This window comes from Cupriavidus sp. 22TCCZM04-2 (genome assembly GCF_057798895.1).
In genome coordinates this window covers 114,532-171,395 of the sequence record NZ_JBYOJS010000015.1, presented here as the reverse complement: position 1 = coordinate 171,395, position 56,864 = coordinate 114,532, and the positions used below count along the sequence as shown (strand labels likewise).

Annotated in this window: 51 protein-coding genes (2 of these 51 only partly in view); 26 read left to right on the top strand and 25 right to left on the bottom strand. The window is 66.6% G+C overall.

The genetic code is table 11. The features are described from left to right. The 3 genes in view from AC3FKG_RS21475 to AC3FKG_RS21465 are tightly spaced (at most 12 nt apart) and all read left to right on the top strand, a layout consistent with a single transcriptional unit that may run on beyond the window. Positions 1-1,027, top strand: partial view of an NAD(P)/FAD-dependent oxidoreductase gene (locus AC3FKG_RS21475; RefSeq protein ID WP_488744067.1) — the 3' portion only. 266 nt of this gene lie to the left of the window's left edge; the window shows 1,027 of its 1,293 coding nt (coding positions 267-1,293); its start codon lies off the left edge, out of view; the stop codon is at positions 1,025-1,027. Between the two features lie 12 nt (positions 1,028-1,039). Further along, positions 1,040-2,329 carry a Rieske 2Fe-2S domain-containing protein gene (locus AC3FKG_RS21470; protein WP_483711921.1) on the top strand — a complete coding sequence of 430 codons (1,290 nt, stop codon included), beginning with the start codon at positions 1,040-1,042 and terminating at the stop codon, positions 2,327-2,329. A 12-nt stretch (positions 2,330-2,341) separates the two neighbouring features. Continuing rightward, on the top strand, positions 2,342-2,857 hold the full coding sequence (locus AC3FKG_RS21465; protein ID WP_483714375.1) for an aromatic-ring-hydroxylating dioxygenase subunit beta: 516 nt from the start codon (positions 2,342-2,344) through the stop codon (positions 2,855-2,857). A gap of 70 nt (positions 2,858-2,927) precedes the next feature. On the opposite strand, the gene AC3FKG_RS21460 is transcribed toward AC3FKG_RS21465, so the two are convergent. Then, positions 2,928-3,461, bottom strand: a complete 534-nt coding sequence (locus AC3FKG_RS21460) for a MarR family winged helix-turn-helix transcriptional regulator (RefSeq protein WP_483711922.1) — start codon at positions 3,459-3,461, stop codon at positions 2,928-2,930. A 365-nt stretch (positions 3,462-3,826) separates the two neighbouring features. On the opposite strand from AC3FKG_RS21460, the gene xsc reads away from it, so the two are divergent. The 3 genes from xsc (at position 3,827) to AC3FKG_RS21445 (ending at position 7,522) form a co-directional block, all read left to right on the top strand. Beyond that, on the top strand, positions 3,827-5,593 hold the full coding sequence (gene xsc / locus AC3FKG_RS21455) for a sulfoacetaldehyde acetyltransferase (protein WP_488744076.1): 1,767 nt from the start codon (positions 3,827-3,829) through the stop codon (positions 5,591-5,593). A 124-nt stretch (positions 5,594-5,717) separates the two neighbouring features. Continuing rightward, positions 5,718-6,755, top strand: a complete 1,038-nt coding sequence (gene pta / locus AC3FKG_RS21450; RefSeq protein WP_488744066.1) for a phosphate acetyltransferase — start codon at positions 5,718-5,720, stop codon at positions 6,753-6,755. Then, entirely contained in the window at positions 6,752-7,522 is a 771-nt protein-coding gene (locus tag AC3FKG_RS21445) for a sulfite exporter TauE/SafE family protein (RefSeq protein WP_483711924.1), read from the top strand. Before pta ends, AC3FKG_RS21445 begins: the two co-directional genes overlap by 4 nt. A gap of 31 nt (positions 7,523-7,553) precedes the next feature. Here the strand turns inward: AC3FKG_RS21445 and AC3FKG_RS21440 are convergent, their stop codons facing one another. From AC3FKG_RS21440 to AC3FKG_RS21400, 9 genes are all read right to left on the bottom strand, one after another. Continuing rightward, a complete protein-coding gene (locus tag AC3FKG_RS21440; protein ID WP_483711925.1) occupies positions 7,554-8,855 on the bottom strand; it encodes an MFS transporter in 1,302 nt (433 codons plus the stop codon). Positions 8,856-8,882: 27 nt separating this feature from the next. Beyond that, positions 8,883-10,379 carry an amidase gene (locus AC3FKG_RS21435; protein WP_488744065.1) on the bottom strand — a complete coding sequence of 499 codons (1,497 nt, stop codon included), beginning with the start codon at positions 10,377-10,379 and terminating at the stop codon, positions 8,883-8,885. Between the two features lie 274 nt (positions 10,380-10,653). Then, the gene (locus AC3FKG_RS21430; RefSeq protein WP_483711926.1) at positions 10,654-10,830 is read right to left on the bottom strand and encodes a hypothetical protein; all 177 of its coding nucleotides are present in this window, start codon (positions 10,828-10,830) and stop codon (positions 10,654-10,656) included. A gap of 293 nt (positions 10,831-11,123) precedes the next feature. Further along, entirely contained in the window at positions 11,124-11,846 is a 723-nt protein-coding gene (locus tag AC3FKG_RS21425; protein ID WP_488744064.1) for a GntR family transcriptional regulator, read from the bottom strand. 76 nt (positions 11,847-11,922) lie between these two features. After that, positions 11,923-12,921 (bottom strand): 2Fe-2S iron-sulfur cluster-binding protein, encoded by a 999-nt coding sequence (locus AC3FKG_RS21420; protein ID WP_488744063.1) that lies wholly within the window; start codon positions 12,919-12,921, stop codon positions 11,923-11,925. 59 nt (positions 12,922-12,980) lie between these two features. Next, positions 12,981-13,460 (bottom strand): GlcG/HbpS family heme-binding protein, encoded by a 480-nt coding sequence (locus AC3FKG_RS21415; protein ID WP_488744062.1) that lies wholly within the window; start codon positions 13,458-13,460, stop codon positions 12,981-12,983. Positions 13,461-13,484: 24 nt separating this feature from the next. Then, positions 13,485-14,930: an aldehyde dehydrogenase family protein gene (locus tag AC3FKG_RS21410; RefSeq protein ID WP_488744061.1), complete on the bottom strand. Its 1,446-nt coding sequence runs from the start codon at positions 14,928-14,930 to the stop codon at positions 13,485-13,487. Between the two features lie 26 nt (positions 14,931-14,956). After that, the gene (locus tag AC3FKG_RS21405) at positions 14,957-15,688 is read right to left on the bottom strand and encodes an iron-containing redox enzyme family protein (protein WP_483711931.1); all 732 of its coding nucleotides are present in this window, start codon (positions 15,686-15,688) and stop codon (positions 14,957-14,959) included. A gap of 178 nt (positions 15,689-15,866) precedes the next feature. Beyond that, positions 15,867-16,799 carry an ornithine cyclodeaminase family protein gene (locus AC3FKG_RS21400; protein ID WP_488744060.1) on the bottom strand — a complete coding sequence of 311 codons (933 nt, stop codon included), beginning with the start codon at positions 16,797-16,799 and terminating at the stop codon, positions 15,867-15,869. Between the two features lie 310 nt (positions 16,800-17,109). On the opposite strand from AC3FKG_RS21400, the gene AC3FKG_RS21395 reads away from it, so the two are divergent. The 4 genes from AC3FKG_RS21395 to AC3FKG_RS21380 all read left to right on the top strand — a co-directional run bounded on the left by AC3FKG_RS21395 (position 17,110) and on the right by AC3FKG_RS21380 (position 19,819). After that, positions 17,110-18,648, top strand: a complete 1,539-nt coding sequence (locus AC3FKG_RS21395; RefSeq protein ID WP_488744059.1) for a hypothetical protein — start codon at positions 17,110-17,112, stop codon at positions 18,646-18,648. 96 nt (positions 18,649-18,744) lie between these two features. Then, positions 18,745-19,119, top strand: coding sequence for a 2Fe-2S iron-sulfur cluster-binding protein (locus AC3FKG_RS21390; protein WP_488744058.1), 375 nt, complete (start codon positions 18,745-18,747; stop codon positions 19,117-19,119). A 1-nt stretch (position 19,120) separates the two neighbouring features. Beyond that, positions 19,121-19,438 carry a ferredoxin gene (locus AC3FKG_RS21385; RefSeq protein ID WP_488744057.1) on the top strand — a complete coding sequence of 106 codons (318 nt, stop codon included), beginning with the start codon at positions 19,121-19,123 and terminating at the stop codon, positions 19,436-19,438. 33 nt (positions 19,439-19,471) lie between these two features. Then, complete coding sequence (locus AC3FKG_RS21380; RefSeq protein WP_488744056.1) at positions 19,472-19,819, top strand: 2Fe-2S iron-sulfur cluster-binding protein; 348 nt, start codon at positions 19,472-19,474, stop codon at positions 19,817-19,819. Position 19,820: 1 nt separating this feature from the next. Here AC3FKG_RS21380 and AC3FKG_RS21375 read toward each other — a convergent pair whose 3' ends face one another. The 3 genes from AC3FKG_RS21375 to AC3FKG_RS21365 form a co-directional block, all read right to left on the bottom strand. Next, entirely contained in the window at positions 19,821-21,542 is a 1,722-nt protein-coding gene (locus AC3FKG_RS21375) for a cobaltochelatase CobT-related protein (protein WP_488744055.1), read from the bottom strand. Next, positions 21,539-22,495, bottom strand: coding sequence for an AAA family ATPase (locus AC3FKG_RS21370; RefSeq protein WP_483714379.1), 957 nt, complete (start codon positions 22,493-22,495; stop codon positions 21,539-21,541). Before AC3FKG_RS21370 ends, AC3FKG_RS21375 begins: the two co-directional genes overlap by 4 nt. Before the next feature lie 116 nt (positions 22,496-22,611). Beyond that, positions 22,612-23,439 (bottom strand): IclR family transcriptional regulator, encoded by an 828-nt coding sequence (locus AC3FKG_RS21365; RefSeq protein ID WP_483711938.1) that lies wholly within the window; start codon positions 23,437-23,439, stop codon positions 22,612-22,614. A 314-nt stretch (positions 23,440-23,753) separates the two neighbouring features. Here AC3FKG_RS21365 and AC3FKG_RS21360 point away from each other — a divergent pair, with 314 nt between their 5' ends. From AC3FKG_RS21360 to nadC, 6 genes are all read left to right on the top strand, one after another. Beyond that, complete coding sequence (locus tag AC3FKG_RS21360) at positions 23,754-25,190, top strand: amino acid permease (protein ID WP_483711939.1); 1,437 nt, start codon at positions 23,754-23,756, stop codon at positions 25,188-25,190. Between the two features lie 107 nt (positions 25,191-25,297). After that, entirely contained in the window at positions 25,298-26,839 is a 1,542-nt protein-coding gene (gene pdxR / locus AC3FKG_RS21355) for a MocR-like pyridoxine biosynthesis transcription factor PdxR (RefSeq protein ID WP_483711940.1), read from the top strand. Positions 26,840-27,077: 238 nt separating this feature from the next. Next, positions 27,078-27,482 carry a nuclear transport factor 2 family protein gene (locus tag AC3FKG_RS21350; RefSeq protein WP_483711941.1) on the top strand — a complete coding sequence of 135 codons (405 nt, stop codon included), beginning with the start codon at positions 27,078-27,080 and terminating at the stop codon, positions 27,480-27,482. Between the two features lie 16 nt (positions 27,483-27,498). After that, complete coding sequence (locus AC3FKG_RS21345) at positions 27,499-28,965, top strand: NAD(P)/FAD-dependent oxidoreductase (protein ID WP_483711942.1); 1,467 nt, start codon at positions 27,499-27,501, stop codon at positions 28,963-28,965. Between the two features lie 184 nt (positions 28,966-29,149). Beyond that, entirely contained in the window at positions 29,150-31,216 is a 2,067-nt protein-coding gene (gene fusA / locus AC3FKG_RS21340) for an elongation factor G (protein ID WP_488744054.1), read from the top strand. Between the two features lie 302 nt (positions 31,217-31,518). Next, complete coding sequence (gene nadC / locus AC3FKG_RS21335; RefSeq protein WP_483711944.1) at positions 31,519-32,352, top strand: carboxylating nicotinate-nucleotide diphosphorylase; 834 nt, start codon at positions 31,519-31,521, stop codon at positions 32,350-32,352. Between the two features lie 108 nt (positions 32,353-32,460). On the opposite strand, the gene AC3FKG_RS21330 is transcribed toward nadC, so the two are convergent. Then, the gene (locus tag AC3FKG_RS21330; protein WP_483711945.1) at positions 32,461-33,006 is read right to left on the bottom strand and encodes a MarR family winged helix-turn-helix transcriptional regulator; all 546 of its coding nucleotides are present in this window, start codon (positions 33,004-33,006) and stop codon (positions 32,461-32,463) included. Between the two features lie 353 nt (positions 33,007-33,359). On the opposite strand from AC3FKG_RS21330, the gene phnN reads away from it, so the two are divergent. The 3 genes from phnN (at position 33,360) to AC3FKG_RS21315 (ending at position 36,506) form a co-directional block, all read left to right on the top strand. Continuing rightward, the gene (gene phnN, locus AC3FKG_RS21325; protein ID WP_483711946.1) at positions 33,360-35,168 is read left to right on the top strand and encodes a phosphonate metabolism protein/1,5-bisphosphokinase (PRPP-forming) PhnN; all 1,809 of its coding nucleotides are present in this window, start codon (positions 33,360-33,362) and stop codon (positions 35,166-35,168) included. 47 nt (positions 35,169-35,215) lie between these two features. Next, positions 35,216-36,208: a tripartite tricarboxylate transporter substrate binding protein gene (locus AC3FKG_RS21320; RefSeq protein WP_483711947.1), complete on the top strand. Its 993-nt coding sequence runs from the start codon at positions 35,216-35,218 to the stop codon at positions 36,206-36,208. 175 nt (positions 36,209-36,383) lie between these two features. Further along, positions 36,384-36,506, top strand: coding sequence for a hypothetical protein (locus AC3FKG_RS21315; protein ID WP_488744053.1), 123 nt, complete (start codon positions 36,384-36,386; stop codon positions 36,504-36,506). Here AC3FKG_RS21315 and AC3FKG_RS21310 read toward each other — a convergent pair. From AC3FKG_RS21310 to paaA, 10 genes are all read right to left on the bottom strand, one after another. Further along, the gene (locus tag AC3FKG_RS21310) at positions 36,493-36,825 is read right to left on the bottom strand and encodes a hypothetical protein (RefSeq protein WP_483711949.1); all 333 of its coding nucleotides are present in this window, start codon (positions 36,823-36,825) and stop codon (positions 36,493-36,495) included. The two genes, AC3FKG_RS21315 and AC3FKG_RS21310, sit on opposite strands and share 14 nt — an antisense overlap. 193 nt (positions 36,826-37,018) lie before the next feature. Further along, positions 37,019-38,683, bottom strand: a complete 1,665-nt coding sequence (locus AC3FKG_RS21305) for a cation/acetate symporter (protein WP_483711950.1) — start codon at positions 38,681-38,683, stop codon at positions 37,019-37,021. Next, positions 38,680-38,988, bottom strand: a complete 309-nt coding sequence (locus AC3FKG_RS21300; protein WP_488744052.1) for a DUF485 domain-containing protein — start codon at positions 38,986-38,988, stop codon at positions 38,680-38,682. Before AC3FKG_RS21300 ends, AC3FKG_RS21305 begins: the two co-directional genes overlap by 4 nt. A gap of 156 nt (positions 38,989-39,144) precedes the next feature. Continuing rightward, on the bottom strand, positions 39,145-40,491 hold the full coding sequence (gene paaK, locus AC3FKG_RS21295; RefSeq protein WP_483711952.1) for a phenylacetate--CoA ligase PaaK: 1,347 nt from the start codon (positions 40,489-40,491) through the stop codon (positions 39,145-39,147). Positions 40,492-40,566: 75 nt separating this feature from the next. Then, entirely contained in the window at positions 40,567-42,231 is a 1,665-nt protein-coding gene (paaN, locus tag AC3FKG_RS21290) for a phenylacetic acid degradation protein PaaN (protein WP_488744051.1), read from the bottom strand. 54 nt (positions 42,232-42,285) lie between these two features. Then, positions 42,286-43,362 carry a 1,2-phenylacetyl-CoA epoxidase subunit PaaE gene (paaE, locus tag AC3FKG_RS21285; RefSeq protein ID WP_488744050.1) on the bottom strand — a complete coding sequence of 359 codons (1,077 nt, stop codon included), beginning with the start codon at positions 43,360-43,362 and terminating at the stop codon, positions 42,286-42,288. 24 nt (positions 43,363-43,386) lie between these two features. Then, positions 43,387-43,902: a 1,2-phenylacetyl-CoA epoxidase subunit PaaD gene (gene paaD / locus AC3FKG_RS21280; RefSeq protein ID WP_488744049.1), complete on the bottom strand. Its 516-nt coding sequence runs from the start codon at positions 43,900-43,902 to the stop codon at positions 43,387-43,389. Positions 43,903-43,907: 5 nt separating this feature from the next. After that, positions 43,908-44,660, bottom strand: coding sequence for a 1,2-phenylacetyl-CoA epoxidase subunit PaaC (gene paaC, locus AC3FKG_RS21275; protein ID WP_488744048.1), 753 nt, complete (start codon positions 44,658-44,660; stop codon positions 43,908-43,910). Positions 44,661-44,685: 25 nt separating this feature from the next. Next, positions 44,686-44,967 (bottom strand): 1,2-phenylacetyl-CoA epoxidase subunit PaaB, encoded by a 282-nt coding sequence (gene paaB / locus AC3FKG_RS21270; protein ID WP_011299861.1) that lies wholly within the window; start codon positions 44,965-44,967, stop codon positions 44,686-44,688. Positions 44,968-45,021: 54 nt separating this feature from the next. After that, positions 45,022-46,005 carry a 1,2-phenylacetyl-CoA epoxidase subunit PaaA gene (gene paaA, locus AC3FKG_RS21265; protein WP_483711957.1) on the bottom strand — a complete coding sequence of 328 codons (984 nt, stop codon included), beginning with the start codon at positions 46,003-46,005 and terminating at the stop codon, positions 45,022-45,024. A gap of 116 nt (positions 46,006-46,121) precedes the next feature. Here paaA and paaX point away from each other — a divergent pair, with 116 nt between their 5' ends. From paaX to AC3FKG_RS21250, 3 genes are all read left to right on the top strand, one after another. Further along, positions 46,122-47,066, top strand: coding sequence for a phenylacetic acid degradation operon negative regulatory protein PaaX (paaX, locus tag AC3FKG_RS21260; protein WP_488744047.1), 945 nt, complete (start codon positions 46,122-46,124; stop codon positions 47,064-47,066). A gap of 154 nt (positions 47,067-47,220) precedes the next feature. Continuing rightward, positions 47,221-47,775 carry a YbhB/YbcL family Raf kinase inhibitor-like protein gene (locus AC3FKG_RS21255; RefSeq protein WP_488744046.1) on the top strand — a complete coding sequence of 185 codons (555 nt, stop codon included), beginning with the start codon at positions 47,221-47,223 and terminating at the stop codon, positions 47,773-47,775. A 127-nt stretch (positions 47,776-47,902) separates the two neighbouring features. Next, a complete protein-coding gene (locus AC3FKG_RS21250) occupies positions 47,903-49,258 on the top strand; it encodes an esterase-like activity of phytase family protein (protein WP_488744045.1) in 1,356 nt (451 codons plus the stop codon). A 154-nt stretch (positions 49,259-49,412) separates the two neighbouring features. Here AC3FKG_RS21250 and AC3FKG_RS21245 read toward each other — a convergent pair whose 3' ends face one another. Continuing rightward, complete coding sequence (locus tag AC3FKG_RS21245; protein ID WP_483711961.1) at positions 49,413-50,954, bottom strand: methyl-accepting chemotaxis protein; 1,542 nt, start codon at positions 50,952-50,954, stop codon at positions 49,413-49,415. A gap of 306 nt (positions 50,955-51,260) precedes the next feature. Between AC3FKG_RS21245 and AC3FKG_RS21240 the strand changes: the two genes are divergently transcribed. From AC3FKG_RS21240 to rbbA, 4 genes are all read left to right on the top strand, one after another. Continuing rightward, positions 51,261-51,686, top strand: coding sequence for a phasin family protein (locus AC3FKG_RS21240; protein ID WP_483711962.1), 426 nt, complete (start codon positions 51,261-51,263; stop codon positions 51,684-51,686). Positions 51,687-52,157: 471 nt separating this feature from the next. Further along, complete coding sequence (locus AC3FKG_RS21235) at positions 52,158-53,579, top strand: efflux transporter outer membrane subunit (protein WP_483711963.1); 1,422 nt, start codon at positions 52,158-52,160, stop codon at positions 53,577-53,579. Further along, positions 53,576-54,646 (top strand): HlyD family secretion protein, encoded by a 1,071-nt coding sequence (locus AC3FKG_RS21230; RefSeq protein WP_483711964.1) that lies wholly within the window; start codon positions 53,576-53,578, stop codon positions 54,644-54,646. The genes AC3FKG_RS21235 and AC3FKG_RS21230 overlap by 4 nt, the downstream gene beginning before the upstream one ends. 2 nt (positions 54,647-54,648) lie before the next feature. After that, on the top strand, positions 54,649-56,864 hold the 5' portion of the coding sequence (rbbA, locus tag AC3FKG_RS21225) for a ribosome-associated ATPase/putative transporter RbbA (RefSeq protein ID WP_488744044.1). Its footprint extends 517 nt past the window's final position; only the first 2,216 of its 2,733 coding nucleotides appear in the window; its start codon is at positions 54,649-54,651; its stop codon lies beyond the right edge, outside the window.

Genomic DNA, 56,864 nt, shown 5'->3' with positions numbered 1-56,864 from the left:
GCGCGGCGTCGCCGCCTGCGCGGACGGTAGCGAGATCCGCTTCGGCACCTGCCTGCTCGCCACGGGCGGCAGCGCGCGCACGCTGCCGGCGCTGCCGCCCGGCACGCCCGGTGTGCACTACCTGCGCACGCTGGACGACGCTGGTGCCCTGCGCGAGGCCATGCAGCGCGCCGACGAGATCCTGGTGATCGGCGGCGGCTTCCTCGGCCTGGAAACGGCGTCGACCGCGGTGGACCTCGGCCTCAAGGTCACGGTGCTGGAAAGCGCCGACCGGCTGCTAGGCCGCGCCGTCCCGGCGGAGCTGGGAGACTGGCTCGCGCAGCGCATCCGCGCACGCGGCGTGGACCTCAGGCTTGGCTGCCAGATCGCCGCAATCGAACCGCAGCCACAAGGCGTGCGGGTACGGCTGGCCGATGGCACCACCTGGCGGGTGCCGGCGCTCGTCGTAGCCATTGGCCTGACGCCGAACACCGACCTTGCCATCAGCGCCGGGCTGGCGCTGCATGCGGGCAATGGCGGCATCCGCATCGACGAACAGGGTCGCACCAGCGCACCGAACATCTACGCCGCCGGCGATTGCGCGAGCCAGTTCCAGCCATTGTTCGGCACGGAGATGCGCATGGAATCCTGGCAGTCCGCCAACGAACAGGCCCGCATTGCCGCCACGTCGATGCTCGGCCTGCAGGCCGCACCGGCCGCCACGCCGTGGTTCTGGACCGACCAGTTCGGCTGCAATGTGCAGATGCTTGGCGCCGCCCACGCCGGCATCCGCTATACGTGGCGCGAACGCCCGCGCGGCGACGCGGCAAACCCGAAGTTCATGCTGCTTGGCACGCTGCACGGCCGCTTGCGCCACGCAATCGCCGTCAACGCCGGCGGCGACCTGCGCCAGTTGCGCGCACTGTTCGGCGTGCCCGTCGAAGAACACATGGCCCGCCTGTGCGATGCCGGCCTGCCGCTGCGCCAGCTCGTGCGCGACGTGCAGGTGCAAGCACCGGGCCGCACCGCCAGCCTCACCTCACACTGAAAGGAACGCCCCATGTACCAGACGCAAGCGGTGATCCAGCACAAGCTGGGACGCAAGGACACCGGCCTGGCCGACTGCCGCTGGCCCGAAGACGGCCTGCACTTTATCCCGGACTGGGTGTACACGAGCCAGCCGGTCTACGATCTCGAGCTCGACAAGATCTTCCGCGGCCGCTCGTGGAATTATGTTGCGCTGGAAGCGGAGATCCCGAAATCGGGCGACTTCAAGCGCTCCTACGTCGGCGCCACGCCCGTGGTGGTGTCGCGCGCGGAAGATGGTTCGATCAATGTCTTCGAGAACCGCTGCGCCCATCGCGGCGCGGAGTTCTGCCGCCACAGCCAGGGCAACACCAAGGAATTCGTCTGCCCCTATCACCAGTGGTCCTATGACCTCAAGGGCAACCTGCAGGGCGTGCCGTTCAAGCGCGGCGTGAATCGCGCGGGCGGCATGCCGAAGGACTTCCGCAATGAAGACCACGGGCTGGTGAAGCTGAACGTGGCCACGCGCAACGGCGTGATCTTTGCCTCGTACGCGGAGGACATGGAAAGCCTGGAGGCATACATGACGCCGGAGATCCTCAAGGACTTCGACGTGGTATTCAACGGCAAGCCGCTCAAGGTGCTCGGCTATTACAAGAACGAGCTGCCGTGCAACTGGAAGATGTACCACGAGAACCTGAAGGACCCGTACCACGCTACGCTGCTGCATTCGTTCCTGGTGGTGTTCGGCCTGCTGGTGGCGGGCAATGAATCGGCCATGATCGCCGACCCCGTGCACGGCCGCCATGGCACCATGGCGTCGGCCAAGAAGGAAGACAAGTACGCGGCCGTCAGCGACGAGAACAAGAAGGAAATGCGCTCGTACCACGAAGGCATGCGCCTGGAGGACGAGCGCTTCCTGGAGTACGTGAAGGAATTCGACTCCCCTTGGTCCGTCACCATGCAGACCATCTGGCCGAACCTGATCGTGCAGCGCGAGATGAATACGCTGGGCGTGCGCCACATCGTTCCCAACGGCCCCGACAGCATGCTGATGCTGTGGACCATGTTCGGCTATGAGGACGACACCGAGGAAATGACCCAGCACCGCCTGCGCCAGGGCAACCTGATGGGGCCGGCCGGCTTCCTCGGCCTGGAAGACAACGAGGCCATGAAGTTCGTGCAGGAAGGCGTGCGCCGCTCGACCACCGACGTCAATGTGCTCAAGCTCGATGCCAACCACGTGGGCACGTCGAATTCGCTGATCTCGGAATCGGCGATCCGCGCCATGTACCAGTACTACCGCAGCGTGATGGGGTTCTGAACGATGAAACCGATGCACTACGCCGTCTATCGCGAAAGCACGCTGGGCACCGCGCGCGCCATCGAACTGCGCCTGGAGATCGAAAACTTCCATGCGGAATACTGCGCGGTGCTCGACGCTGGGCTGGTCGAGCAGTGGCCGCGGTTCTTCACCGACGATGCGCTCTACCGCATCACAGCACGCGAAAATGCCGAACTGAATCTGCCGGTCGGTCTTGTTTATGCCGAGGGTATCGGCATGATGCGGGACCGCGCCGCGGCCATTGCCAATACGCAGATGTTCGCGCCGCGCTACAACCTGCACCTCGTGACCAACACGCGCGTGATCGACGAGACGGCGGATGGCGACATCATCGCGCAGGCCAATTTCCTGCTGCTGCAGACGCTGGTGGAGGGGCCGACCACCATGCATATGGCCGGCACCTACCACGATCGCTTCGAGCGTACGGGAGGCCGGTTGTTGCTGCGCGAACGCCAGGTGATCTACGACACGACGATCATCGCGAACGATCTGGTGTATCCCGTCTGAGGCATCTCCCCAGAAATACAAGGCGGGCCTGGCGCCCGCCTTGTCGTTTTGCTGCCACCCCGCCGTCGCCCTACATACTCCTCAACACCGTCCGGCTGTACTGGTTGTTCGCCTCCACCAGCGTGGCCAGCAGTTCCATGAACACTTCGCGCTGCGCCGGCTTCAGCGGCGCCAGCATGCGCTCCTGCGCGCGCGCCATGTCGGCGCGCAGTGCCGTCACCACACTCTTGCCCTCCTTGGTCAGGTAGACATGGCGCGTGCGGCGATCCGCCGGATTGTCGCGGCGCTCGACCAGACCGCGCTCCTCCAGCCGCCGGACTACGTCCGCCGTGGTCGTGCGGTCCAGCCCCACCTCCTGGCCCAGCGAGGTCTGGTCCAGTCCGGGCAACACCGACAACACCGTCAGGATCGCGTACTGCACCGGCGTGATGTTGGGCGACTTGCATTCCTCGAAGAACATCGCGACGTGGATCTGGTGCAGGCGCCGCACCAGGAAACCCGGCCGCGCCCATAACAGGTCCTTGGCAGGGTCACTCTCCGCCCCGATCGCCGGCACCGCCGCACTGTCATCCACGGCTGCACCGCGCTTTGTTCTTGGAGCCATATCACTCACCAGTTTGTTAGCACACTGAAAGTATATAGGAAGGCCGGGAGGGAACGGGCTTTGTCCGGACATTCCGGTTCCGGAACGCCCCGCCGTTGGAGATATCGGCATTTTAATACTCATAAGACACTTTTTGATGAACTAGTCTCGTTTTTTTGCTCGGTAAATTCCAAAAAATAAAACTTTCTATTGACCGGGGACGATCCAGCGCCTACATTTCCCCCAACAACAATTTTCCGGAACGAATAGTTCCACTTTATTAAGTCACACAGGAGACACCCATGCGCGACCTCGACACGACCTCGCACCCCGCAGTTTCTGGTGGCTCGGCTACCGAGACCCAGGTGCCGGCCGGCCCCCAGACCATGACGCCGTCCGAGGCGTTTGTGGAAACCATGGTGGCCAACGGCGTCACCGATATGTTCGGCATCATGGGCTCCGCCTTCATGGATGCGATGGACATCTTCGCCCCGGCCGGCATCCGCCTGATCCCGGTGGTGCATGAACAGGGTGCGGGCCACATGGCCGACGGTTTTGCCCGGGTGTCGGGTCGCCACGGCGTGGTGATCGGCCAGAATGGTCCTGGCATCTCGAACTGCGTGACGTCGATTGCCGCTGCGTACTGGGCGCACAGCCCCGTGGTGATCGTCACGCCCGAAGCCGGCACCATGGGCATTGGCCTGGGTGGGTTCCAGGAGGCCAACCAGCTGCCGATGTTCCAGGAGTTCACCAAGTACCAGGGCCACGTCACCAACCCGGCCCGCATGGCCGAGTTCACGGCGCGCTGCTTTGACCGCGCCAAGGCCGAAATGGGCCCGACGCAGCTGAACATTCCGCGCGACCACTTCTACGGCAAGATCACCGCCGAGATTCCGAAGCCGCAGAACCTCGATCGCGGTCCCGGCGGCGAGCAGAGCCTGAACGAAGCGGCCGAACTGCTGGCGCAGGCCAAGTTCCCGGTGATCATCTCCGGCGGCGGCGTGGTGATGGCCGATGCGATCGAGGAATGCAAGGCACTGGCCGAGCGCCTGGGCGCGCCGGTGGTCAACAGCTACCTGCACAACGACTCCTTCCCCGCCAGCCACCCGCTGTGGTGCGGCCCGCTGGGCTACCAGGGCTCGAAGGCTGCGATGAAGCTGATCTCGCGCGCCGACGTGGTGATCGCGCTGGGCTCGCGCCTGGGGCCGTTCGGCACGCTGCCGCAGCACGGCATGGACTACTGGCCGAAGAACGCCAAGATCATCCAGATCGATGCCGACCACAAGATGCTGGGCCTGGTGAAGAAGATCTCCGTCGGCATCTGCGGCGACGCCAAGGCCGCCGCCATCGCGCTGTCGCAGCGCCTGGCCGGCCGCACGCTCGCCTGCGACAGCACCCGCGACGCCCGCGCCACGGAAATCGCCAGCGAAAAGGCCGCATGGGAAAAGGAACTGGACGAATGGACGCATGAGCGCGACCCGTACAGCCTGGACATGATCGAGGAGCAGAAGAACGAGCGCACCTTCAACGGCGGCACGTACCTGCATCCGCGCCAGGTCCTGCGCGAGCTGGAGAAGGCCATGCCGGCGGACGTGATGGTGTCGACCGACATCGGCAACATCAACTCGGTCGCCAACAGCTACCTGCGCTTCGAGAAGCCGCGCAGCTTCTTCGCGGCGATGAGCTGGGGCAACTGCGGCTACGCGTTCCCGACCATCATCGGCGCCAAGGTCGCCGCGCCGCACCGCCCGGCCGTCTCGTACGCCGGTGACGGCGCCTGGGGCATGAGCCTGATGGAAACCATGACCTGCGTGCGCCACAACATCCCGGTGACGGCCGTGGTCTTCCACAACCGCCAGTGGGGCGCGGAGAAGAAGAACCAGGTGGACTTCTACAACCGCCGCTTCGTCGCGGGCGAGCTCGACAACCAGAGCTTTGCCGAAATCGCCAAGGCAATGGGCGCCGAAGGCATCGTGGTGGACCGCCTGGAAGACGTGGGCCCCGCGCTCAAGCGCGCCATCGACCTGCAGATGAATCATGGCAAGACCACGATCATCGAAGTCCTGTGCACGCGTGAACTCGGCGACCCGTTCCGCCGCGATGCGCTGGCCAAGCCGGTGCGCTACCTGGACAAGTACAAGGACTACGTCTGATCGAAGCTGCACCCGTTCGCTGGCGCTCGGGTGCGCCCTCTCCCGCTAGCGGGAGAGGGGAGAACACCAAGGGCATAGCGTGAAGCGCTGGCCCTTTTTTCAGTCCTACCGAGCCAAACCCGACATGAAGCCCATCCTCCGCATCATCGACCGCGCACGCGCCGCGCCCCGCCGCATCGTCCTGTGCGAGGCAGAAGACCCGCGCATCCTGCAGGCGGCGGAGCGTGCAACGCGCGAGGGCATCGCGCAGGTCATCCTGGTGGGCAACCCGGAGCGGATCAGCGCCGCCGCGCAAGAGCATGGGATCGTCCTGGACGGGATGAACATCGTCGACCCGGCCGCTTCGGCACTGGCGCCCTCCTTCGCGCAGGCGCTCTATGCCATGCGCCAAAAGAAGGGCATGACGCTGGACCAGGCCCGACAGGCGGTGCTCGATCCGCTTTGCTTCGCCAACCTGATGGTGCGGCAGGGCCATGCCGATGGTTCGGTGGCCGGCGCGGTCCACACTACCGCCGACGTGGTGCGCCAGGCGATCCAGCTGATCGGTCTGGCGCCCGGCTTCCGCCTGGTGTCGAGCTTTTTCCTGATGATGCTGTGCGAGCCGTTCCACGCGCTCAAGGGCGGACTGATCTTCTCAGACTGCGGACTGGTGGTGAACCCCGATGCCGAGGAACTGTCGGAGATCGCCATCGCCGCCTCCGACAGCGCACGTTCGCTGCTGAACGAGGAGCCGCGCGTGGCGATGCTGTCGTTCTCGACCTGCGGCAGCGCGAAGCACGCGGCCGTCGACAAGGTGGTCGCGGCCACGGAGCGCGTGCGCGCGCAGCGCCCCGGCCTGGCCATCGATGGCGATGTCCAGCTCGACGCCGCGATCGTCGCGGAGATTGCCGAGCGCAAGATTCCACATTCGCAAGTGGGCGGCCACGCCAATGTGCTGGTCTTCCCCAATCTTGAAGCCGGCAATATCGGCTACAAGCTCGCCGAGCGCCTCGGCGGCGCCAAGGCCATCGGCCCGATGCTGCAGGGGCTCAGGAAGCCCGCCAACGATCTGTCTCGCGGTTGCAGCGAGGAAGATGTCTTCCATGTCATCGCTGTCACGGTGGTGCAGGCGCAGGCCGCTTCGGCGCAGCAGGCAACTTCCGGAGAACAGGCCGCAGCATGAAGCCGGAATGGTTGATACCCGTGCTGGGCCTGCAGGCGCTGCTCGGCGCGGGAACGTATTTTCAGACCGTGACAGGCTTTGGCCTGGGCATGATCGTGATGGGCGCCACGAGCGGACTGGGCCTGGCTCCGGTGGCGACGGTCGCGGCCGTGGTCAGCCTGGTGACACTGGCCAACAGCGCATGCGCGCTGCCTGGCAAGATGCAGCATATCGACCGGCGCGCGGTGCTTGCCGCGGCCATCGGTATCCTTCCGTCGGTGGTCGCAGGCGTGATGCTGCTCGACTACCTCAGCAGCACCGCGGCCACGCTGCTCCAGATACTGCTGGGCGCGGTGATCCTGTATGGCGGCCTGAGTTCGGCGCTGCGGCCCGAGCCGCTGGCGCGGCGCTCGGGCGATGGCAGTTTTCTTGTCAGCGGCATCTTCGGCGGCCTGCTGAGCGGCATGTTCGGCGTGTCCGGGCCGCCGCTGATTTTCCAGTTCTACCGCCAGCCCATGAAGCCGGTGGAGATCCGCTGCGCGCTGATCCTGGTCTTTACCGTGACCTCCAGCGTGCGCACCCTCTTCTCGGCGTGGCAAGGCCAGCTTGACGCGCAGGTGTGGCTGCAAGCCGCGATCGGCGTGCCGGTGGTGGTGCTCGCCACGCTGCTGGGACGCCGCTTTCCGCCGCCGTTCTCCGCGACCACCACGCGGCGCATCGCGTTCGGCGTGCTGATGGGCATCGGCGCGAGCCTGATGGTGCCGGCGCTCGTCAGCCAGTTTGGCTGAGCACCGCTCACCATCCCTCGCACGCACGACTTCAGGCCGCGCTCCCCGCGGGCTGCGCCAGCGGCGCCGCTTCGGGTTCCTCGCCGCCACCGGCCTGCCCGAGGTCCATGCCGGTGGTTTCAGGCAACAGCATCGCAGCCACCACCACCATCGCATAGCCCACGCCGGCGACAATCGCGATCGCGATCGGCAACGAAGTGCGGCCTGAACTGAGCCATCCCACCGACAGCGGGAACAGCGAGCCGATCACGCGCCCGGCGTTGTATGACACGCCGTAACCCGTCGCGCGGATATCGTTGGGAAAGGACTCCGAGATCGTCGCGCCGATCCCCGCGAACACGCCCTGCATCAGGATCCCTAGCGGGAAGCCGAGGAACAGCATCGACGTGTTCGACACCGGGATCACCATGTAGACCAGCGCCGCCACGAAGGCCCCTGCCGCGAACACGATGTAGGTCAGCCGCCGGCCCCAGCGGTCGGTGGCATAGGCGCCCGCAACATAGCCGATCAGGGACCCGACAATCGTCACGGCCAGGTAGGAACTGGTGCCGAATACCGACAGGCCGCGCTCGGTCTTGAGGAAGGTCGGCAGCCAGGTGGCGATGGCATAGTACGCGCCCAGCATCCCGCCCGACAGCAGGCTGCACAGCACCGTCCTGGACAGCAGCGGCCCGCGGAACAGCCGGCCCAGCCCGCCCAGTGCCGTCTGCTGCCGGCCGGCGGCGCGGGTCTTCAGGAAGACCTCGGGCTCCTCGAGATTGCGGCGCAGGTAGATCACCACCAGTGCCGGCAGGATGCCGAGGAAGAAGCAGACGCGCCAGGCGGTCTCCGCCGGCAGCACGCTGAAGGTGAGCGCGTAGACGATGGCCGCCGCGCCCCAGCCAAAGGAATAGCTGCTGGCGGTGAAGCCCGAGTATTTGCCCCGGTGCGCCGGGTTGCGGATCATCTCCGTCACCAGCACCATGCACAGCGACGACTCGCCGCCGAAGCCCAGTCCCTGAATCATGCGGAACAGCATCAGCTGCTCCGGCGACTGCGCCAGCCCGCACAGGAAGCAGGCAATGGCGAACACGATGATGGTCCAGCGCAGCACCCGCACGCGGCCATAGCGGTCGGCCAGGATGCCGGCCCCGATGGCGCCCACCAGCGACGACACCAGCGTCCACGTGACAATGGCGCCGGCGGTCGACTTGCTCATGCCCCACTGACCCAGCAGCGTGGAGATGAGGAACGAATAGATCATGAAGTCGAACACGTCGACCGCATGCCCGAGGAAAGCGCCATAGAAGCCCTTGCGCTCCATGCGCGACAAATCGCGGAACCAGTCAAACATGATCGCTCCCTGTGGTGTAGGTCTGCTTTAGTGGTGGGGGTTCGCCTGCAACATGGAGGGCTGCGGCGGGGGCCGGAAAGCGTAGCCAGCCTCTTCGAGCAGGGCCGCGAAACGCAAGGCGGTGAGATCCTGGTAGCGGCTGGCGACGATCTGCACGCCGACCGGCAAGCCGCTCGGCCCCGGCCCGATCGGCGCGACCGCGGAAGGCAGTCCGCACAACCCGGAATGGCCGGCCCAGAACAGTTGCGTGGTCATGGGCTGCGCATCGCCGTTGACGGTGAGCGTGCGGGTCCATGGTTCGCCCGCTTCATCGAGCGCGAACGCGGTCGTTGTCGCGGCCGGGCACAGCAGCACGTCATGGTCGGTGAAGAAGTGGCGCCACGCGGCCGCGAAACGTTCGCGTGCCGCCTGCAGGCGCAGCCAGTCGCGATGGCTCAGCGTCGCGCCCGTGTATTGGAGCGCCGCGTAGGAAGCCTCGCCCACGGGAATATCGGCGGCATGGCGAAGCGCATCGGCATAGGCCGCGTCATCCATGTGGACCGCGGTGGTCGCGCGCAGCAGCGTCACATAGGCATGCCACAACTCGGCGGCATCGAAATCCGGCCGGGCGTGCCAGTCCACGCGCGCGCCCTCCCGCGCCAGCCAGTGGCCAAGCTGCGTGATCTGCGCGGCGACCTCGCCGTCGGCATCTGCCTGCGGATGGGTGGGCAGCACGGCAATGCGGAAATCGGCCAGCCGGCGGTGCGCACAGGTGGGCAGTACAAGCCGGTATGCGGACGCCAGATCGCCGTGCGGGCCTGCGATGGCGCGCAACACGGGATCGAGGTCATGCGCACTGCGGGCCAGCGGACCAGCCACGTTGATGTCCTGCTCGCCAAAGCGCGCCGGGCCCGTGCCGTGGCCATCCAGCGGCACCAGGCCATGGCTGGGCTTGAGAGAAAATACTCCGCAGTAGTGGGCCGGATTGCGCAGCGAGGAGCCGATATCCGACCCGACATCGAAGGCCGACAACCCCGCGCACACCGCCGCCGCGCTGCCGCCCGATGAGCCGCCCGGCGTGCGCGACGGATCATGCGGGTTGCGTGTGGTGCCGTAGATGTCGTTGTAGCTCTGCCAGTCGCGCAGGCCGAGCGGGACGTTGGTCTTGCCGAGCAGCACGGCGCCGGCGTCGCGCAGGCGCTGTACGACCACGGCATCGCGCCGCGCCACATGGCCGCGCAAGGCCGGGTTGCCACAGGTAGTCGGCCAGCCGGCAACGTCGAACGATTCCTTGATCGAGAACGGAATGCCGTCGAGAACGCCCCGAACCTCGCCGGCGCGGCGGCGTCGGTCGCTTTCCTGCGCGGCGGCGCGGGCAGCGTCGAAATCCGTCAGCACCAGCGCGTTGATGGTCCCATGCCACGCATGCCAGGCGGCCTCGCAGGCGTCCACCAGTTCCACCGCCGAGACTTCCCCGGCGGCTAGCCATTGCGCCATCTTCCACAACGGCGCAGGGCCGGCGGGGCTCCGGTGAGGCAGGTTCACGTCGACTCCTGTGTCGTTATCCGTGCGGGCGATGCACGGTGGGGGCGTTGGGAGAGACTACGGAGGGACTGCTATTTGTGTTTCGGTATACTATATTCAATATCGCCGGAACAGCAAGAGATTATGGACGAGCGTGACACTGCCGTGTCGCGTCGTCAGCGAGCAGGATATCTTCGAGGGGAAGGAAGTCGGCAGGAAGAACACCTGCCGGAGAGGTTAGCGGCTGCTCCGCAGCGACTGGGGCAGCCGACTCGATCAGCCCAGGGTGACCCGATCAGCAGTGATTGTGGCGGGGCGAGTGCCCGACCAGCGCGCGGAAAAAACGGCCGATATCGCGAAGATGCAAAGGCACCAGCGGCGTCGCATGCCGGACCGCGTCGCGCGCCGCGTAGTAACGCAGCAGTTGCTGACCGACGGGTTGCGATAGATAACGTTGCTCGGGCGACTTCATGGTAAATCCCAATTGAATCTAATTGACTACAGTATACACAAAATTGGTGCGGTGCGCCATAACGCGGTGCGCAATGCACTGTTACCGGGCATGCAAAACCGCCCTGGCAATGGGACTGCACCCATCAGGACGCGGAGGCGCAATTCAATATAGTCGGATCTCCGGGTCCCGAACGGACCGGCAACGTTGGCGGCATGCGCCGGCTTTTGCGCGCCGCGGGCGGGAGGGGGGGAGGGACGGAAAATGTATCGCGGAAGACGGCGAGAGCGGTGGCCGCTGGCGGAGGACGCGCCTCAGGCGGCCTGGCTTTGGGCCCCGCCCTGCCCTTCGAGCGGCAGTTCGGCCGCCTTGGCGGCACTATGGACATGGCGTGCCGCCAGCAAGGCGGCGAGATCGGCATCCCCAGCGATGACGGCCTGCAGGATCTGGGCGTGCTCGTCCCAGTTCTGGCGCGCGCGCACCACGTTTGCCGGCCCGAACAGCACGGCGGTGCGTTCGCGCAGCGAGCGCATCATTTCCTGCAGCACGCTGTTGGCCGCGATGGTGCCGAGCACTTCGTGGAAACGGCTGTTGAGCGCGAGCAACTCTTCCGTGCGGCCCTGCGCGGCGGCATCCATGCCGTTGCGCAACACCGCCTCGAGTTCGGCAATCAGTGCCGGGTCGCGGCGCTGCGCTGCCAGCTTGGCGTTGAGGCCTTCGAGCGTGGCACGGACTTCCACCATCTCGCGCGCGATCACCGGCGACAGGCTCGCGACCGACGCGCCGCGGCGCGGCTCGATCAGCACCAGCCCTTCGCTGGCCAGGGCGCGCAAGGCCTCGCGCACCGGAATGCGCGACACGCCCAGTTCGGCCGACAGCCGGTTTTCCACCAGCCGTTCGCCCGGCGCGTACTGGCCGTTCAGGATGCCTTCACGCAGCTTGTCGGTGACAAGCGCGAACAGTGGCGAATGGCTGGCACCTAGGCTGAGCGGCTCGGCAGTCTGAGCAGTCGAGGCAGTGGGCGATGTATTGGCCATGGATTGGCGGAAGTGGAAACGGACGGTTTGGCCGCCATTGTATACCAAGCCTCCGGCTGTATACCGCCATGTCTTATCAATCGCGCTGGAACGTGAAACTGTCCGCGTAGAGATGGTCCGGACTGGCACCGCGCGCGAGGAATGCGGCGCGCGCGTCACGGATCATGTTCGGCGATCCGCACAGGTAGATGGCATGCTCGCTGAGATCGCCCAGGTCGGCCAGCGCCGCGTCGTGCACGTAGCCGCGCCGTCCCTGCCAGCCATCGCCGGCGCGGGACAGCACCGGCACGTACTGGAAGTCGTACAGCCGCTCGCCCCAGGCCGGGATGTCGGCGTGCAGGTACAGGTCATCTGGCTGGCGCATGCCCCAGTACAGCGACACGGGCGGGCAGTCGGGATCGTCCATCAGCGATTCGAGGATCGCCTTGATCGGCGCCAGCCCGGTGCCGGTGGCCACCATCAGCAAGGGCCGGTAATCCCGGGCCCGATAGAAAAAGGAGCCGAGCGGCAGTTCGACATCCAGGCCGTCACCGGCCTTCAGCCGCGGCAGCACGCCATCGGTGAAGGTGCCGCCCGGGATGCGGCGGACATGCAGGTCGACCCGCCCCGCGCTCGGCACCGAGGCCATCGAAAAGCTGCGCGCGAGCCCATCGCCGGTGACCAGCTTCAGGTACTGGCCGGGGCGATAGTCGAGCGCGCCGGCCTCCGGCAACTCCAGCTCGACATGCAGCACGTCTGCCGACAACGGCCGCACGCCGCGCACCACCGCACGGTGCCGGGCCGGCTCGGCACAGGCCTCCTCTTCGCGCGCGGTGCTGATGACCAGGTCGCCCAGCGGCTGCGCCTGGCAGGCCAGCGCGTAGCCGGAAGCGGCCTCGTCCTGCGCCAGGCCGAACGGCTCCTCGTCATAGCGCACCTGCCCGTCGAGCAGCCGGATGCGGCAGGTGCCGCACCCCCCGAGCTGGCAGTCGTGCGGCAGGGCAATGCTCGCACGCCCGGCGGCCTGCAGCAGCGTTTCGCCACGTTCGACAAAGAAGACCTGCTGCGTCTCGGCGATCTGTATGCGGTACGACATGGAACCTCCGCGCAAGGGTGATGGGTGGCGTGGCGCCGGAATGCGCTTGCTTGTTGCGCTTACTTCTTGATATCGGCCTGCACCAGCACCTTCAGTTCCTGCGGTGCCAGCAGCTCGGCCAGCGCCTGCAGCGCCGCGACGCCGGCCTGCGTGTCCTGCTCGCCGTTGCCGCCGGACAGGCCGATGCCGCCGATCACCTCGTCGTTGACCACGATCGGGAAGCCGCCCACGAACGCGGCGAACTTGCCTTCGAAGCTCCACTGGATGCCGAACGCCTCGTTGCCCGGCAGCGCCGGCCCGTTGGGCGGCGTGGTGAACAGATGGGTGGAGCGCTTATGCCCGGCGGCCGTGAAGGCCTTGTTCCAGGCGATCTGCGGCCCGGTGATGCGGGCGCCGTCCATGCGCTCCAGCACGAGCGGATAGCCGCCCTCGTCGACCACGCAGATCGACTCGAGCACGCCGATTTCCTCCGAGCGGCGGATGGCCGCGGCGACCATGTGGCGCGCCTCGCGCAGTTCCAGCTTGATGGCTTTCTTCATGTCTGACTCCTTGCGACGGCGGGCTCAGGCGCCCCGGTAGACCGTCTTGATCTGCGTATAGAACTCCAGCCCCGTGCGGCCCGACTCGCGGAACGTCGACGTGCTCGAGCGCTTGAGCCCGCCGAACGGCGCGTTGACCAGGTTGCCGGTGGTGGTGCGGTTGACCTTGACCGTGCCGGCCTCGATGTCGGTGGCGAAGTGGTGGATATAGCGCGGGTTGCTGGTGACGATGGCCGCTGCCAGCCCGTACTCGGTGTCATTCGCCTTGGCGATGGCATCGGCGTAGTCACTGAAGCCGAGGATGGCGATCACCGGCCCGAAGATCTCTTCGCGCGCGATCCGCATCGACTGCGTCACGTCCGTGAACACGGTCGGCGCGACATAGAAGCCGTGGTCGAACGCGCCGCCGGTCAGCCGTTGGCCGCCGCACAGCAAGGTCGCCTCGGACTTGCCGATGTCGATGTAGCGCAGCACGCTTTCGAGCTGCTTCTGCGAAGCCAGCGGGCCCAGGTCCATGCCGGCCGTCATGCCGCTGCCGACCTTGAGGGTCGCCACCCTGGCCAGCAGCCGCTCGGTGTACGCGGCCCTGATGGAGTCGGCCACCAGCACGCGGCTGGTGCCGGTGCATGCCTGCCCGGACAGCGAGAAGCCGCCCTTGATGGTCAGGTCGACCGCGCGGTCGAGGTCGGCATCCTCCATCACGATGAGCGGATTCTTGCCGCCGAGCTCCATCTGCGTGCGGGTCGTCAGCGGCACCGCGCGATGGATCTGCTCGCCGGCGCGCGACGAGCCGGTGAACGAGATCGCGCGCACGGGCTGCGCCTCGGTAATGGCCGCGCCGATCTCGGCCGCGCTGCCGGTGATGAAGTTCAGCACGCCCTTGGGCAGCCCCGCCTTGATCAGCGCCTCGGCCAGCCGGTAGCCCGACAGCGGCGCCTCGGACGACGGCTTGAACACGACCGTATTGCCGGTCACGAGTGCAGGCGCGATCTTGCGGGCCGGGATCGACACCGGGAAGTTCCACGGCGCGATCACCGTTACCACGCCGAGCGGCTCGCGCTGACTGTAGACCAGCTGCTCGGGGTCATCGTTGGGAAACACTTCGCCGGTGAAGGTCTGCCCTTCCACGGCGTAGAAGCGCAGCGTCTGGGCCGAGCGCAGGACTTCGTCGCGCGCCAGCGCCAGGGCCTTGCCCTCTTCGCGGGTCAGCTCGGCCGCGATGCTGTCGGCGTTGGCTTCGAGATGGTCGGCGGCGCGGTTCAGGACCGCAGCGCGCTTGCCGACCGGGGTCTTCTTCCAGCCGTTGAAGGCCGCGGCCGCAGCCGCGACGGCCGCCCGCGCGTCCACCGCCGACGATGCCTGGAAGCGGCCCACGAGATCGCCGGTGTCGGCCGGGTTGACGTTGTCGAAGGTCCGGCCCGACTGGCAGGCCGTCCATTCACCGTCGATATGGTTGAGGAATACGTTCATCGTCGGTCCGGTTTGCGCGGCGCGGCTCAGGCAGCCATCTCGAGTTCGGGCAGCGGCAGTTCTTGCGCGACGTAGTCGTGGTAAAGCGCCGTCGTGTACAGCAAGCGCATCTGGGCGCCGATTTCACAGATCTTCAGGCAGCGCTGCTGCAGCTCGGGCGTGTTGGCGTGCTCGAGCACGATCTGGTAGCCGCGCTCGCCGTGGATCTCGTCCGAGACGATATGCAGGTCGAAGAACTCGACCTCCTCGTCGGTGAACTGGTATTTGTCGCGCAGCGTCGGGGTCTGCTTGCGGTAGATCGACGGCACCTGCGATTCCAGCCCGACCACCAGCCCGGCCACCGCAACGATCGGGTCCTCGCGCATGGCCACCGCATAGCACCAGGCCTGCAGGCCGCGGGTGGTCGGCGACATGTTGTCCGGATCGATCACGCGCTCGCGGGTGGTGCCGCAGGCTTCGGCAAAGCGGATCAGCAGGTCGGTATGGCGGTCGCCACCAATCTCCTCTTCGTACATGTTGGCGAGCAGGAAGTCCTTGGCCTCGGTGTAGCGGTCCGGCGTGCGGGCATAGATGTAGCCCAGGTAATCCGCGAACGGACCGACGTAGTGGTAGTGGTTCTCGGCCCAGCGTGCGAGGTGGGCGCGGCTCAGCTTGCCGCTGGCCCAGGCCACGCTGAACGGCGCCTTGTTGGCGCTCTTGCCCTTGATGGCTTCTTCAAGGGCGGCTCGGAATACTTCGCGGTTCATCAGTTCGGCCATGACGGGGGCTCCTGGTTGGCGGATGCAAGGCGATTCGGTGGGTGGGGATGCCTGGATCGCTTGGGGATCGATCACGTCGGCATGTTTGTATACTATATACAGATAGCTTGAGGCCGCAAGTGCTTCGTTGACGAATCACGACGGGGTTTACCCGGCGCAAAGGCGAGCCGAAGAGGAGTCAGGCCGCGCGAAGCTCCGCTGCACCAGCCATGCGCGACCACGCAAAGCCGGCCAGCGCCACGTCTTCCAGGCCGACACCGACCGACTTGTAGATGACGATGTCGTCGTCCCGCTGCCGCGCCGACACCTTGCCGAGCACGACATCGCCCAGCTCGACGAGCTTTTCCGCCGGCAGCGCCTGGGGATCGGCCAGCACGATGTCGCCGGCCTCGCGGGTCGACTGCGGGCGCCACTCGACCACCACGGCGGCGGCGCGGCGCAGCGCGGTGTCGTCCAGTTCGCGCGTATGCGGCAAGCTGGAGCCGATGGCAGCCACGAAGGCCCCGGGCCGCAGCGACGCGCCGGGGAACAGCGGCGTGGTCGCACGCGAGGCGGTGACGACGATGTCGGCCTCCGCCACGGCGGCATCCGGCTCGGCCAGCGCCACCGGGATGCCACACAGTTCCGCCAGCCGCGCGGGCATGCCGGCATCGGCATGCGGGTCCGACACCAGGATGCGTTCCAGCCCCAGCGTCGCGCTGAGCTGGCGCGCGTGTTGCATGCCCTGCGTGCCGGCGCCGAACAGGGCCAGCGTGTGTGCGCCCGGCCGCGCCAGCCGTTGCGCGGCGAGCGTGGTGCACGCAGCCGTGCGCAGGCGCGTGATGGCGCCGGCATCGAACGAGGCGAGCGGCCTGCCGTCCTCGGTCGAAAAGATCAGGATGACGAACGAGAACTGGCCGTTGATGGTCGTGTAAACCTTGGCGCCGGCCACGCCCTGTTGCGGGATCACCGCGCCCAGGGTGGACAGCTTGACGCCGCCCGCCTCGGTACGTATGCGCTCCTGCATCGCCGCATCGCCTCGGCCGAAGCTGGCGAAAGCCGCTTCCATGACCTGCCGGGCGTCTTCGGCGCTGACATGGGCGTCAATCATCGCGTCTGTAATGTGCTGCATGGAAACTCCGCTGTTGGGGGATTAGAGAAATGACCTGGAAGCGCTTGAGACCCAAACCCTCGCAAAACGGTATACAGTCTACATATCTGGCAATATTCAGGCAAACTGCAAATTCGCCGTCACCAGCCGGGTGGACGCCACAACCATATGGTTTCTGCGGCAGCAAGGCGACATTTACCGACATGGCTACGCGTAAATCCCGATGAAAATCTGCTTGGCTGCCACCTCTTATGGAATATAGTATACCAACGTGATTTTCTGCTTCGCCGGAAAATCGCCCCCACAACCCCTCCGCCCCCAGGGAGTTTTCATGTCACAACAAGTCGTGATCGGTGCCGCGCACTGGATCTATCTGGCAGGGGTAGCAGTCATCGTGCTGACGATGATCCTGCGCGCCAATGTCGTGGTGCCGTCCATCATCGGCACCGCCCTCGTTGTCTTTGCCCTGACAGGAAGCCCGATCTCGGCCCTGGGTGGCGTGTTTTCCGCCAGCCTGGTTGCCGCCCGGGAGTTGTTCAACATCTTCCTGGTGATTGCATTCATGACGGCGCTGCTCAATGCGCTCAAGACGCTGCGCTCGGACATCCGCATGGTCGAGCCCTTCCGCATGGTGATGAAGAACGGGCATTCGGCCTTCTTCATCCTGGCGGGCATCACCTATGTCATCTCGCTGTTTTTCTGGCCCACGCCGGCGGTGCCGCTGGTGTCGGCCATCCTGTTGCCGGCGGCCATCGCGGCGGGGCTGCCGCCGCTGGCGGGTGCGATGGCCATCGCCATCGCCGGCCAGGGCATGGCACTGTCGTCGGACTACGTGATCGGCGTGGCGCCCGGCATCAGCGCCAAGGCCGCCGGCGCGGCGGTGAGCGCCGCCGTGGTGGCCGATCGTGCGCTGGCGCTGTCGATCATCACCGGCGGCATCGCGCTGTGCCTGGGCTACCTGTCGATGCGCAAGCACATCGTGCCGGCCAGCGGCGCCCTGCTCGACCGCTGGCAGGCACGTGCGGGCGGCACCGCGGCGCCCGCCGATGGCGGCGGCACGTTCGACAAGGCCGAGATTGCGCGCGGCACGGCCCATCCCGAGCCGCTGGCCACCGACAGCAACATCGAGGCCAGCCTGTCGATGGTGGCCCTGCGCCGCGTGAAATGGTCGAAGTGCTTTGCGATCGTGACGCCCCTCGCCTTCCTCGCGGTGGTGGTCATCATGGTGATGCCCAAGCTCGGCACCAGCGTGCAGGATCTCAAGGGCGGCGACGCGGCCGCGCTGGTAGGCGGCGTGGCCGCCGTGCTGATGATGTTCGCGACGCTTGCCGCCGAAGGCCCGCGCCGCATGCTCGACGTGTGTCCGGAACACATTACCGACGGCTTCGTCTTTGCCTTCAAGGCGATGGGCTCGGTGCTGCCGATCGCGGGCTTCTTCTTCGTCGGTGCCGGCGAAACCGCCGCGCAAATCCTCGGCCTGCCGCCCGGCAAGGCGCCGAGCCTGCTGTTCGAGCTGATCCAGGCCTACCAGCACACCATCCCGGACAACCACGTGCTGGTCGCGTTCGGCGTGCTGCTGGTCGGCATGATCACCGGCATCGACGGCTCGGGCTTTGCGGGCCTGCCGCTGACCGGCACCCTGGCCGGTGCGCTCGGCCCGGTGGTCGGATTCGATCCCGCCACGCTCGCCGCAGTCGGCCAGATGGGCGCCGTGTGGACCGGCGGCGGCACGCTGGTGGCGTGGTCGTCGCTGATCGCGGTGGCCGGCTTTGCCCGGGTGCCGGTGCTCGAAGCGGTGCGCGCGCTGCTGATGCCGGTCCTGATCGGGCTGGCCTGCTCGACCGTGGCCGCGATGTTGTTGTGGTCGTAGCAGACCCAGGCAACACCGCACCGAAGCTTCCCTTACGTTCCTGAATCCGGCCGGACGCCGCCCTCGCGGCAGCTTCCGGCCAGCACGCTCCGTACCATGCCGACCGTTACCTTCCACAAGCAGGGCCAGACCTTCACCGACGAGGTCAAGCCGCAGACCAACCTGGTGGTCCGCGCGGGCATCCGCCAGTTCCCCTATCCAAACCTGCGCTACGAGTGCGGCATGGGCAAGTGCTCCAAGTGCGCCTGCCGCGTGATCGCCGGGGCCGAGCACCTGCCGCCGCCCAACTGGAAGGAAAAGAAGCAGCTCGGCGAGCGGCTGGAACAGGGCTATCGCCTGGCCTGCCAGCTGTGGATCGAGCACGACATCGAACTGGCCCAGGACGACCTGCCCGCTACGGCCCCGGCTGCCAGCGGCACCGTGGCCACGACCACGGTGGCCGCCGTGGCGACCGACAGCGTGGACGCCTGACATGTTCGTCCTGCTCACGAGCCGCCCCGGCCAGTTCCGCACCGAGCCCGCCGACGGCATGACGGCGGTCGAGGCCTACGACTACCTGTTCTACGGCAAGCGCACGGCGCGCTTCGTCATTGCCGAACTCGCCGCCGACACCAAGGTCCGCGTGCTGGAGGAAACGCCGCCCGGCATGGTCAACCTGGTCTCGACCAAGTTCCTCGACAAGTACGCCACGCTGGAGGCCGCCCGCGCCGCGCTGCGCGAGCTGGCCCGCTTCGGCACCATGGACATCACGCTGGTGCCCACGCCCGTCGCCACGGGCGGACTGTCCTGATTCCCCTCATTTGCCGCGCCACCCCTCATCGCCATGATCCAGATCACCTTCCTCACCAACCAGGGCAAGACGGTCAGCGCACCGCCGGACAGCAACCTGCTGCGCGTATCGCTGCGCGAACAGGGCGGCATTCCCTTCAAGTGCGGCGGCGGGCTGTGCGGGACCTGCAAGTGCCGCATCGAAACCGGCCACGAGCATACGGATGCCATCAAGCCGAAGGAAAAGAAGCTGCTGACCGAAGCGGAACTGGCAAGCGGCCACCGGCTGGCCTGCCAGACGTTTATCCGCGGCGATATCGCCGTGTCGTGGCAACCGCGCACCGCGGCCCGTGCGGCAGCGGACAGCGCCGCCCCGCAGGGCGAGTGTTCGCCGAGCGTCTGAGCTACCGGCGCCGCGCCGCGAGCAGGTCCGCCACTTCGTCGAGGATCGCCGTATCCACCGGCTGCGACAGGTCCAGCGCCAGCGCATGCCGGTAATAGGGACTGAGGTCGAGCCCGACGCCAAGCCCGAGTACCTCGACGTCGCGCAGTGCCGCGTGCCGCGCGACCACTGCCTTCAGGTGGTTGTCGAGGTAGCAGGCGTCGTTGGCCTGGCCGGTGGCCGTATCCATCGGGCTGCCGTCCGACACCACCAGCAGGATGCGGCGTGCCTTGCCGGTGGCATGCAGGCGCGCGCAGGCCCACTCCACGGCTTCGCCGTCGATGCCCTCGCGGAACAGGTCGGGCTTGAGCAAGGCGGTGATGTCGGTGCGGGCGCGGCGCCAGCTGCGCGCGGCGTCCTTGAACACCATGTGGCAGGTTTCATTGAGGCGGCCCGGATGCGCGGGGCGGCCGCGCGCCAGCCAGTCGGCCCGGGCACGCCCGCCGTTCCAGGCGCCCGTCGTGAAGCCGAGCACTTCCGTGGCGACGCCCGCCTCGTCAAGCGCGCGGGCCAGCAGGTCGAGCAGCAGGGTCAGCGGCTCGGCGCGCGCTTTCATCGATCCTGAGCAGTCGACCAGGAAACCCACCACGCAATCGGCATGGCTCCGGTACGCCTCCTGGCGGAACAGGCGGCGCTCGGCCGGCGAGCTGACCAACTGCGACAGCCGGCGGCCATCGATACGGCCACTCTCCTCGCCAAAAGACCATCCGTCCACGCGCGGTTGCGCCAGGGCGGCACGCAGCCGGCGGGCCAGGCGCGCCACGTTCACACCCGCGCGCGCGATGCGGGCGTCGAGCTGCGTGCGGTACTCGTCGAGCAACGCGCGCCGCACCAGCGTCGCGGCAGGCACCTCGCGGTCGTAGCGGGTGGTAAAGACGCGGTAGCCGTCGCGGGCCTCGGCCAGCACGCGGCTGTGGCCGCTGTCGGCGACGGCGAATTCCTCCACGCGCTCCTCTTCGAAATCGAGCCATAGCGCAAACCCGGCACGCGCTGCGGATGCGGCGTTGTCGTCGTCCTCGCCCACATGCGGCGCTTCGCTGCGGATCATCTGCGCGACCGCGCGAGCCAGTGCCAGCGCATGCACGGCAAACGCAGCCTGGTCATGGCGATACACCTTCAGTCCCGCCAGCGAGGTGCCCAGCACGGGCACGATGGCCGCGCGCGTGGCCTCGATCAGGTCTTCGGTTTCATCGAGCACCGGCTCGCCGCTCAGGCGCGACCAGGCGATTTGCGCCACGGTATAGAGCAAGATGCCGAGCTGGCCCTCGGTCAGGCCCGAGCGATGAAATGCGCGCGACCAGGCCTGGAAGCGATGGCGCAGGTTGGCGGCCATGCCGACCATGCCGCGCGGCACGCAGGTCTCGCAGCGCAGTTGCTCCAGCAGTTCGAACAGCAGCCGCTCGACCGGGTCAGCCGGACAATGGCTGCGGTGCAGCGCGGAATCGGAATGCGCGAGGCGCAGCGCGGCGCCATCCGCGGCGCCGCGCAGGCAGGCCGCGCTGTCGGTGTCCGGATCGGTACGCAGGTGCGGCGCATGCTGCGGCACGGGCCGCATCGCACGCCAGAGCCGGCCATCGCGAAAGTGCAGCGCGGCGTCGCCGGTGAGCGCGCGCACGGCAGCACCGGACAACGCATCCTGGCGCTGGCGACGGCGCAGCCGCTGCGCGCCCGCCGCCGCACTCATTGCGCCGGCTCCGACTGGGCCGGCTGTCCCGCCGCTTCGCCGGGCAGCGCGCCGAAGCAGCGCTGGTAGTACTCGGCCACCACGGGACGCTCGGCCTCGTCGCACTTGTTCAGGAAGGTCAGGCGAAAGGCCAGCGCCGGATCGCGGAAGATCAGGCAGTTCTCGGCCCAGCTGATCACCGTGCGCGGCGACATCAGCGCGGAGACATCGCCCGCGGCAAACCCGCGGCGCGTCAGCGACGCCAGTGCCACCATGGCATCGACCTGCGCCCGGCCGTCGGGATGGTCCAGCTCCGGCACGCGCGCCAGCACGATGCCGGCCTCTTCCACATGCGGCAGGTAGTCGAGCGTGGCCACCACGTTCCAGCGGTCGATCTGCGCATGGTTGAGCAACTGGGTGCCGTGATACAGGCCATTGAGGTTGCCAAGGCCCACCGTATTCGATGTCGCGAACAGGCGGAACGACGGATGGGGATGGATGACGCGGTTCTGGTCCAGCAGCGTAAACTTGCCGTCGCGTTCCAGGATGCGCTGGATCACGAACATCACGTCGGGCCGGCCCGCGTCGTATTCGTCGAAGATCAGCGCCACGGGCCGCTGCAGCGCCCACGGCACGATGCCCTCCTGGAAAGCGGTGACCTGCTGGCCATCGCGGATGACGATGGCGTCCTTGCCCACCAGGTCGAGCCGGCTGATGTGACCATCCAGGTTCACGCGCACGCACGGCCAGTTCAGGCGCGCGGCCACCTGCTCGATATGGGTCGATTTGCCGGTGCCATGCAGCCCCTGCACCATCACGCGCCGGTCGCGCATAAAGCCCGACAGGATGGCCAGCGTCACCTCGGGCTGGAAGCGGTAGGCCGGGTCGATCTCCGGCACATGGTCATCGCGTTCGCTGAACGCCGGCACCATCAGGCCGGAATCGATGCCGAACAGGCTGCGCACCGGGACCATGCGGTCCGGCCGGCCAAACTCCTTCTGCGTCACGTCGTGCTCCTCTTCTCTTGCCTTGCTTGTCCTGGCTTGCGCGGACAACAGGACAGGCCGGGAGCCGGCGTCGCCCGCTTGCCCTACTCGTCCTCGTCCGCGCCGCCCCATTCCGTGCCGCTTTCGGCTTCGATGGCCGCCAGCGCGCTGGCCGCCCGCCGCAGGGCGGGCAGCATCTGCAATGCCTTCTCGTGCGCCAGGCGCATCACCGGGGCCTGCAGCGCCAGCCCCAGGTTCGATTTCCCGCCGTCCGCCGCCGGCACCAGCACGCCGATGCACAGCAGGCCGGGCAGGAATTCCTCATCATCCATCGCGTAGCCGTCGCGCTTCACGCGTTCGATTTCCGCTTCCAGCGCCGCGTGGTCGGTCAGCGTGTTGGCCGTGTAGCGTTCCAGCTCCGCGTGCGCCAGGAGGCGCTGCCGCTGCGCCGGCGCCAGTTGCGCCAGGAACAGCTTGCCCGTGGCCGAGCAGTGCGCCGGCACGCGCGAGCCGGGGTGCAGGTAGAACCGCAACGGCGCCGCCGTCTCCACGCGGTCCAGGTACAACACCTCGCCGCTCGAAAACGCGGTCAGGTTGCAACTCTCGCCCACCTCTTCCACCAGCTTGCGCAGCACCATATGGCGCGCGCCGTGCGAGGTGTTGTTCAGCAGCAGGTTTTCCGCCAGCCGCCGCAGGCGTAGCCCAGTGCCATAGTGGCGGCCGTCGCCGTTGCGCTGGACCATGCCGGCCGCCTCCAGCTGCTGCAGCATGCGGTGCAGCGTGGGCTTGGGCAGTCCGGTTTCTTCCACCAGCGCCTGCAGGTTGAAGGCGTGATCCTTGGTGGCAATGACTTCCAGCAGGCCAAAGAGACGCAGCGCCGGCGTGTCGCCGTCAGGCTTGCTGTCGCTCTTGGCAAGACGCATATCGTTCATGCCTGGCTCCCATCATAGTCAAGTTTCAGTTTCAGATACAAATCATATCAATTCTTGAAATTTCCGGTTGACCTTCCACGTCAGAGGACCTACATTCCGAGTACGAAAACATTTATCGGAACAATATGTTCCGTTTTACAAGGTAAACCCGGAGATACAAATCCATGCACAGATGATTTACACCGCCCTTGCGCACCAAATGGGGTGACCGACCACGGTAATAGGCCTGCGAGAACGCGCAGCGCCGACTATTACAGACAGAAAGACGCCGTGGCGGCTGACAGACAAGCAGTCAGCAGTACAGGAGACACAACATGACCCAAACACCGCAGCCCTCTTCCGGGCTATCGCACGGCCTCAAGCAGCGGCACATGACCATGATCGCCCTGGGCGGCGTCATCGGCGCCGGCCTCTTCGTTGGCAGTGGCGTCGTCATCAAATCCGCCGGTCCCGCCGCGGTCCTTTCCTTCCTGATCACCGGCCTGCTCGTGGTGCTGGTGATGCGCATGCTTGGCGAACTGGCCTGCGCCATGCCCGGCGGCGGCTCGTTCTACGAATACGCCCGCGAGGCCTGGAGCGACCGCCCCGCCGTCGGCAGCCTGGCCAGCTTCCTGACCGGGTGGATGTACTGGTACTTCTGGGTCATCGTCGTGGCGCTCGAAGCCGTGGCCGGCGCCGACCTGGTGCGCTACTGGCTGCCCGACGTGCCCAACTGGACCATCAGCCTGGTGCTGCTGATCATGCTCACGCTGACCAACCTGATCTCGGTCAAGTCCTTTGGCGAGTTCGAGTTCTGGTTCGCGTCGATCAAGGTGGCCGCGATCATGGTGTTCCTGTTCGTGGCGGGCGTGTATGTGCTCGGCCTGGCGCCCGGCGCCCATGGCATGAACGTGGCCAACCTGACCGCAAACGGCGGCTTCATGCCGAATGGCATCGTGCCGGTGCTGACCGGCGCCGTCGCGGCGACGGGCTTCTACTTCGGCGCGGAGATCGTCACCATCGCCGCGGCCGAAACCGCGGAGCCGCAGAAGGCCGTGGCAAAGGCGACCAACTCCGTCATCACGCGCGTGCTGGTGTTCTACGTCGGTTCCGTGCTGCTGGTGGTGTGCCTGGTACCGTGGAATGCCACCGGCATCGCCACGCCGTACGTCAGCGCGCTCAACGTCATGGGGATTCCGGCCGCCGCGCAGATCATGAACGCGATCGTGCTGACCGCCGTGCTGTCGGCGCTGAACTCGGGGCTGTACGCGTCGTCGCGCATGCTGTTCGCGCTGACGCGCCGCGGCGATGCACCGCGCGCCCTGGCCCGCGTTAGCCGCAACGGCGTGCCCACGCGCGCCATCCTGGTCGCCACGCTGTTCGGCTACGGGGCGGTGATCATGTCGTATGTCTCGCCGGACAAGGTCTTTGCCTTCCTGGTCAACTCGTACGGCACGGTTGCCATCTTCGTCTACATCCTGATCGCGGTATCGCAACTGCGGCTGCGTGCCCGCCTGGAGCGTGAAGCACCCCACCTGCTCAAGGTGCGGATGTGGTGCTACCCGTACCTGACCTGGTTTGCGATCTTCGGCATGCTGGCGATCGTGGTGGCCATGGCGTTCATTCCCGATCAGCGCACGCCGCTGGCGTTGGGTGTGGCCAGCCTTGGGCTGCTGGTGTCTGCCTATATCGTGCGTCACCTGTTTCGTCGAGGCGTCCCGCAGGTCGCCCCCCTAGCCGAAATGCCCCGGCCGGACCTGCATGAGTTTTGACCGGGCCTGAAGTGGAGATGGGCATGGGCGCGGGGATGGGATACTCTGTCCTCCGCGCCTTTGCCCTTTTTTGGGCGGTTGGCAATCCACAAACAAGACGTGCCCTTATGACCAACAAGCTGACCCCTCCCATGTGGGACCAGCTCTTCCAGCAACACGCCCACTCCGGCCTGAGCCTGCAAGGCAAGATCCGCCAGATGCTGGTCTCCGCGATCCTGGACGAACAGCTCCCGCTGGGCATTCCGCTGCCGAGCAGCCGCGAGATGTCCGCGCAGCTGCGCGTGGCGCGCAATACCGTGGTACTGGCCTACCAGCAGCTCGTGGACGAAGGCTATCTGATCTCGCGCGAACGCAGCGGCTATTTCGTCAACCCTGAAATCCTTGGCGCGCGCGTGAGCGGCGTCGCGTCGCTGCGCGGCGCGCCTGCCCCCGACACCCATGGCAGCGCGCGGCCCGACTGGGATCGCCGCTTCGTCTTCCGCCCGACTCACCAGCGCAATATCGTCAAGCGCCATAACTGGCGCGATTACCCGTACCCGTTCATCTACGGCCAGTACGATCCGGTGCTGTTCCCCACCGCCGACTGGCGCGAGTGCTGTCTGAAGGCGCTGAGCGTGCTCGATATCCACGAGTGGGCGCAGGACATGATCGTGCGCGACGACGAATCGCTGGTGCAGCAGATCCGCACGCGCGTGCTGCCACGCCGCGGCGTGTGGGCCGGCGCCGACGAGATCGTGATCACCGTGGGCGCGCAGCAGGCCCTCTACCTGCTGTCCGACCTGTTGGCCAGCGCCGATACCCCAGTGGGCATCGAAGAGCCAGGCTATCCCGACGCGCGCAATATCTTCGGCCGCCATACCTCGAAGCTGATCCCGCTGCCCATCGATGCCGAAGGCGTCATCCCGTCCGATGCGCTGCGCGCCTGCGACTACGTCTACGTCACCCCCAGCCACCAGTGCCCCACCACGGTCACCATGCCGCTGGCGCGTCGGCAGGCGCTGCTGCGGCAGGCGGAAGACGCGGACTTCGTGCTGATCGAGGACGATTACGAAAGCGAGAGCCGCTTCGAAGGCGACCCCACGCCCACGTTGAAGAGCCTGGACCGCAACAACCGCGTGATCTACGTCGGCAGCCTGTCCAAGAGCCTGGCGCCGGGGCTGCGCATCGGATACATCGTCGGTCCCGCCGAGCTGATTGCCGAACTGCGCGGCGTGCGGCGGCTGATGCTGCGGCACCCGTCCGCCTACATCCAGCGCGCGTTCTCGCTGTTCCTGTCGCTGGGGCACTATGACGCGCACCTGCGCCGCCTGTCCGCCGCGCACCGGGCACGTGCCGAAACGGTGCTGTCGGCGCTGGCCGCCCACATGCCCGAGTTCCGCCCGGTGCCCATTGCCGGCGGCGCGTCGTGCTGGATCGAAGGGCCGTCATGGCTCGATGCCGATGCGCTGGCGCGCCTGGCCGAGTTGCAAGGCGTGCTGATCGAGCCGGGCAGCGTGTTCTTCATGGGCGAACCGGCGCCGCGCAATGGCTTCCGGCTCGGCTATTCGTCGATCGCACCCGAACGCATCGAGCCCGGTATCCGGGTGCTGGCCAGCGTGGCGCGCGAATTGCACGCCAGCCTCCCCGCGCGGGGCGCATCGGCCGCCTGATCCGCCTGGCGTCGGGAAAAAGGGCGACCGCCCGGCCGTTGCGCCGGGCAGTCGCCCTTTCTGCATTTCCGTGCCGCCGCCTGCGCTGCCTCGCGCCCTCCGTTGTCCGGCAACCGCTGGCCCAAGCGATTCCCGCCAACTGGTCCTACAGCGCAACGCGCGCTCTCCCTATCCTCAAGTCATGGCCGATGCGCTGCCCCCCGCCGCCGCATCGTCACGCGATACCAAGGAGACGCAAATGAACAAGCCCAGCAACAACCCGGTCGGCACCGACCTCCTGCAAGCCTTCAACGACGCCTGGAACCGGCACGACATCGACGCGCTGATGGGCTTCATGGCCGACGACTGCGCCTTCCACGGCGTGGCCGGCGGCGAAGTGCTCGGGCGCAGCTTTATCGGCCGCGATGCCGTGCGCGACGGCTTCGTGCTGGCCTGGCAGACCTTTCCCGACGCCTCGTGGACGGAGGGCGAACACTTCGTCTCCGGCGACCGCGGCGTAAGCGAATCGACCTTCCGCGGCACCCGTGCCGACGGCATGCGCATCGAGGCACGCATGGTCGACGTATTCACGTTCCGCGACGGCAAGATCGCCGTGAAGAACGCCTACCGCAAGGATCGCCCGCCGGTCAGCAACGCTGCCTGAGCACCGGAGACGCGCCATGGAAGCTGTAGCCACCCGCAACATCCTCACCGGCGACAATAGCGGCGACAACACCGGCGGCAATGCCACCGCGCCGTCGCGGCCGTACGACCCGGCCTACGATCCGCTGCACACGCCCACGCCGGGCCAGGGCCGCGAATACGCGCCGACCTACTGGATCGGCACCGCCGGCGAGCCGCCTGCCGACGATGGCCCGATCACGCACGATATCGACGTGGACGTCGCCATCATCGGCTCTGGCTTCACCGGGCTGACCAGCGCCATCTTCCTGGCGCAGGAACACGGCATCAAGGCGGTCGTGCTCGAAGCCAACCGCGTGAGCTGGGGTTGCAGCACGCGCAACGGCGGCCAGGCGCAATGCGCCTCGGGCCGCCTCAAGCGCTCGCAGTGGATCCAGCGCTACGGCCTTGACACGGCATTGCAACTGCATGAAGAAGTCTGCGCCGGCATGCAGACCTTCAAGGACCTGATCCGCGACATCGACTGCGATCCGCAGCCCGGTGGCCACCTGTATATCGCCCATCGCGACAAGGCCATGCCCGCGCTGGAGAAGGAAGCGAAGATCCTGCGCGAGGTCTTCAAGTACGACGCGCGCATTTTCGACGCCGACACCGTGCGGCGCGAGTATGTCGACGACAAGGAAGCCGCGGGCGCGATGCATGAACCCGAGGGCATCGGCATCCATGCCGGCAAGCTGGCCTTCGGCTACCTGCGCCGCGCGCGCGCGCTGGGCGTCAAGGTGCATCCGTCGAGTCCGGTGACCGGCTGGGAAACCCGCAATGGCGTGCATTACCTGCGCACGCCCGGCGGCATCGTGCGCGCCCGTGCGGTGGGCGTCGCCACGGGCGGCTACACCTCGCAGTCACTGCATCCGCAGCTGAAGAACCGGCTGTTCCCGATCCTGTCGAACTCCATCGTCACGCGCGTGCTGACGCCGGACGAGATCGCGGCGTGCAATTTCCGCACGACCCAGGTCATCACCGACACCCGTATCCTGCGCCACTACTACCGCCTGATGCCCGATGGCCGCCTGCAGATCGGCAGCCGCAGCGCGATCACCGGCAGCGATGCACCGCAGGACCAGTACCGCCAGAAGCTGATCAACGACATGTACCGCAAGTTCCCGGCGCTGCGCGGTATCCAGATCGACTACTCGTGGTGGGGCTGGGTAGATGTGAGCCACGACATGATGCCCCGCATCACGCAGCCGGATCCCGCGCAGTCGATCTATTACGCGATGGGCTATGGCGGCAATGGCGTGATGTATTCCGCGCAGGCCGGCAAGCGGCTGGCGGCGCTGATCGCCGGGAAAGGGGCGTCGCTGCCGCCGCTGCCGATCTTCGGCTCGGCGCTGCCGTTCCCGAACGTGCGCGAGATGGTGGAGTCCCAGGCGTTTGCACCGTTCCGCCGCATGGGGCAGCGCTTCCTGTACCACTGGTATCACCTGAAGGACGAAGTCATCTGAGCGGTGCCGCAACGGCCGGACCGGCGGGATATGCTGCAACGCAGCGTCCGGCTGGTCCCGATCCCGTGTGACGGACGAGAAACACCTTTGTCTGTTGCCACCCGTTCGCCGGCCGCGCGCATATGGTGCTTCCAGCAATTTTCGCCAATAATGGCCTGACTGCCATTGCCGGACGAGAGCTGCCATGCACTATAGTCCCGACGCAATTCGTACCATCGCCCTGCTCGGCCATGCAGGGTGCGGCAAGACCTCGCTGGCCGAAGCGCTGCTGCACCGGGGAGGCGCCCTGCATGCCCCCGGCAGTGTCGAGCGGGGCTCCACGGTCAGCGATTTCGATCCGCTCGAACGCAAGTTCCATCACTCACTCACCTCCGCAGTCCTGCACGTCGACTTCCGCAACACCCGCATCTACCTGCTCGACACTCCGGGCTACCCCGATTTTTCCGGCCAGGCCATCAGCGCCTTGCCCGCGGTGGAAACCGCGGCCATCGTCATCAATGCCCAGACCGGCATCGAGATGACCACGCGGCGCGCCATGGCCTGGGCGCAGGCGCGCAAGCTGTGCCGGATGATCATCATCAACGGCATCGACGGCGAGAAGGTCGACCTGCCCGCGCTGCTGGCCGACATCCAGGAAGCGTTCGGCAAGGAATGCCTGCCGATCAACCTGCCGGCCGCGGGCGGCAGCAAGGTTGTGGACTGCTTCTTCAACCCCGCCGGGGAATCCGACTTCCTGAGCGTGCCGGCCGCGCACGACGCGCTGGTGGACCAGGTGATCGAGATCGATCCCGAGCTGATGGAGCTTTACCTGGAACAAGGCGAGGCCATCCAGCCCGAGCAACTGCACGCGCCGTTCGAGCGCGCGCTGCGCGAAGGCCACCTGGTGCCGATCTGCTTCACCTCCGCGGCCACCGGCGCTGGCGTGCCCGAGTTGCTGGACGCCTTCGTGCGGCTGCTGCCGAACCCGACCGAAGGCAACCCGCCGATGTTCTACCGCAGCGTCGGCGAAGGCAGCGACGGCGCCGAGCGCAAGCAGGAAGTGCGTGCCGAACCGGTGCCCGACAAGCACGTGCTGGCGCACGTCTTCAAGATCGTGATGGATCCCTACGTCGGCAAGATGGCCGTGTTCCGCATCCACCAGGGCACGGTCACGCGCGACAGCCAGCTCTATATCGGCGATGCGCGCCAGCCGTTCAAGGTGGCGCACCTGCTGCTGCTGCAGGGCAAGGAACACGAGGAAGTGCCGCACGCCGGACCGGGCGATATCTGCGCGGTGGCCAAGGTCGACGAGATCGGCTTCGACGCGGTGCTGCATGACGCCACCGAAGACGGCAACATCCACCTGATCCCGCTGGAGTTCCCGACGCCGATCTATGGCCTGGCGATCGAGCCCGCACGCCGCGGCAATGAACAGCGCATGGCCGAAGTGCTGCACAAGCTGGCCGCCGAAGACCCATGCCTGCGCATCGAGCATCCGGCCGGCACCAACGAGACCGTGCTGCTGGGACTGGGCGAATTCCACCTGCGCTGCGTGCTGGAGCGGCTGACCGAACAGTACAAGCTGGAGGTGGTCACGCGGCCGCCGCGCATCGCGTATCGCGAGACCATCGGCGGCTCGGCAGAAGGCCATCATCGCCACAAGAAGCAGACCGGCGGCGCCGGCCAGTTCGGCGAGGTGATGCTGCGCGTAGACCCGCTGCCGCGCGGCGAAGGCTTCGAGTTCGTCGACGCGGTCAAGGGCGGCGCCATTCCCGGACAGTTCATTCCGGCCGTGGAAAAGGGCATTCGCCAGGCGCTGGACTGCGGCCCGCTGGCCGGCTTTCCGATGCAGGATGTGCGCGTGACCGTGCTCGACGGCAAGAGCCACCCCGTGGATTCCAAGGAAGTGGCATTTGCCGCCGCCGGACGCAAGGCGTTTATCGACGCCGTGCTCAAGGCCCGGCCCAGCGTGCTGGAACCGGTGGTCGACATCGAGGTCATGATGCCGGACAGCGCCATGGGCGACGTGATCGGAGACCTCTCCTCCAAGCGTGGCCAGGTGCATGGCACGCGCACGGGCGCCGCCAACACGGTGATCGTGGCCGGCAAGGTGCCACTGTCGGAACTCAACGACTACCAGTCGCGCCTGAACAGCCTGACCGGCGGTCATGGCAGCTACACCATCCAGTTCAGCCACTACGAGGGCGTGCCGCCCGGACAGCAGGACAAGATGGCGGCCAGGCACAAGGCACAGGCCGACAACGCCGGCTGACGGCGGCGGCATCCGTTGCATTGCGGCTGCGGCACCCCCGCAGCCGCCGCCACTGCGCTCGACCGCCGGCTCGAATTGACGCCGGCAATACCTCCTCCTTCCATTCCCCTCCCGCAGAACCACAGCTTTCCCACTGGCCACCCCGCTTGCCCGGCATGTCCGGGCGCGGCCAATGGTGCCTCGTCCAATAATATTAGACATCGAATTTTGTTGACAGGAGACGTACAAGTGCTAGGATTGCGCCATGTACTTCGATATCTAAGATAAATCGGGTACGACAACCGACCACTCAGGAGCGCCACATGTACGACATTTTCTCCACTGACAAGCTGATCGATCTCTGGCTGACCGAGGACATCGGCATCTGCGACCTGACGGTCCAGACCATGATCGAGCCAGGCGAGACAGGCACGTTCTGCATGAATGCGCGCGAGCCGATGATCATCGCGGGCATCGACGTGGCCGCGCGCATCTTCGCCCGCTATGACCCGACCCTTTCCATCGACGTGCGCGTGGCCGATGGCGACAAGGTCGGCAAGGGCGCGGTGCTGATGAATGTCAGCGGCAATGCGCGCAGCGTGCTGACCGCCGAGCGCACGGCGCTCAATATCATGCAGCGGCTGTGCGGCATCGCCAACCTGACGTCACGGTATGTCGAGGAAATCGCGCACACCAAGGCACGCCTGATCGATAGCCGCAAGACCACGCCGGGCCTGCGCGCGCTGGAAAAGCACGCCGTTACGTGTGGCGGCGGGCTGAACCACCGCCTGAGCCTGGACAACGGCGTGATGGTCAAGGACAACCATATCGCCGTGTGCGGCAGCATTGCCGCCGCTGTCGAGCGCGTGCGCCGCAAGCTCCCGGTACTGACCAAGCTCGAGGTCGAGTGCGATCGTCTCGAGCAGGTGCGCGAGGCACTGGATGCGGGGGTGGATGTGATCATGCTCGACAACATGTCGTTGCCCGACATGAAGGAAGCCGTGCAGATCGTCAACGGCCGGACCAAGGTCGAGGCTTCGGGCGGCATCCGCCTGGAAACGATTCGCGCGGTGGCGGAAACCGGCGTCGATTACATCTCGACCAGCAAGATCACGCAATCGGCGCCGGCCGTCGATATCGGTCTCGACGACGCCTGACTGTCCGCTTGCTGGTCCTCAATATCGCCTGAATCCGCTCCTCGTCTACCCGAGGGCACTTCTTCCCTTGCCGGCCCGGTCCGGCGAGGGACTTTTTGCATGGCGGCCTCAGAGATCCGACAGCAGCCGCCCCACTTCCTGCGTCGAAGGCATCCTGCGGCCGCTTTCCGCCAGCGCCGCTTCGTCGGCCACCAGCTTCTCGGCAATCGAGATCAGCACGCGGCGCGTGGTCAGCACATCCTCTTCCGTCACGCCATCGACGCTGATCGCATTGACTTCCTCGGCCAGCGGTTCCAGCTTGCGCCGCAGCGCGCGGCCCGCCTTGCTGAGAAACACGTGCACCTTCTTCTTGTTCCCCGGCAGGTGCATGCGCTCCACATAACCGAGCGCTTCCAGCGCCTTGACGGCCGAGAAGGTGGTGGGCTCGGTGACGCCCGCGCGCTCGCTCAGTTCGCGCTGCGACATGCCGTCATGGCGCCACAGGATCCGCAGGATCGTCCAGTGTCCATACGACACGGAATGCTGGGCTAGCCGCAGCTGCAACGAGCGGATATAGGCGCGCGCAGCGTCCTTGACCAGGTGCGCAAGGCGCTCTTCGTCGACTTCATCGGGCGGCGTGATCGTGACCGGGGATTCCTGCTTTTTCGTGGCCATAGCGGTGACATAGGGAAGCGCTGCGAGCCGCCCCTGCCGCAAGCGCCAGGAGCGGGACGGTGCACATGATAGCGCTTCCCGCCATCGTCCACCCGGTTCGCGCGCGGCTTCATCGCGTTCCCGCCGTTCAGCAATCACTACATCAGTGCAGCGTGCGCGACGGCGATGCATGCCGCACTGCCACCGCGCATCACAGATCCCGGTGTTTTCCCCTAGAAGGCCGCAAATACCGCGTACACACTCGGTTTGCGGGAGCTGGCCCGTTGCTTGCATTAACTTAGACATCGAACTTATCTTGACAGCCTCCGGTCCGGTGCTAGCATACGAAAATATCTTCGACGTCTAATGTAATCATGAAAGAGACCGGCACGTTCTTCCTTGTAGTGGGCCCCAGCGGCGCAGGCAAGGATTCCCTCATCGATGGTGCGCGCGCCGCGCTCGACCACAGCGAGTACGTGTTTGCGCGGCGCGTCATCACGCGTCCGAGCGGATCGCCCGGTGAAGACCATGAAGGCGTGGCCGAGGACGAGTTCACCGAACGCGAACGCAACGGCGAGTTCCTGGTGACCTGGAACGCGCACGGGCTGCGCTACGGGCTGCCGCAGTGGCTGGTGGGACTGCTGGAGGCCGGCAAACACGTCGTCGCCAACGGCTCGCGCGGCGTGATCGCCATGCTGGCGCGGCAGCTGCCCCGCTTCGTCGTGGTCAACGTGACCGCGCCGCACGAGGTGCTGGCGCAGCGGATCGCCGCGCGCGGGCGCGAATCTGGCGATGACGTGCTGCGTCGCGTGTCGCGCCAGGCGCCGCCGATGCCCGATGGCGTCCGGTGCGTCACGGTCTCGAACGACAGCACGCTGGATCTCGGCGTGGCGCGTTTCACCGATGCCCTGAAGCACGGCCTCCATGCCGATGCCGCCGCGCATCCTGCAAGCCGGCGCCACCTGGCCGCGAAGCTGGACGGCCGGCCACTGGATGAAGGCGCCTACGAAGCCATCCTGCGCGATGCCATTGCGGGCCGCTACACCGAGCAGGAACTCACGGCCTTCCTGACCGCCGCCACGCGCTCGCTCGACGACGCCGAGGTGGTCGCGCTGGCCCGCGCGCGCACCCGCTTCACCCCGCGCATCGAATGGGACGAGCCGATCGTCGTGGACAAGCATTCCATGGGCGGCGTCCCGGGCAGCCGCATCACGCTGATCGTGGTCCCGATCGTCGCCGCCTACGGGCTGGCGATGCCGAAGACTTCCTCGCGCGCGATCACGTCGGCGGCCGGCACGGCCGATGCCATGGAGACCATCGCGCGCGTGGACCTGACCCATGACGACGTGCGCCGCTGCGTGGCCGAAGCGCGCGCGTGCATCGCTTGGAACGGCCGCATGAACCATTCGGTCATCGACGACGTCATGAACGCCATCACACGCCCGCTCGGGCTCGATTCGCGCCGCTGGGCCGTGGCGTCCATCCTGTCGAAGAAGGCCACCGCCGGCGCCACCCACGTGATCGTCGATATTCCCTATGGTCCCCAGACCAAGCTGTCCACGCGCGCCGACGCCGAGGCGCTCGCGTCGCTGTTCGATGAAGTCGGCAAGGGGCTGGGCCTGCACGTCCGCGCGTGCGTCACGGACGGCACCCGGCCGATCGGCCGCGGCATCGGCCCTGCGCTGGAAGTCCGCGACGTCCGGCTGGTCCTCGATAACCACCCTGACGCCCCCGCCGACCTGCGCGAAAAGGCCTTGCGCTTCGCGGGCGAGATCATCGCATTCGATCCACGGGTGGAGTCGCCGGCGCAAGGCCTGCGCATTGCCACGGCGCTGCTCGACGACGGCAATGCCAGGGCCGCGTTCGACCGGATTGCCGCCGCGCAGGGCATCCGCCCCGATCCTGTGGCGCCGGGTTCGCATACCCATCTCGCCATCGCCCCGGCATCCGGCCGTGTCGGCGCCATCAACGGCTGGCAGATCTCGGGCATTGCGCGGGCGGCGGGCGCGCCGCGTCGCGCGGGCGCGGGCATCGACCTGCTGTGCACGATCGGCGAGTCCGTCGCGGCGGGCGAACCGCTGTACCGCATCCATGCAGAGAGCGCCGAAGCGCTCGCCGCGGCCGTCGCCCTGACGCGGCCTGCCGGCGAATGCCCGGGCGCAGTGCGCGTTGATCCCGATTGACCTGGCCTTCCCTTTCCCCCACCCTAGCCGACGAGGCATACATACCAATGAGACCCCTATCCGTCGTCCGTAGTCTGGCATCGCTGCTGTTTGTCGCGGGCAGCCTGGGCACCCTGCCCGGGCGGGCCGAAGCCAATATCGCCAGCACGTTTCCGCAGAAGCCGATCCGCATGGTCGTCACATTCCCGGCCGGCGGCGGCACGGATGCGCTGGCGCGGCTGATCGGCAACGACCTCAGCAAAACCCTGGGACAACCCGTTGTGGTCGACAACCGGCCCGGCGCCAGCGGCAACATCGGCGCCGAGTTCGTCGCCAAGAGCCCGGCCGATGGCTATACGCTGCTGATCGTCAACAGCAGCTTTGCCATCAACCCCGGTGTCTTCAAGAAGCTGCAGTTCGACCCGAAGAACGACTTCAGCGCGGTCATCACCTTTGCGTCGGTCCCGTCGGTTATCTCCGTCCCGCAGAATTCCGGCATCCACACCTTCAAGGACCTGCTGGCCGCCGGCAAGAGCGCCACGCCGCCAAGCTATGCGTCATGCGGCAACGGCACGCCGCAGCACCTGGCTGGCGAGCTGCTCAAGATGTCGTCGAAAATCGACATGCTGCACGTGCCCTACAAGGGCTGCGCACCTGCGATCGCCGATGTGCTGGGCGGACAGGCGCAAGTCAGCATCAACACGCTGCCCAACACCGTTCCCTACCTCAAGAGCAACAAGCTGCGCGCGCTCGCCGTCACGTCAAAGGTGCGCTCGCCGCTACTGCCCGACGTGCCCACGGTCAGCGAACTTGGCGTGGCCGGCTATGACGTGGACCAGTGGTTCGGCATCCTCGCGCCCGCGAACACGCCGCCCGAAGTCGTGCAGAAGCTGAACGCGGAGATCGCCCGCGCCGTGGCCAAGCCGGAGATCAAGGCATCGCTCGCGCAGCTCGGCTTCGCGGCCACGACCAGCACCCCGGCCGAATTCCAGAAGCTGGTGAACAGCGACATCGATCGCTGGCAGAAACTGGTGTCCAGGATCAACCTGAACCTCGACTGACACCGCCTGGGGCGTCGACCCGACGCCATCAGGCAGCTCCCCGCCCGAATACCTTCGTTGCCGCACGGGCGCCCGCCAGCCCTCGTGGGAATGCGCTCGTCCTGCCGCCTGCGCGGCAGCGGGAATGAATGCCGGCAGCGCATAAAACCAGAAGACAAAAAATCAGAACACCAATATGAAGCTCACGCAAAGCAAGACCTTGCGAGGCATCGCCATGGCGATGCCGGCGCTGGTGTGGACCGGCGCGGCACAGGCACAGCGGCCGCTCGCACTGCCTTCGGCAATCAGGCGGCCGTGATCGTGCAGATCTTCGACAGCATGTAGCCGACACCGGCAATCCGGTGCTCGTGCCGCGGCGCAAAGGCTTTCAGGTGCGCGTCGAGGCAGCGGTCAATCGCCTTGCAAGCTCCGTCATCCCGAAAGCCGGGAAGGAATGAAATCGAAACGTCCGGCATCGGATAGTCGAGCAGCCGCGCTTCCGCCATCCGCGTGTAGACGTTGCCATCACGGAATTCCGCGGGGATATCCGTCCACTGCGGCAGGAGTTTCGTGGTGCTGCGAGCCAGCTCCGAATCGGTGATGGTGTCCAGGTCGGCACGGGAAATCGAGTAGGTCAATGTGCGTCCTCCTTGTGAAGCATCGGTTTGCCGCGCCGTGGGCACAGGCAAATCAGCCGCCGCCCTGACTCGCCGCGGCCAGTCTCCTGTGACAAGACTAAGGCGTGCAGCAATTCCCGGCCATGCAAAGCGCGTCATCCACTTTGCAGTTCATGCCAGCGCGTTGCCGGCACGTGTGTACGCCCCTTCCCGCTTAATGCTGTGACGCCCCCGCCGCGCCAATCCCCGTCATCGACCGCACGAACTGCGCCCCGAAGCGACGGCGTTCCGCCGCAGCCTGCGCCGACTTGTCCAGCACCGACACCAGCCATGCGCAGGCAAATGCCAGCGTCATGGAAAACAACGCAGGGTTGGCATATGGAAAGACCGGCTTGTCATGGTGCAGCAGGCCCACCCACACCGTAGGCCCGAGCACCAGCAGTGCCACCGCAGACCCCAGCCCTGCGAGACTCCCCGCCACTGCGCCCTTGGTAGTCAGTCCTTTCCAGAACATCGACAGGAACAGCACCGGGAAGTTGACCGATGCGGCAATGGCCAGCACCAGCCCCGACAGGAACGCGATGTTCTGCTTCTCGAACAGCACGCCCAGCACCATCGCCAGCAGCCCGATCACGACGGTGGCCGCCTTCGAGACACGGATCTCGTCCTTCTCGTTGGCGCGCCCTTGCCGGAACACGTTGGCGTACAGGTCGTGCGACACCGCCGACGCACCGGACAGCGCCAGGCCTGCCACCACGGCGAGAATGGTTGCGAACGCCACCGCCGAGATAAAGCCGAGGAACCAGTCTCCGCCAATGGCATGGGCGAGATGCACCGCCACCATGTTGCTGCCGCCAATCAGCTTGCCCGCCGCATCGCGGTACGCCGGATCGCCACCGACCATTACGATGGCACCAAAGCCGACTACCAGGATCAGCACGTAGAAGTAGCCGATGAAGCCGGTCGCATACAGGACGGACTTGCGCGCTTCCCGCGCATCCGCCACGGTGAAGAAGCGCATCAGGATGTGTGGCAGGCCAGCCGTGCCGAACATCATGCCGACGCCAAGCGAAATGGCATCGATCGGGTTGGACACCAGACCGCCCGGCGACAGGATGGCCAGGCCCTTCTCATGCACCTTCGCGGCCCCCGCGAACATCGCTTCCGGGCTGTAGCCGAAATGGGACAGCACCATGACCGCCATGAACGTGACCCCGCCCAGCAGCAGCACGGCCTTGATGATCTGGACCCATGTGGTCGCCAGCATGCCGCCGAACAGCACGTACAGCACCATCAGCACGCCGACGATGACCACGGCCGATTCATAGCTGGTGCCGAACAGCAGTTCGATCAGCTTGCCGGCGCCGACCATCTGCGCGACCAGATACATGATCACGACGGTCAGCGTGCCGAATGCGGCCGTGATGCGCACGGGCTTCTGCGACAGCCGGTAGGACACCACGTCGGCGAAGGTATAGCGGCCCAGGTTGCGCAGCCGCTCGGCAACGATGAACAGGATTATCGGCCAACCGGCGACCACGCCGAGCGCATAGATCAGCCCGTCGTAGCCCTTGTCGAACATCATCGCCGAGATGCCGAGAAACGATGCGGCCGAGACCATGTCGCCGGCGATCGCCAGGCCGTTCTGGAAGCCGGTCAGGCCACCACCGGCAGCATAGAAGTCCGATGCCGAACGCGTGCGGCGCGCCGCCCAGCGCGTGATGCCGAGCGTGAACAGCACGAACAGCGTGAACATCGCGATGGCGCTCCAGTTCAGTGGCCGGCGCGTGACTTCGCCCTGGATGGCGGGAGCGGCCAGCGCTGCGCTGCTGGCCAGGCCCATGGCGACCATGGACAGATTGCGGAGAATCGGCTTCATGCTTCGCACTCCTTGCGCAGGCGCTCGTTGATCGGGTCGAGTTCGGTGTTGGCCTTGCGGACATAGACCGCGGTGAGCACGATGGCCGCGACGATGATGCCCACGCCGACCGGGATGCCGAGCGTCATGACGCCGCCGCCAAACGGGGTGCCGAGCGCCGCCGGCGCAAAGGCGAGCAGCAGGATGAATCCGAAGTAGATGGCCAGCATCACCACCGTGAGCATCCAGCCCAGGCGTGCCCGCCTGCTGGCCAACTGGATAAAGTCGGGGTGTTGCTGGAGGGTCTCCAGTCGTTGCGCGTCCATTTGGTCTCCTTTGGCGCGAGGGTCGGCGTGGCGCCTCTTGGCGGGCGCCATCGTCTTATCAGAACTGCTGCTTGATTGCTTTCGAAGGTTTGCTCCCCTCTCCCGCAAGCGGGCGAGGGAGCGAACCATCGGTATGCGTTATCGGTCGTTGGGCTGTCAGATCGCTCCGACCGGCTGTTCGTGCGTGGCCTTCGGCCGCATGTCCAGCACGCGGCGCGCCTTGCCGGTACTGGTGCGTTCAATGCCCTCGGCCTCCAACACCTGCACGCGCGTGGTGACGCCCACGTAGGTCTTGATCTGGTCCTTGAGTTCACGCTCCAGCGTCGCGCGGTCATCGCTGCCGAGGCCGCCGGCCTGCGGGCGCGCTTCGACGCGCACTTCAAGCTTGTCGAGGTGCCCGTCGCGCGTGACCACGAGCTGGTATTGCGGCGCCAGTGCCGGCGCCTTCAGGATCAGTTCCTCGATCTGCGACGGGAACACGTTCACGCCACGGATGATCAGCATGTCGTCCGAACGCCCGGTGATCTTGCCGATGCGGCGCATCGAGCGCGACGTCGGCGGCAGCAGGCGCGTCAGGTCGCGCGTGCGGTAGCGGATGACCGGCAGCGCTTCCTTGGTCAGCGAGGTGAACACCAGCTCGCCCTCCTCGCCGTCGGGCAGCACTTCACCGGTCACCGGATCGATGATCTCCGCGTAGAAATGGTCTTCCCAGATGACCGGGCCGTCCTTGCTTTCGATGCATTCGCACGCCACGCCCGGACCCATGACTTCGGACAGGCCGTAGATATCCACCGCATCGATGCCGGCGCGCGCCTCGATCTCCGCGCGCATCGCATCGGTCCACGGCTCGGCGCCGAAGATGCCGATCTTCAGCGAGCTTTCGGCCGGGTCCATGCCCTGTCGCATCATCTCCTCGATCAGGTTCAGCATGTACGACGGCGTGACCATGATGATGTTCGGCTGGAACTCGCGGATCAGCTGTACCTGTTTCTCGGTCTGTCCGCCCGACATCGGGATCACCGTGCAGCCGGCCTTCTCAGCGCCGTAGTGCGCCCCCAGGCCGCCCGTGAACAGGCCATAGCCGTAGCTCACGTGGACCAGGTCACCCGCACGGCCACCCGCGGCGCGGATGGAGCGCGCCACCACGCTGGCCCAGGTGTCGATGTCGCGCGCGGTGTAGCCCACCACGGTCGGCTTGCCCGTCGTCCCGCTGGAGGCATGCACGCGCGCCACCTTTTCGCGCGGCACGGCAAACATGCCGAACGGGTAGTTGTCGCGCAAATCCTGCTTGCCCAGAAATGGGAACTTCGACAGGTCCGACAGCTGCTTCAGGTCGTCCGGATGCACGCCCGCTGCGTCGAACGCCTTGCGGTAGTGCGGCACGTTGTCATAGGCATGGCGCACGCTCCATTTCAGCCGTTCCAGTTGCAGCGCCTGCAATTCATCGCGGCTGGCGCGCTCGATCGGCTCCAGCTCGTCGGGGTGGGAGGTGCGTTGAACCATTGTCTACTCCATCGTTATCGTGGCGCCGCATGCATGGGGGCAGGCGCGGGGAACTACGGTAATTCGTGCAGGGGATCAGATATGCGAGCGGCTCTGCACCACGCGGAAGCGGTTGGCCACGAACGCCGCGTCGGACAGCGACGCGTTGGCGGCCGGGTTGGCGCCGGTGGCGTGGAAATCGCTGAACGCCGCCGACTGGTTGACGAACACGCCGCCGGTCAGGTTGAGCGACAGCGCCACGCCAGCATCTTCGGCCGCGTCGCGGATGGCATCGGCCACGCGATCGTCGGTGGTGTACGCGGACAGCGTCAGCGCGCCATGCTCCTTCGCGCCGCGGCGCGCCACGGCAATGCTGTGCGCGGTGTCGTTGGTGGCGACTACGAAGGAGATCGGGCCGAACAGTTCTTGCATGATCTTGCCTTCATCGCTCGCATCGACCTTCAGCACCAGCGGCGTATGGATGCGCGCGCCAGGGAACTCCGGATGCTGCAGCGCGCGGCTGTCGATGACGATTTCGCCCAGCGTGCGCGACGCCTCGATACGTTGCACCACGCCGTCATTCTGGATCGCGCCCAGCAGTTCCACCGCCCTGGCGGCGTCGCCCGTGAGCTTGCCCACGGCATCGCCGATGGCGCTGGCAACCTGATCGAAGCTCAGGCGCCCTTCCGGCGTATCGATGCCATCCTTCGGCACATAGATGTTCTGCGGGGCCGTGCACATCTGGCCCGAGTAAAGCGCCAGCGAGAACGCGATATTGCGCACCATGCCCTTGAAGTCGCTGGTCGAGTCGATGACGACCTGGTTCACGCCGGCCTTCTCGGTGTACACCTGCGCCTGATGCGCATTGCGCTCCAGCCAGTCGCCGTTGGTGGTGCTGCCGGTGAAGTCGATCAGGCGGACTTCCGGGCGCAGCGCCAGGGTCGACGCCATGCGCTCGGTCGGGTCGTTGGCCACCAGCGTGACGAGGTTCGGATCGAAGCCTGCTTCCTGCAGGACTTCACGCGCCACTTCCACAGTGATCGCCAGCGGCAGGATCGCGCCCGGATGCGGCTTGACCACCACGGCATTGCCGGTAGCCAGGCTCGCGAACAGGCCGGGATAGCCGTTCCAGGTCGGGAACGTGCAGCAGCCGATCACCAGGCCCACGCCGCGCGGCACCACGGTGTACTGCTTCACCATGCGCAGCGGGTCGTTCTTGCCTTGCGGTTTTTCCCAGACGGCGCGCTTGGGAATGCGGCGCATCTCGTCCCATGCATAGGCCACGGCTTCCAGGCCGCGGTCCTGCGCGTGCGGGCCGCCGGCCTGGAACGCCATCATGAAGGCCTGGCCGGTGGTGTGCATGACCGCATAGGCGATCTCGAAACTGCGGCGGTTCAGGCGGTGCAGGATCTCCAGCGACACGCCGACCCAGACCTCGGGCCCGGCCTTGCGCCAGGCGGGCATGCCTTCGGCCATGCCGGCGAAAAGCTGGTCGAGATCGGGCTTCGGATAGGTGACGCCGAGTTCCGATCCGTAGGGAGAGACTTCCTTGCCAGCCTGTCCGACGGTGCCCGGCTGCGTCAGCGCAAACGGCTTGTTCAGGCGCGCTTCAAAGGCGGCCTTGCCGTCAGCGTTGGCGGTCTCGCCATAGGCCTTGGGGCTGGGCGATTCGGAGAACGGGCTCCAGTAGCCGCGCTCGGCGATCGCCTGGGTGGCTTGGTCCAGCAGGGCCTGGTGACGCGTGAAAAACGGATGGGACACGGCTTGCTCCGGAAAACAGGTTCTTGAATGGCTTGAGTGGGGACTGGAAACGCTTCAGGTTTCCTGGTCGAAATCGATGACCAGCTTGTCGGTGACGGCGTAGCTCTGGCAGCTCAGGATGAAGCCGCGCGCGACTTCGTAGTCTTCGAGCGCGAAGTTGACGTCCATGTCGACCTCGCCCTCGATGCGCTTGCAGCGGCAGGTCGAGCAGACGCCGCCCTTGCATGAGTACGGCAGCTCTATGCCTTGCGCCAGCGCGGCGTCGAGGATGGTCTCCTTGTTCTTCTCCAGGGTGAACTGGCGCGTGCGGCCGTCCTGGATCACGGTGACTTCGCACTGCTGCTGGCCGACCTGCTTGTGCGCATGGGCCGCCGGGCGCGCCGCCGGAATACTGGTGGCGAACAGCTCGCGCTTGATGCGCGCCTTGTCCACGCCGCTTTCCTGCAGCGCCTGCGAGACCTCTTCCATCATCGCGTGCGGGCCGCAGATGAAGGCCACGTCGATATCCTGGGGGCGCACCCAGTGGCGCAGCAGCGCGCGCACCTTGTCGCCGTCGATGCGGCCGTTGAACAGGTCGATGTCGAGTTGCTCGCGGCTCAGCACGAAAGCCAGGTTGAAGCGCTCCAGGTAGGTGTCCTTCAGGTCTTCGAGTTCTTCCTTGAACAGCACCGAGGATGATGCCCGGTTGCCGTAGAACAGCGTGAAGCGGCTGTCCGGCTCCGTCATCAGCGTGGTCTTGATGATTGAGAGCATCGGCGTGATGCCGCTGCCCGCGGCGAAGGCAACGTAGTGCTTGCTGTGCGTTTCTGACAGCGGCACGTGGAAATGCCCGGATGGCGGCATGACGTCGAGCGTCATGCCGGGTTGCAGCGCATCGTTGGCCCAGTTCGAGAACATGCCGCCCTCCACGCGCTTGATGGCCACGCGCAGGCGCCGGTCCTGCACCGCGGAGCAGATCGAGTACGAGCGGCGCACGTACTCGCCGCCGATGCCGGCGCGCAGCGTCAGGTGCTGGCCCTGCACGTAGCGGTAGGTATCGGCCAGATCGTCAGGGACGGCGAAGGTCACCGCCACGGCATCGCGCGTTTCGCGCGTCACGCTGGCGACGGTCAGTTCATGGAATTTGCTCATTTCGGGCTCCTGGCTCGATGCGGCTCAATGCGCCTTGAAGTAGTCGAACGGTTCCTTGCAGTCGCCGCAGCGGTACAGGGCCTTGCAGGCGGTCGAGCCGAACTGGCTGACCAGGCGGGTATGGCGAGAGCCACAGTGCGGGCACGCGACCACCAGTGCCGGCGACGCCTTGCGGCTGATGCCGCTGATGTCGACCACCTGCTGGGCGGGCGGCGCAATGCCGTAGCCGGACAGGCTGGCCTTGCCGCGCGCGCTCATCCAGTCGGTGGTCCAGGCCGGCGCGAGGCGCGTCTGCACGCGAACGTGGCCAACGCCCTGCGCGGCCAACACGCGTTCGATATCGTCTCGGATCACGGTCATGGCCGGGCAGCCCGAGTAAGTCGGCGTGATGGTGATCTCGCAGGTCTCGTCCACCCACGCCACGTCGCGGACAATGCCCAGATCCACGACGGAGATCACCGGGATCTCGGGGTCCGGCACCTGCTCAAGCCAGGCCCAGACCTGCGCCACGCTGGCGCGTTCCAGCACTTGCGCGGACATGGCGCTCACCACTGCGCGCCGGGATAGGCGCGCTGCAGGAACTGCATCTCGGCCAGCAGGTAGCCGAGGTGTTCGGTATGGCGGCCGTGGCGACCACCGGACTGCGACCATCCGCCGGCCGGGAGGCGCAACGTAGCGTCTTCCAGCACCTCGCTCACGTGGCGCAGCCACGGCTCGACCAGCGTGGCCGGGTCCACCGCAACGCCCTGCGCGACCAGTGCTGAATCCACGGCATCGGACTCGAACAGTTCGCCGGTGAACATCCACAAGTCATCGATGGCATTCTGCATGCGGCGATGGCTTTCTTCCGTGCCATCGCCCAGGCGCACCACCAGGTCGGCGCTGCGGCGCACGTGGTAGGTCACCTCTTTCAGCGACTTGGCGGCGATCTCGGCAATACGTGCATCGGTCGAATACTGCAGCCGCTCCAGCAGGAAGTAGTGCCACGTATCGAACAGGAACTGCCGCGCCAGCGTATCGGCGTAGCTGCCGTTGGGCTGCTCGACCAGCAGCAGGTTGCGGAACTGGTGGGCGTCGCGCAGGTAGGCAAGCTGGTCGGCGCTGCGGCCCTCGCCTTCCACTTCGGCCGCGTAGCCGAGCCACAGGCGGGTCTGCCCGATCAGGTCCAGCGCCACATTGGTGAGCGCGATGTCTTCTTCCAGCGCGGGGCCGCGGCCGCACCATTCCGACAGGCGCTGGCCGAGCACCAGCGTGGTATCGCCCAGGCGCTGCAGGTATTCGAACTTGTGTGGGTCCATGGTGGATGCGTCCTCGCGCCTGGAATCAGATGTGCTTGACCTCTTCCGGCATCGGGAAGAAGGTGGGGTGACGGTAGACCTTGCTGTTGGCGGGCTCGAACAGCGGGCCCTTGTCGCCAGGGCTGCTGGCGACCACGTCGGCGGCCTTTACCACCCAGACGCTCACGCCCTCGTTGCGGCGCGTGTAGACGTCACGCGCATGGTTGATCGCCATTTCGCCGTCCGGCGCGTGCAGGCTGCCCACATGCTTGTGGGCCAGGCCGTGCTGGCTGCGGATAAATATCTCCCAAAGCGGCCACTCTTTCATGGCAACTCTCCTGTCAGGTTTGCGGGGTTGGCCGGCGCCGTGGCGCCGGAATGCTCAGGCGGCGGCGCGCGCTTGCTTGTCGGCGTGGGCCACCAGCGCTTCACGGAACCAGGCGCCGTCGTCCCAGGCCTTGACGCGGGTGCGCAGGCGGTCGCGGTTGCACGGGCCATTGCCGCGCACCACGTTGTAGAACTCGTCCCAGTCGATGGCGCCGAAATCGTAGTGGCCGCGCTCCTCGTTCCACTTCAGGTCCGGATCGGGAACGGTCAGGCCGAGGTGCTCGGCCTGCGGCACGGTCTGGTCCACCATCTTCTGGCGCAGCTCGTCGTTGGAGAACAGCTTGATGCGCCATTGCATCGATTGCGCGCTGTTGGGCGAATCGGCATCGGATGGGCCGAACATCATCAGCGCCGGCCACCACCAGCGGTTCAGCGCGTCCTGCGCCATCTGCTTCTGCTCCGCCGTGCCCTGGCACAGCTTGAGCAGGATGTCGTAGCCCTGGCGCTGGTGGAACGACTCTTCCTTGCACACGCGCACCATGGCACGCGCATAGGGCCCGAACGAGCAGCGGCACAGCGGCACCTGGTTGATGATGGCCGAGCCATCGACCAGCCAGCCGATGGCGCCGATATCCGCCCAGCTCAGCGTCGGGTAGTTGAAGATGCTCGAATACTTGGCCTTGCCGGAGTGCAGGTCGCCCAGCAACGCGTCGCGCGACACGCCCAGCGTTTCGGCGGCGCTGTACAGGTAGAGGCCGTGGCCGGCTTCGTCCTGGATCTTGGCCAGCAGCACGGCCTTGCGTTCGAGCGTCGGGGCACGCGTGACCCAGTTGCCTTCCGGCAGCTGGCCGACGATCTCGGAATGCGCGTGCTGCGAGATCTGGCGGATCAGGGTCTTGCGGTAAGCCTCGGGCATCCAGTCCTTGGCTTCGATCTTGATGCCGGCGTCCACGCGCGCCTGGAACTCGCGTTCCTGCGGGTCCATCTCTTCCATCGCGCGGAGCCTGGTTGCCCCGGTTTCCACCAACTGTGCGTACATGCCGTACTCCGATCTGTAGGGTCTTGACCTGCGTCAAATCATTCGGTTGCAGTGGATCATAGTGATACAATTTGATTCAAACAATCGACGCTTGTGTATCACTTTAAGGTGCAGGCATGGCCCCCCGATCGGAGATGGACCCTGTTTCCCCGCAGGTCGTGCGGCTTGCGCGTGGCCTCAAGCTCGGGGCCAATTCCATGCTGGTGACACTGTTCGGCGATGTAGTGGCGCCACGGCCGCAGGCGCTATGGCTGGGCAGCCTGATCCGCCTCGCCGCGCCGTTCGGCATCAATGACCGGCTGGTGCGCACCGCCACGTTCCGGCTGGCGGCCGCTGACTGGCTCGATGCCACGCGGATCGGGCGACGCAGCTACTACGGCTTGTCGGAGGCCGGCTTGCAGCGCTGCGTTCATGCCGGCAAGCGCATCTATGCCGGCGACGCGCCCGACTGGGACGGCCGCTGGACGCTGGCGCTGGTGCGCGGCGACGCGCGCGCGACGATCCGCCAGCGGCTCAAGCGCGAACTGCTGTGGGAGGGCTTCGGCGCGATCGCCCCGGGCGTGTATGCGCACCCGAATGCCGACGCGGGCTCGCTGGGCGAGATCCTCCGCGCCGCGCAGGCGCAGGATTTCGTGGCGATCATGGAAGCGACCAGTCTGGAGGCATTCTCGATCCGCCCGCTGCAGACGCTGATGCACCAGACTTTCAAGCTCGGCGACGTGGCCTCCGCGTGGCAGGCGCTGCTGCGCCGCTTCTCGCCGGTGCTGGCCGACGCACACGGCATGTCGCCGGCCGATGCGTTTTTCGTGCGCACCCTGCTGCTGCACGAATACCGCCGCGTGCTGTTGCGCGACCCCAACCTGCCCGAGCCAATGCTTCCCGCGGACTGGCCGGGCCGCACGGCGCGAAATTTGTGCCGCGACATGTACGCGGCCCTGCTCGATGCCAGCGAAGATTACTTGCGCGGTGTGGTCGAAGTCTCCGAAGGCCACCTCGTCAACGCGAACCGCGCGTTGCGCAAGCGCTTTGGCGCGGGCAGCCATGCCGAGTCCGTCCGCTAGCGGCGGCCTTGCGCACAGTGCCTGGCGCGATCCTTCACAGGCGTGCTGGGCCTGGCCGGGATGCCGGAGGCTGGGCATCCCTTCGAAACCGACCTACCGTGGAATCAGGGGCAGTCGTCCAGCTTGACCCGTCAACCTCGAACAGGACCCTTCCATGAAAGCAAAGCCATTACTGTTATCCGCCTCGGCGGCACTCGGCCTGGCCTGCGCATCGATCGTCAGCGCCGCACCGATGACCGTGTCGTCGAGCGCATTTTCCGAGAACGCTGCCATTCCCGCGGCGCATGGTGGCGGCCAGCCAGACTGCGGCGGCCAGGGCGTATCGCCCCCGATCGCGTGGTCCGGATTGCCGCCAGGCACGCGCTCCGTGGCGATCTTCATGTTCGACCCCGATGGCGCGATGGGCCTGGGGGTCTCGCACTGGGTCGCCTATAACATCGCGGCGGACCGCGGCCACCTCCAGCAGGGCGAGGGGCAGAAAGATGGCCCGGGCATCACCGTCGGCAAGAACATTGCCGGCGAGGCCACATACCGGGGACCTTGCCCGCCCCCTGGCGAGGTCCCGCACCATTACATCGTGACGGTGGTCGCGACCGATCTGAAGCCAGGCGCGCTGCCCGCGGGCCTGACGCGTGACGAACTCATGGCAGCACTGAAGGGGCATGCGCGCGGCGGCGCCAGCGTGGTGGGCCGCTACGGCGGGAAATAGAAGCAGAACGGTCGGATCCCAGAGGCGGCGGCATCACAAATTTGTCAAATTCGACGGCCAGAATGGGCGCTTTTGCCAGTGCGGCGGGTGCCGCGCTGAACGACAAATCCGGCAAGGAGCCCGCCTGATGTTCCGTCAAACCATCCTGGCCAGCGCCATCATGTTGGCCTGCCTTGCGCTGTCGCCGTCGCTGCAGGCGCAGACCGCCTACCCTGCCACGCTCGCCGGCCATGCGGTGCTGCCAGCCCAGAGCTACCTGCCTGTGCCGAAAGACGCGCCGGCCGACCTGCAGCTCAGCGGCAAGTTCACCACCGCACAGCGCGCCGATGCCCCCGGCACCGTAGAGGGCAAGTCGAACGGCCGGCCGACCGGCGTGTCGCTGCCGTTCCGCGGCCAGCCTGCGCAGGGCCACTCCGGCATCAAGCGCATGGCCGACGGCACCTTCTGGGTGCTGACCGACAACGGCGCGGGTGCCAAGGCCAACTCGCCGGACTTCATGCTGTACCTGAACCACTACAAGGTCGATTTCGCGAGCGGCAGGTTTCAGCACATGAAGACCGTGTTCCTGCACGACCCGGACAAGAAGGTGCCGTTCCGCATCGTGCATGAGGGCACCAGGGCACGCTACCTGACCGGTTCGGATTTCGACACCGAGAGCTTCCAGTTCGCCGGCGGCTCGCTCTGGATCGGCGACGAGTTCGGCCCGTTCCTGATCCAGGCCGACCTGAACGGCAAGGTGCAGGCGGTGTTCGATACGCAGGTGGATGGCAAGGTCGTACGTTCCCCCGACCATCCGGCCATGACTACGCCGGGCGCGCCCGACGGCGCGGTGAAGTTCGAGGTACGCCGCTCGAAGGGCTTCGAAGGCATGGCGTCATCGCCGGATGGCAGCAAGCTGTACGCGCTGCTTGAAGGCGCGCTGTGGAACGAAGCCAGCCGCGGCTATGAAACCGAAGACGGCAAGCCCTATCTGCGCGTGCTGGAATTCGACGTGAAGCAACGCGCCTGGACCGGACGCCACTGGAAATACGTGCTGGAAGCCGGCCATCATGCGATCGGCGACTTCAACATGATCGACGCTACCACCGGCCTGGTCATCGAGCGCGACAACGGCGAAGGCACGCCCGACAAGGCCTGCCCCGCGGGCCAGAAGCGCACCGACTGCTTCGACGACGTGGCGAAGTTCAAGCGCGTCTACAAGATCGAACTGACCGACGCCAACGCTGGCGCGCCAGTGCGCAAGATCGGCTATATCGACCTGCTGCGCATGGCCGACCCGAACCACCTGGCGCGCAAGCCGCTGACGGATGGCGTGCTGGCCTTCCCGTTCTTCACGATCGAGAACGTGGATGTCGTGGATGCCACCCACATCGTCGTGGGCAATGACAACAACCTGCCGTTCTCCAGCAGCCGTGAGCCGAATCGTGCGGATGATAACGAGCTGGTGGTGCTGGAGGTGGGGGAGTTTTTGAAGGCGAAGTGAACGTCGTAGTCCGTTTCTCTATTCCATTTGCGGGAAGTGGCGCCAGAAAGGACAGAAGCGACCACCAAGCAAGGCACTACGGAAGGTGCCTAACGCCGCCCTCTCCCCCGGCTTCTCCCGCAAGCGGGAGAAGCGAGCAAACAGCCCTGCTACATCAGGCAGCAATACGGAACGTAGCCACCGCCTGCTTCAGCCGCTGTGCCTGCTCTTCCAGCGAGCCCGCGGCGGCCGCGGCCTGTTCGACCAGCGCGGCGTTCTGCTGCGTGACCGAATCCATCTGCGTCACGGCCTGGTTGACCTGCTCGATGCCGGCGCTCTGTTCGGCCGACGCGGCGCTGATCTCGCCCATGATGTCGGTCACGCGCTTGACCGCCTCGACGATCTCCAGCATGGTCTGGCCCGACTGCGCCACCAGCGCCGAGCCCTTCTCCACGCGATCCACCGAATCGCCGATCAGCGACTTGATCTCCTTGGCGGCGGTGGCGCTGCGCTGGGCCAGGCTGCGCACCTCGCCCGCCACTACGGCAAAGCCGCGGCCCTGCTCGCCGGCGCGCGCGGCTTCCACCGCGGCGTTCAGCGCCAGGATATTGGTCTGGAACGCGATGCCCTCGATCACCGCGATAATGTCTACCACCTTCCTCGACGCGCCGTTGATCTCTTCCATGGTCTCGGCCACCTTGTCGGCCACGTCGCCGCCCTTGGCCGCGATCTCCGAGGCGTTCACCGCCAGCGAGCTGGCCTGCCTGGCGTTGTCCGCGTTCTGGCGCACGATGCTGGTCAGTTCTTCCATGCTGGCCGCGGTCTGCTGCAGCGAGGACGCCTGCTCTTCGGTACGCTGCGACAGGTCCGTGTTGCCCACCGCGATCTGGCTGGTGCCCGAGGCGATGGCCTCGGTGCCGGTGCGCACATCGCGCACGATGCGCAGGATATTGGTGTTCATCTCGCCCAGCGCGTTGAGCAGCTGACCGGTCTCGTCCTGGCTGTCCACGCGGATGCGGCTGGTCAGGTCGCCCGACGCCACCGTGCGCGCGATATCGACTGCATGGCCCAGCGGCCCGATGATGCCGCGCGTGAGCCACACCGCAAACGCGACGCCGATGGCCAGCACCAGCACGGCCAGTATGACCAGGCTGTTGCGGGCGTTGACGTAGATCGTGTTGATCTCGGCAGCCGTGGCGTCGATGCTGGTGCGCTGGATGTCGAGCAGCTTCTGGATTTCGGCCAGGTAGGCATCGCCTGCCGGCACGAACTCTTTCTCCAGCACCTCGTTGGCGCCCTCGGTATCGCCGTCCTGCTTGAGTTTGGTGATCTTGTCGCGCGAGACGTTGTACGGCTCGCGCACTTCCAGGATCTTCCGGAACGCGGCCTTCTCGGCCTCGGACGTCAGCATCGGCTGCATCTTGTCGCGCAGCGCCGCGATGCCTTCGAGCGATGCCTTGGTTTCCTTGGCGAAGAACGCGCCGAGCGACGGATCGGCGCTCTTGGCCACCGCCGTGGTGCGGCGCACGCTGGTATGCATCAGGCGGTACCAGTCGCTGACCAGCCGCTCCTTGGTCAGCGGCTGCTGCATCATGTCATGCGTGCGCTCCGCCACCTGCTGCAGGCGCAGGATGCCAAAGGCGGACATCAACGCGCAAAGCACCAGCACCACGCCAAAACCTACGCCAAGGCGTACCCCGATTCCGAAATTCTTCATTGTTCGCTTCTACCTGATCTGGACTTCTGGACCTCGATAAGGCGAAGTGCGGGCGCTCGAACGCCGCCTTTCGCTCTCGTGACCCGCCATGTCATGGCGGGCTATGGACGGGAACGGCAGCGGCGGGCCCAAACTTTAGGGTTTTCTCGAATACCCGGCGACGGAGCGGTGTGCGTGATGACCACGCGAATGGCCGGTGCGGCCCCTTCCCTCTCCTTGCGGGCCGCCCCCTCCACCACCTAGAGTAATCACAGACAGGCCGCATGAACCACCTCCGATTTCCCCCCGATGACAAGGAGTGACCGAATGAATACCCCTCCCAACCCCTTCGCGGATTTCACCAGGATGCTCGAGCAGTTCCAGCTTCCCGGCATGGACATGGGCGCCGTGATGGAAGCACGGCGCAAGGACATCGAGGCCCTTGGCGAGGCCAACAAGCTCGCTTATGAAGGCATGCAGGCGATGATGCAGAAGCAGGCCGAGATCTTCGGCCAGGCCATGCAGCAGATCCAGTCGGCCGCGCAGCAGATGAACACCGGCGGCAATCCTGCCGAAGCCATGAGCCGCCAGAACGAGTTCGTGCAGCAGGCCCTGCATCAGGCGCTGGAAAACATGCGCGAACTGGCCGAGATGGCCCGCAAGTCGCAGGCCGACGCCATGGCCGTGATCGGCAACCGCGCGCAGCAGAACATGCAGGAAGCCGGTAGCCTGCTCAAGCCGAAGTCGACCTGAGCGCGGCCCCTTCGCGACGGCCTTAGCCGGCGGTATCCGCCGGCTAAGGCCGCCCACCATGCCGCCCGGCCGGCGTGCAGACATCGAGCAACAAGGCACACCGCGCTTCCGGTCCGGTGCGCCTTGATTTTTATCAAGAGGGAGAAGCAACAAGATCGTTACAGTAATGTTGTAGTTAATTACCGGAACGTGCAAATGAGCGCCCCAGTCCTTGTGTATGCAGTCGCCTTCCTTGCCATCCCCGCCATCGTCTCCCTCGTCCTGACCCGCGCACAACGGCGGCTGCCCAAGCGCGCGCCGCGGCGCGTCCCGATCCAGACACGCCGCCGGCCACAGGACCCGTCGCTCCGAGACTGAGCGATGGGTGCAGATCTTCCCAGACGATCCGCCCCCCCTCCCGCTCCCCGGCAGTCACTGCCACACCGAAATTACCCGCCAGGGCGGGCTGCCGTCACGGTAGCCGTCCTGTCCATGGCCTTGTCCGCCTGTGTGTCGATGGCGCCGCCACTGGAGCGGCCGGTGGCACCGGTCCCCGCCACCTATGCGGGGGCCGAAGCCGGCGCCGCGCAGCCCTCGCCTGCCGCGGCGACCGCCTGGCGCGATTTTTTTTCCGACCCCGCGCTGCAGGCGCTGATCGACCAGTCCCTGGCCAACAGCCGCGACCTGCGCGCGGCGGTGCTGCGCGTGGAGGAAGCCCAGGCGCTATACGGCATCCAGCGCTCGGAGCAGTTTCCGAGCATCGGCGTGAGCGCCAGCGCCACGCGCTCTGGCACGCCGGGCGCCTTCAGTCCGACCGGCCGTCCGCTGACCGTCAATGATTTCGAGGCCGGCATCGGCATGAATGCGTGGGAACTCGACTTCTGGGGCCGCGTGCGCAGCCTGAAGGACGCCGCGCTGGAGAACTACCTGGCCAGCGACGCCGCACGCGAAGCGGCCACGGTCAGCCTGATCGGCCAGGTGGCCAACGGCTATCTGGTGCTGCGCGAACTGGACGAGCGCATCGCGCTCACGGACCAGACCATTGCGTCGCGCGCGGAATCGCTGCGCATATTCCGGCGGCGCTATGAAATGGGCTCGACCTCGAAGTTCGACCTGACGCAAGTGGAAGCACTGTGGCGCCAGGCCAGCGCGCTCGGTTCGCAGCTACGGCAGGAACGCGCGGCGCAGGCCAATGCGCTGGCCGTGCTGGTCGGCGCGCCGGTGGCCCTGCCGCCGATGATTGGCCGCTTCGACGACAGCATCGTGCTGCGCGACATGGCACCGGGCCTGCCCTCCGAACTGCTGACCAACCGCCCCGATATCATCGCCGCCGAACACCAGCTCGCCGCGGCCAATGCGAATATCGGCGCCGCGCGGGCCGCGTTTTTCCCGCGCATCACGCTGACCGGCAGCTTCGGTACGGCCAGCGTGGAACTGAACGATCTGTTCACCGGCCCCAGCCGCGCCTGGAGCTTCGGCCCATCGCTGTCCTTGCCGATCTTCGATGGCGGGCGCAACCGCAGCAACCTGAAGCTGGCCGAGGTGCGGCGCGACGAGGCCATCGTCCAGTACGAGAAGAGCATCCAGGCCGCATTCCGCGACGTCTCGGATGCGCTGTCCGCGCGCGAACGCCTTGCCGAGCAGGTCACCGACCTGCAGGCCACGCTGACGCTCCAGTCCGAGCGCGAGCGGCTGGCCAGGCTGCGCTACGACAACGGTGCCACGCCCTACCTGGAGGTGCTCGATGCCCAGCGCGACCTGCTGGGCGCGCAACAGCTGCTGGTACAGACGCGCCGCGCGCTGCTGACGAGCCGCGTAGCGCTTTACACCGCGCTGGGCGGCGGTACGCAGACCAGCGACAACAACGTGGCTGACGCGCCAGCCGTGTCCGCCCCCTCGAACAAGCCATCATGAAACTTTCTGGCAGCAAGCTGATTCCCGTCGCCGCCGTGGCGCTGGCCGTCGCGGCAGGCGTGTATGGCTGGAATGCCATGCGCGATACCGGCCCGGGACCGGGATTCGCCAGCGGCAACGGCCGCATCGAAGCCACGCAGATCGACGTGGCGACCAAGCTCGCCGGACGCATCGACAGCATCCTCGTCAACGAGGGCGATTTCGTCGCCGCCGGAGCTCCCCTCGCGCGCATGCAGGTCAAGGTGCTCGAAGCGCAGCGCGATGAAGCGCGCGCGCAGGAACAGCAGGCGGTGAATACCGCCGCCAGCGCAGCGGCGCAGGTGGCGGTGCGCGAAAGCGACAAGGTCGCGGCCCAGGCCGTGGTGTCGCAGCGCGAAAGCGAACTGGACGCGGCTCAGCGACGCCTGGCGCGTTCCAGCACGCTGTCGCGCGAAGGCGCCTCGTCGATCCAGGAACTCGACGACGACCGCGCGCGCGTGCGCAGCGCGCAGGCTGCCGTGGCGGCGTCGAAGGCCCAGGTGGCGGCGGCGCAGGCCGCCATCGAAGCCGCGCGCGCGCAGCTCGTCGGCACGCGTTCGACCATCATCGCGGCCAAGGCCACGGTGGCGCGCATCGAGGCGGACATCACCGACAGCCAGCTCACCTCGCCGCGCGACGCGCGCGTGCAGTACCGCATCGCCCAGCCCGGCGAAGTGCTTGGCGCGGGCGGCAAGGTGCTGAACCTGGTCGACCTGTCCGATGTGTACATGACCTTCTTCCTGCCCGCGACCGTGGCCGGTCGCGTGCCGCTGGGCGCCGAGGCGCGCATCCTGCTCGACGCCGCGCCCGGCTATGTGATCCCCGCCACGGTCTCGTTCGTGGCCAGCACCGCGCAGTTCACCCCCAAGACCGTCGAGACGGCCAGCGAGCGCGAGAAGCTGATGTTCCGCGTCAAGGCCCAGATCGACCGTGAACTGCTCAAGAAGCACCTCAAGCAGGTCAAGACCGGCGTGCCCGGCGTGGCCTGGGTCAAGCTCGATCCGAAGGCCGAGTGGCCGGCCAACCTGGCGGTGAAGGTGCCGCAGTAACCATGGACGCGGCCCTGCCCCGGATTGCCCGGATTGCCGGCGTCAGCCTGAAGTACGGTTCGACCGTAGCGCTGGACGGCATCGACCTCGATGTTCCGGCGGGCCGCATGATCGGCCTGATCGGCCCCGACGGCGTGGGCAAGTCCAGCCTGCTGTCGCTGCTGTCCGGCGCCCGCGCCGTACAGGAAGGCGAGGTGGAAACCTTCGGCGGCGACATGCGCAGCGGCAAGCATCGCGACGCCGTATGCCCGCGCATCGCCTACATGCCGCAAGGGCTCGGCAAGAACCTGTACCCGACGCTTTCGGTGGAAGAAAACCTGCGTTTCTTCGGCCGCCTGTTCGGGCATGACGACGCCGAGCGCCGTCGCCGCATCGACGACCTGACGCGCAGCACGGGCCTGCACCCGTTCCTGGGCCGCCCGGCCGGCAAGCTGTCCGGCGGCATGAAGCAGAAGCTCGGGCTATGCTGCGCGCTGATCCACGACCCGGACCTGCTGATCCTCGACGAGCCGACCACCGGCGTGGACCCGCTCGCGCGTGCGCAATTCTGGGACCTGATCGCCCGAATCCGCGCCACGCGTGCGGCCATGAGCGTGATCGTAGCCACCGCGTACATGGACGAGGCGCAGCGCTTCGACTGGCTGGTGGCCATGGATGCCGGCAAGGTGCTCGATACCGGCACGCCCGCCGAACTGCTCGCGCGCACCGGCACCACATCGCTCGAAGCCGCGTTCATTGCCCTGCTGCCCGAATCGCGACGGCGCGGCCACACCGAAGTCATCATCACACCGCTGGAGGCCGGCGACGAAGCCGATATCGCCATCGAAGCCAGGGATCTCACCATGCGCTTCGGCGATTTCGTCGCCGTCGACAAGGTCAGCTTCCGTATCCGCCGTGGCGAGATCTTCGGCTTCCTGGGCTCCAACGGCTGCGGCAAGTCCACCACGATGAAGATGCTGACCGGCCTGCTGCCGGCCAGCGAGGGCAAGGCTTGGCTGTTCGGCCACGAGATCGACCCGAAGGACATCGACACCCGCAAACGCGTTGGCTATATGTCGCAGGCGTTCTCGTTGTATGGCGAGCTGACCGTGCGACAGAACCTGGAACTGCATGCGCGGCTGTTCGCCGTGCCCGCCGCGGAAATTCCCGCGCGCGTCGCTGAAATGGTGGAGCGCTTCGCGCTTGCCAACGTGCTCGACACCTTGCCCGCCAACCTGCCGCTGGGCATCCGCCAGCGCCTGTCGCTGGCCGTGGCGATGGTGCACCAGCCCGAACTGCTGATCCTGGACGAGCCCACCTCCGGCGTGGACCCCGTGGCCCGCGACAGCTTCTGGCGGCTGCTGATCGGCCTGTCGCGCCATGAGCGCGTGACCATCTTCATCTCCACGCACTTCATGAACGAGGCCGAGCGCTGCGACCGCATCTCGCTGATGCATGCGGGCCGCGTGCTGGTCAGCGACACGCCGGCGGACCTGGTGCGCCGGCGCAACGCCGCGACGCTGGAACAAGCCTTCATCGCCTACCTGACCGACGCGAGTGCGCCTGCACCTGCGGAAGCGCCAGCCGAGGCCGCGCCGCTGACCGCTCCCGCACCCGTCCCGCAGCGCCAGCGTTTCAGCCCGCAGCGCGCCTTCACCTACATGTGGCGCGAGGCGCTCGAACTGCGCCGCGACCCGGTGCGCGCCACGCTGGCCCTGGTCGGCTCGCTGGTCCTGCTGTTCGCGATGGGCTACGGCATCGGCATGGACGTGGAGGACTTGCGCTTTGCCGTGCTCGACCATGACCAGACCGTGCTGAGCCAGGACTATGCGTTGAACTTGTCGGGCTCTCGCTATTTCATCGAGCGTGCGCCGATCACCGATTACGCCGACATGGACCGGCGCCTGCGCAGCGGCGAACTGGCGCTGGCCGTCGAGATTCCGCCCGGCTTCGCGCGCGACGTGCAGCGCGGGGCGCGGGCGCAGGTTGGCGTATGGATCGATGGCTCGATGCCATCGCGCGCGGAGACCGTGCAGGGTTATGTGCAGGGCATGCACCAGGGCTGGCTGCTTGACCAGATGCGCCACCGCTACGGGCAGGACGCAGTGAGCACTGCCACGCTCGAAACGCGTTTCCGTTACAACCCCGACGTGAAGAGCCTGCCCGCGATGGTGCCCGCGGTGATCCCGCTGCTATTGCTGATGCTGCCGGCCATGCTGACCGCGCTGGCCGTGGTACG

Coding starts and splice junctions, on each gene's coding strand:
- AC3FKG_RS21470 (WP_483711921.1), top strand. CDS start 1,040: ATGTACCAGACGCAAGCGGTGATCCAGCACAAGCTGGGACGCAAGGAC.
- AC3FKG_RS21465 (WP_483714375.1), top strand. CDS start 2,342: ATGCACTACGCCGTCTATCGCGAAAGCACGCTGGGCACCGCGCGCGCC.
- AC3FKG_RS21460 (WP_483711922.1), bottom strand. CDS start 3,461: ATGGCTCCAAGAACAAAGCGCGGTGCAGCCGTGGATGACAGTGCGGCG.
- xsc (WP_488744076.1), top strand. CDS start 3,827: ATGACGCCGTCCGAGGCGTTTGTGGAAACCATGGTGGCCAACGGCGTC.
- pta (WP_488744066.1), top strand. CDS start 5,718: ATGAAGCCCATCCTCCGCATCATCGACCGCGCACGCGCCGCGCCCCGC.
- AC3FKG_RS21445 (WP_483711924.1), top strand. CDS start 6,752: ATGAAGCCGGAATGGTTGATACCCGTGCTGGGCCTGCAGGCGCTGCTC.
- AC3FKG_RS21440 (WP_483711925.1), bottom strand. CDS start 8,855: ATGTTTGACTGGTTCCGCGATTTGTCGCGCATGGAGCGCAAGGGCTTC.
- AC3FKG_RS21430 (WP_483711926.1), bottom strand. CDS start 10,830: ATGAAGTCGCCCGAGCAACGTTATCTATCGCAACCCGTCGGTCAGCAA.
- AC3FKG_RS21425 (WP_488744064.1), bottom strand. CDS start 11,846: ATGGCCAATACATCGCCCACTGCCTCGACTGCTCAGACTGCCGAGCCG.
- AC3FKG_RS21420 (WP_488744063.1), bottom strand. CDS start 12,921: ATGTCGTACCGCATACAGATCGCCGAGACGCAGCAGGTCTTCTTTGTC.
- AC3FKG_RS21415 (WP_488744062.1), bottom strand. CDS start 13,460: ATGAAGAAAGCCATCAAGCTGGAACTGCGCGAGGCGCGCCACATGGTC.
- AC3FKG_RS21410 (WP_488744061.1), bottom strand. CDS start 14,930: ATGAACGTATTCCTCAACCATATCGACGGTGAATGGACGGCCTGCCAG.
- AC3FKG_RS21405 (WP_483711931.1), bottom strand. CDS start 15,688: ATGGCCGAACTGATGAACCGCGAAGTATTCCGAGCCGCCCTTGAAGAA.
- AC3FKG_RS21400 (WP_488744060.1), bottom strand. CDS start 16,799: ATGCAGCACATTACAGACGCGATGATTGACGCCCATGTCAGCGCCGAA.
- AC3FKG_RS21395 (WP_488744059.1), top strand. CDS start 17,110: ATGTCACAACAAGTCGTGATCGGTGCCGCGCACTGGATCTATCTGGCA.
- AC3FKG_RS21390 (WP_488744058.1), top strand. CDS start 18,745: ATGCCGACCGTTACCTTCCACAAGCAGGGCCAGACCTTCACCGACGAG.
- AC3FKG_RS21385 (WP_488744057.1), top strand. CDS start 19,121: ATGTTCGTCCTGCTCACGAGCCGCCCCGGCCAGTTCCGCACCGAGCCC.
- AC3FKG_RS21380 (WP_488744056.1), top strand. CDS start 19,472: ATGATCCAGATCACCTTCCTCACCAACCAGGGCAAGACGGTCAGCGCA.
- AC3FKG_RS21375 (WP_488744055.1), bottom strand. CDS start 21,542: ATGAGTGCGGCGGCGGGCGCGCAGCGGCTGCGCCGTCGCCAGCGCCAG.
- AC3FKG_RS21370 (WP_483714379.1), bottom strand. CDS start 22,495: ATGGTCCCGGTGCGCAGCCTGTTCGGCATCGATTCCGGCCTGATGGTG.
- AC3FKG_RS21365 (WP_483711938.1), bottom strand. CDS start 23,439: ATGAACGATATGCGTCTTGCCAAGAGCGACAGCAAGCCTGACGGCGAC.
- AC3FKG_RS21360 (WP_483711939.1), top strand. CDS start 23,754: ATGACCCAAACACCGCAGCCCTCTTCCGGGCTATCGCACGGCCTCAAG.
- pdxR (WP_483711940.1), top strand. CDS start 25,298: ATGACCAACAAGCTGACCCCTCCCATGTGGGACCAGCTCTTCCAGCAA.
- AC3FKG_RS21350 (WP_483711941.1), top strand. CDS start 27,078: ATGAACAAGCCCAGCAACAACCCGGTCGGCACCGACCTCCTGCAAGCC.
- AC3FKG_RS21345 (WP_483711942.1), top strand. CDS start 27,499: ATGGAAGCTGTAGCCACCCGCAACATCCTCACCGGCGACAATAGCGGC.
- fusA (WP_488744054.1), top strand. CDS start 29,150: ATGCACTATAGTCCCGACGCAATTCGTACCATCGCCCTGCTCGGCCAT.
- nadC (WP_483711944.1), top strand. CDS start 31,519: ATGTACGACATTTTCTCCACTGACAAGCTGATCGATCTCTGGCTGACC.
- AC3FKG_RS21330 (WP_483711945.1), bottom strand. CDS start 33,006: ATGGCCACGAAAAAGCAGGAATCCCCGGTCACGATCACGCCGCCCGAT.
- phnN (WP_483711946.1), top strand. CDS start 33,360: ATGAAAGAGACCGGCACGTTCTTCCTTGTAGTGGGCCCCAGCGGCGCA.
- AC3FKG_RS21320 (WP_483711947.1), top strand. CDS start 35,216: ATGAGACCCCTATCCGTCGTCCGTAGTCTGGCATCGCTGCTGTTTGTC.
- AC3FKG_RS21315 (WP_488744053.1), top strand. CDS start 36,384: ATGAAGCTCACGCAAAGCAAGACCTTGCGAGGCATCGCCATGGCGATG.
- AC3FKG_RS21305 (WP_483711950.1), bottom strand. CDS start 38,683: ATGAAGCCGATTCTCCGCAATCTGTCCATGGTCGCCATGGGCCTGGCC.
- AC3FKG_RS21300 (WP_488744052.1), bottom strand. CDS start 38,988: ATGGACGCGCAACGACTGGAGACCCTCCAGCAACACCCCGACTTTATC.
- paaK (WP_483711952.1), bottom strand. CDS start 40,491: ATGGTTCAACGCACCTCCCACCCCGACGAGCTGGAGCCGATCGAGCGC.
- paaE (WP_488744050.1), bottom strand. CDS start 43,362: ATGAGCAAATTCCATGAACTGACCGTCGCCAGCGTGACGCGCGAAACG.
- paaD (WP_488744049.1), bottom strand. CDS start 43,902: ATGTCCGCGCAAGTGCTGGAACGCGCCAGCGTGGCGCAGGTCTGGGCC.
- paaC (WP_488744048.1), bottom strand. CDS start 44,660: ATGGACCCACACAAGTTCGAATACCTGCAGCGCCTGGGCGATACCACG.
- paaB (WP_011299861.1), bottom strand. CDS start 44,967: ATGAAAGAGTGGCCGCTTTGGGAGATATTTATCCGCAGCCAGCACGGC.
- paaA (WP_483711957.1), bottom strand. CDS start 46,005: ATGTACGCACAGTTGGTGGAAACCGGGGCAACCAGGCTCCGCGCGATG.
- paaX (WP_488744047.1), top strand. CDS start 46,122: ATGGCCCCCCGATCGGAGATGGACCCTGTTTCCCCGCAGGTCGTGCGG.
- AC3FKG_RS21255 (WP_488744046.1), top strand. CDS start 47,221: ATGAAAGCAAAGCCATTACTGTTATCCGCCTCGGCGGCACTCGGCCTG.
- AC3FKG_RS21250 (WP_488744045.1), top strand. CDS start 47,903: ATGTTCCGTCAAACCATCCTGGCCAGCGCCATCATGTTGGCCTGCCTT.
- AC3FKG_RS21245 (WP_483711961.1), bottom strand. CDS start 50,954: ATGAAGAATTTCGGAATCGGGGTACGCCTTGGCGTAGGTTTTGGCGTG.
- AC3FKG_RS21240 (WP_483711962.1), top strand. CDS start 51,261: ATGAATACCCCTCCCAACCCCTTCGCGGATTTCACCAGGATGCTCGAG.
- AC3FKG_RS21235 (WP_483711963.1), top strand. CDS start 52,158: ATGGCCTTGTCCGCCTGTGTGTCGATGGCGCCGCCACTGGAGCGGCCG.
- AC3FKG_RS21230 (WP_483711964.1), top strand. CDS start 53,576: ATGAAACTTTCTGGCAGCAAGCTGATTCCCGTCGCCGCCGTGGCGCTG.